Source organism: Acidaminococcus sp. BV3L6 (assembly GCF_000468835.1).
Lineage (GTDB): Bacteria > Bacillota > Negativicutes > Acidaminococcales > Acidaminococcaceae > Acidaminococcus > Acidaminococcus intestini.
Genome location: NZ_AWUR01000003.1, coordinates 1 through 42,873, shown reverse-complemented (window position 1 = coordinate 42,873; position 42,873 = coordinate 1). Strand labels below are relative to the sequence as shown.

The window sequence follows — 42,873 nt, the reverse complement described above, 5'->3', positions numbered from 1 at the left end:
TGAAAAAGGCTGCCCCCAAAGGGACAGCCTTTTTGCAATCATCAGAGGCTTTCAGCAAATGCTTCGAGAGCCGTCGTAGCTTGACCAAAGTCACGGGTCATTTGATCGACGCCAACTTTGATATGAGGAATGTGGTGACGATCCAGCGCCTTCTTCAGGTCAGGATATTCCATTTCCTCAGGATCGCAGAACTGCATCATGAAGACAATGACGCCTTCAGCACCGCTTTCCTTCACAAGGCTGCAGACATGTTCATTTCTCGTATCTTCCTGGTAGGAAGGATCGTAGAGGAGAACATCGTTGCCCTGTTTGGAGAACTGGACAGCCAGTGCCTGCAGGCCATTATCCAGGTCTTCCGGAGCATCCACAGCGAAGCTGCGGCTTTCATAAGCACAGTCATCAGCAGCAATGGCGAGTTTGTTGTCATCAAGGGCTTTCAGGATGCCAGGCATATTGTAGATAATTCCGGAAACGACAACCTTATGGCCATCGAACTTGCCAACAGGAGCAGCGGCCAGTTCTTTGTTGAGGGCTTCCAGTTTGTCCGAATATTCATCCTTCAGCATGAAGTAAGCTGCACGCAGAACGGCTGCACGAACAGAAGCAGGGATCAGGTCAGGATGGGCGTTCGTCAGCTTGCAGAATTCGCGGCGGGCCTTACGGCTGCGATTATACACTTTGATGGCATCAAGGATGGCATCATTGGTGATTTCATGACCGCAGATTTCTTCCAAATGGCCTTTGACTTCATTGTATGCGTCATAGGTGAACTGCTTGCCGGCAGCATTCTGACGGACCTGAGGATGAGCCAGGAAGATAACAGGCATCTTGTCTTTCATGGCAACCTTGAAGTTCTGACTCATCGGACGCAGGGTATCGCACAGAACCGGCGTAATGATTCCGTCAATATCATCGAGGGTCCCATCAAGCAGCATTTCGAGGGACTGCTGAGCAATCGTGCAGTAGAAGGTTGCACAGTATTCCTTGGAACGGATCTGCTGTTTGCCGTTGCTGCCCCAGATTCCCATCGGAACCATACCAGCAGCATAGACGAGTTCTTCCGGAACATAGTAAGGCAGGCAGCCAATTACTTTTTTGCCTTGACCCTTATATTTGGCCAACATGGTCTTCGGGCTGGCAGATACTTTTTTGAATTCTTCAATCAGTTCACTGATAGCCATTGTCAATTCCCCTTCTTTGCGTCATTTGCTTCCATGGCTTCGACCAAGCCCTGTACACGCGTTTCATACTGAGCAGCGTTGAAGTTTCTCGGGTCAGCCTGGTCACCGTCGAAGCCGGCGGTCGGAATGCCCAGATCCTTCGTGAAGCGGCGCTGCATTTCAGGCATGTACCCGCTCCAAGGTTTGCAGGAACGGTTGTAGTGGACCAGAACGCCGTCGACTTTGTTGTCACGGATAAGACCCTCACGCCAAGCAACACCTTGTTCGATGGAAACGGAGTTCGGAGCCTTGCAATAAGCCTTGACGAGTTCATCAAGATTGTTATAAACAAAGCCAAAGGCCGGTGCGTACACAACGCCCGTGATGTTAAGGCCGTTAGCTTTGAGCGGCTTGAAGAGGTCAGGCAGTTTCGGCCAGCAAGGAATGCCTTCGAACATGATACGATGCTGTTCCTTGAAAGGAGCGGTCGTCGTGCCGTTCTTGACGTGTTCTTCCAGTTCGCTGGCGAGCAGTTCGAATGCTTCAGCAGCTTCGACACGGCCGCGGGCCGTTACGACGTCAGCCATATGGTTGAAGAGGTCAAAACCGTTGAACGGGGACGGTTTGTACTGGAGGTAGTCACAGACCTTCAGCCAAGCTTTTGCCGTACGGTTGGCGTTTTGGCAGCACTGTTCAAACTTATCTTCGTCGAACTTCTTGCCGGAAATTTCTTCCATTTGACGGATAGCCGTATCGAGCTGGCTGCGGATATATTTGACGTTGGCTTCGTTGACATGGTCAAATTCATTGTAAGGAACGTCGATCATGATGAGGGGAATGTTATGACGGCGGGCAATGTCTTCATACCATTTGGTCATGCAGTTGCAGATGTTGTTGCAACACAGAACGAAGTCCGGCATCGGCATGGTCATCTGACGATATTTATGAAGCGCGTTCTGACGGCGGGTCTTTTCTTCTCCGTCCGGAAGGGCAGCAATTTCATAGATATTATCCGTCGTTGCATACGGTTTCAGGGTCTTCGGATCCTTGACCGGCTTACCATTTTCATCGAGGACTTTATTGCCATTGGCATCTTTCAGGGGTTTGCCACTGTTCGGATTGATGACATAGTTGCCATCTTTATCCATTTTGTTGGCACCACGGTAACCAGCAGCATAAGCCAAGGAAATACGGGAATAACCACAGATATCGTTGTCATAGCCCAGGTCTTCAGCAGCCTGACACATAACTTCGCCGTCACGGTTAGCTGCAATACCGGCAGCCTGGTTTTCAGGGTAACCAACATGCAGCCCAAAGGATTCAGCCAGTTCGCAAGGGAACTTGGAAGACGACCAGCCTACAGGTTCGCCAGCTTCTTTAGCTTCTCTCAATTCACGATAAACTTTTTCAACTACGTCTCTTAATGCCTGGACGCCAGGACTTACAGTTTTTGCCATAATGATCCTTCCTTCTTTTCATCAAGTTGAGCGCTTACTTGCTCGCCTTTCGATATGCATAGAGAGCCGCTCCCAAGGCCCCATTGTACTGGGCCAAGGGAGATGTCTTGATTTCTACGCCAAGGCCTTCCTCCAATGCATGGACAATGCCGTAGTTTTGTGCCACCCCACCGGTCATGGCCACGTCTGGAGAAACCCCGACGCGGTTGACAAGACCAATGACACGGCTGGCAACGGAACGATGGATACCGGCAATGATGTCGATTTTATTGGTTCCTTTCGACAGCTGACTGATGACTTCCGATTCCGCAAAGACCGTGCAGGTTGAGCTGATAGGCACACGTTTTGTAGACTGCGCCCCCAGCGGAGCAAGATCACTGACCTTGACTTCGAGGACACGGGCCATAACATCGAGGAAACGTCCCGTACCTGCGGCACATTTATCGTTCATCTGGAAGTTGGTCATCGCACCATTTTCAATATGGATAACCTTGGCATCCTGTCCCCCGATATCAATGACCGTGTGGACATTAGGCCAGAGGAAATGGGCCCCCATGGCATGGCAGGAAAGCTCACTCATCTGCTTATCAGCAATGCCTTCCAAGGAATTCCGGCCATACCCTGTTGCCAGGGTAAAGGCCAGATCTTCTCTTTTCATGTTGGCACTCTCAAGGACTTCGGAAATGGCACGGGCCGGTCCAGTCGTGCCAGCCCCAACGTCCACGAGGGACTTGGCGACAATGTCTTTGCCATCCTTGAGGATGATGCATTTTGATGCAGTGGAACCAATATCAATTCCGAGGGTATAGATACTCATTCAGTAAAGTTCCTCCTAAGGAAATTATTTCTTCGTGAAGGTATCGAACTCTCTGATGGCTCTTGGCAGCAGCATTTGATGGAACGGGCAAACAGATTTCGGATTCTGGTAAGCAGCTTCGGCGAAGGCTTCTACATAGCCACGAAGGTTAGTGAAATCAACGATTTCATCGACAAGGCCGAGTTCAGCACAAACCTTCGGACGAGATTTCGTATGGAAAGCTTCGATTAGGGCATTCATCTTGTCTATGGTCGGCTGCAGGTCCTTGCCGGCTTTCTTATCTTTAGCAAGACGTCTGGAATACATAGCCACAGCAGCGGTTTCGCCGTTCATGACATAGATTTCCGTGGCAGCCGTGCCAATGGAGAACGCGTTCGTATCGTTGCCCTGAGGCCCGCCCAGTACGTAGTGAGCAGCTGCAGAACCTTTTCTCAGAGTAATTTCGAATTGCGGAATGTTGGAATTCTGGATGGAATAGATCAGGGATTGACCCAGACCAAGCAGTTCGGCTTTTTCAGCGTCGTTGCCAACGTCGATACCGGACGTATCCTGGATCCAGATGATTGGCAGACGGTCTCTCGAGCAGAGCGTCACGAATTCGTTCATCTTGATGAGACCCTGCCGATAGAGCTTACCGCCCATACCAACAGCACCGGTCTTGTATTCAGGATAGTTCATCAACAGGCCCATGAAGTTGGCAACAACACCGACCACAAGGCCGTTGACCTTTGCCATACCGGTAATCATTTCAGGGCCGTAACCCTTCTTGTATTCACTGAATTCACTGTTATCAAAGAGTCGGCCAATGACGTTATACATATCATAGGCTCTCTTGTCGTTCAGCGGAACCAAGGAGTAGAGGTCATCCAGAGGCAGGGCCGGTGCTTTCGGATCGTCAACACGGAAGAATTCCGGATTGTAGCTCGGCAGCATGCCAATATATTTTTTGATGCCTTCAAGAACACCTTCTTCGGAAGCATAAACTTCACGGAAGAAGCCCGTTTCAGTGTAATGGATATCAACCGCTCCAGGGGGCTCGGTCTTGCCGCTTTTTGCAACAGATTCAGCAATCTGTTCAGCGCCTTCCATATCAATGTACCCTTTCGGGCTCATTCCGCCAAGGATTCCGGCGCCGCCAACAGCCATATTGGCTTTTTCGTGGGCAATGAGGATGGTCGGGCTGATGGAGTGGTAACCGCCGCCAGCAGGGTTCGTCCCATAAATGCCTACGATAACAGGAATACCGAGTTGGTTCAGTTCAGCATTGCGGAAGAAAGGCGTACCACCGCCACGGCGGTTCGGATAAACCTTTTCCTGTTCGTCGAACTTAACGCCAGAGCAATTCAGGACATAGACAAGAGGGATGCGCAGGGTCTTTGCCGTGTCAGAAGCACGGAGCAGGCATTCGGCCTGGCCCGGTACCCAGGCACCGGCAAGCTTCTTGTTGTCAGAAGCAACGATAACAGCCCACTTGCCGTTAATGCGGCCCAAGCCCTTGACAATGCTGACGGAACCGTTCTTGTTGCCTTCGGGATTGTACAGGGTGTTGAGCGGTCTGAAAGTGCCCGGTTCAACCAGTTTTTCAACGCGCTGCAGTGCAGTCAGCTGACCGGATTCATTCAGGGATTCATCGCTGCGGCCAGCAGACTGGGCGGCTTTGATGAGTTCGTGGATCTCGGCTTCGATGGCTTTCAGCTGAGCTTCGTTTTCCGGATTCGCTTTCTTCATCGGTTTGCCGACCTGCGGCATATGTTCAAAATAACGGGGCATAGAGTAAAAACCCATGTTTTTCGTTCCTCCTACTTATCTCTTATTTGGCTTCCGGCACAGGCACTTTGATGAAGGCTTGGCCCGGGTCAATTTCTTCACGAATCAATTTGATAACGGACGGTTCCGGAGCTTCCAATTCAACAGCGCGGGAAACGTCGATTTCAAAACCCGTATTTTCAATGACGTCTTCGGGGGAAGAGGTCGGATAATATCCAGCCAGGTACATTCTCTTGGTCTTTTCGTCGAATTTGAGGATCCCGCGGTCCGTAACAACCATTTGAGGCCCTACTTCGCCGGGAAGGCCCAGTCTTTCACGTCCGCCAGGGCCATCAATCCAACCCGGGCTGGTCACGTAGTCGATCTTGTCCATGAATCTGCGTTTTTCATGCTGCATCATGATGATCGTATTGGAATAGGTTGCAATGCCGTTTGCGCCGCCAGAACCAGTGAAACGGGTCTTCGGATGATGATAGTCACCAATAGAGGTGGAGTTTACGTTACCATAGGGGTCGATCTGCGCACCGCCGATGAAAGCGATGAGACGGTTTTCCTTATGGAGGTATTCGTTGATTTCAAAACCGACGAAACGAACGTTAGGCCAAATGGTACCGCAGTGAGCCATGAATCTCAAGTCACCAACGGAACGAGGTACTTCAACAGGGGAGCAGTCCATGAGGCCACTTTCTACGATGATGTGGCAGTCCGGAGCATAGACTCTCTTAGCAACGCTGGCACCGATCAAGGGGAGCCCGGTCCCAACGGTTACGACTTGACCATTTTTAATCTGCTTGGCAATGGTAACTGCCTGCATTTCTTTATTGGTGTAATTCGTGTAATCAGCCATCCTAATTAGCCCTCCTTCGTCATATCAACATGATACCCAAGACCAGGAACAACCTTCAGGTTGATGAGGCGGGTTGCGCCCAGTTTGTTCAGGTATTCATCGTGATCTTTCAGGTCGAAGACCCATTCCTTGCAGAATGCATCGAAATCTTCCTGGGTCTTGGAAACAACATCGTAGACCTTCAAGAACGGATTATCATAGTCATACAGGCCGAAGCACTGAGACGGATGAGCGCCATAAGGAGCCAAGACAACCGCATCTACGCACATGCAGGGGATGTCGTTTTGGGTCGGATCGCGGCGGATTTCTTCGTTGCTGATGATTTCTTCGCACGTAACAATGGTGTGCTTAGCAGCCATAGCAATATCGACATCCTGGAACTTGCCGCCCCAGATGCGAACCGTACCATCCGGAGAAGCCTGCTGGGCATGGATGATGGCTACATCAATCTGAGGAACAGGAATGGCGAGGACGCGCTGTTTGTCGTTGAACGGGTTCTTGATTTCGACAAATTTGTCATCAGGAACCTTATCGAGGGTCTTGCGGACTTCCTTACTGATGCCCCATTCGGTTTCAAGACTGGAGCCCTGCATCAAGGAAACCGGAAGGAACGGAAGGCCAAGGGCAGCGGCATGCCACATCATATAGATGACATCCTGGGAATAATCTTCCATGGTGAGTTTGCCCGCTTCGAACCATTTACGGAAGCGTCTGGAAACATTCGTTACACCAGAGTTAGCCGTGTAGCAGTTGATATATGCCTTGACACGGCCACAGCCAATGAGCATATCCCAGTCACCGCCGGCAGCACCGGAAAGTCCGGTCAGGTCCGTGATTCCCTGTCTCAGGATTTCATAGACGGCTGCATACGGTTTACGGTCAGTCGTAAAACCACCCAGTGCAAGATGGTCACCACTGTGGACATACTTTGCAATAGCGTCTTTTAACGTCATTACTTTACTCAAAGCAAAAACCTCCTTTTAATTTCCATACTTTGGCTAAGCATGCTGAAGTTCCGGAACCATCGTCCGCTAAATCATCCATCCCCCTTTGAACATTCTCGATTCAGGTTCCGATTGGTATCACTCTTCATAGTACAAAGCGATTATAACACAAATAACTATTTTTTTAAATTCAATTTCAAGGATTTATGCGCTTTTTAACAATTTTATATGAATTCGGACAATTTTTTTATTAAAAAACTAAAAAAGCCCATTTTTCCTAGGTTTTTTCTAAATAGGCCCCATAACAATAATCGTGCTTTTTCCTTTTTTCCACGAAAATAGCTAAAAAAATGTTACATATGAAAAAAAACCGGGACCCCGTTTTCAAGGGGTATCCCGTATGCAATCAAAATGTAGTTATATTTTTAAACGGAAACGTTAAGACGTGGGTCCTTTTTCTTTTTCCTTTTTCCACCAGATGTCCGCTGCTCTCTGGAGCGCTTCAGGGGTATTGGAAAGATTTCGGTCCTGAACACGGGAAAGAAGCAGGGGCAGCAGCCTTTTAAGGACCCTTTGCGGAATTCCCGCAGCAATAAGGTCCCGCCCGCTTATGGCAAGGTCTGCTGTATGGACGGGCATAGTACCGGCCATCAGAAAAAGCTGATCTGCAAAATGGCGCGCCAGCGCCTGACTTTCTGCCGAAGCCGTTGTGGCTGCCATATCGGCAAGGCAAAGGGTCCCCAATTCCCGGAATGCTTCCTGCAAGTCCTTGGTACAGCGGAACGCCCCGCTGCGGGCTTCCTTCCGAAGCCAGCGCCAAAGTGCCGCATCCGGCAGGAATCGAGCAGGTCCAAAATGCATATGGTTTCCTACAAGAAAAGCCACACGGTTCACTAGGGCTCCGTTTTCCCCCAGACGGTGGAGAATGCTTTCCGCCATGGCTTTTCCCACCTTGTCGTGTCCATGGTCACTGGGCATGCCATCGGGGCGAATGCCCCTGACACCTTTCCTTCCCTTCCCCACATCGTGAAGCAGGATGGCCCATCCCAAAGTCAGGGAACCGTCACTGTGGTCCAAGGCATGCCAGATATGGCCCCATACATCAAAGGGATGGAAGCGAGGATTTTGAGGGACACCCACAAGATCGAGAAGCTCCGGCAAAATGGGGACGCTTTCATAGGTTCCCTCTTTTTTGATTCGGCACGACATCCCTGCAAGACCGCTTTGGACCATGAGATTCATGCCCTGACCAGCGTAGGGTGCCCTAAGAAGTTTATGCAGCTCCGCCTTGACACGGGAAAGAGAGAGGCCCTTTGCACGCGGTGCCTCCGACTTGATTGCCGGGAGGATACCAGCCTCGGGAAGAAAGCCGAGCTGTGCGACAAAACGGCAGGCCCTGAACATGCGCAGGGCATCTTCAGAAAAACGGTCCGAAGGAGATCCTACCACACGCAGGACATGATGCTCAAGGTCACGCTGTCCGCTATAGGGATCGGTCAAGTTCCCCGCAAGATCCATCGCCATGGCATTGACCGTAAAGTCCCTTCGTGCCAGGTCTTCTTCCAGGGTCTGGCAGTACGCAACACCGCTAGGGCGGTGCGCATCCGTTCCATAAACTTCCTTGCGGTAGGCAGCAACTTCAACGGCTCGTCCTTCTACAAGAAGGATCAGGACACCGAAATTTTCGCCCAGGTTTTCCACAACAGAAAGACCCGCCCCTTTGCAAAGACGGCGGGTTTCTTCCGGTCGGGCGCTCGTGACAATATCATAGTCATGGGGATGCTTTCCGCAAAGCAGATCGCGCACGGCTCCGCCAACGACATAGGCTTCAAATCCATGTTTTCGGAACAGTTCCAGAACCGTTATGACATATGAAGGAAATAGGGCCGCCATCAAGGGGCCTCCTTTCATGACTTAATCCCCATCAGGGGCATTGAGGAGCGTAAAGACACCCACGGCCAATGATGGATTGGAAACCAAGCGAATCTTGGCACCAAATTCCTGTTCCATGTCTTTCATCCCATGGATGCGAATCCATTCCTCTACCAGAGGGTGAACAGAAAGGACCAAACTGCGGGCCATGGCATGATCGAGATAAAGGCTGCGCAGCCGGCGCCGGATTTCCACATAGACCGTTTCTGGCGATTCCACACGGCCGCTTCCCTGACACATGGGACAAGTCGTATAGACGGTACCAAAGAGATTGCGCCGCGCCTTCATCCGCGTCATCTCCACAAGATTCAAGGCTGTCATGCCCATAACACGGGGCTTCATGCGGTCCATCGCAAATTCCCGGCGCAAGAGGTCCAGGATTTCCTCCTGTTCCTCCTTGCGCTCCATATCAATGAAATCAGCAACGATGATGCCGCCGATATCCCGCAGCCGTAACTGACGGGCAATTTCCAAGGCCGCTTCCCGATTCGTGGCAAGGCTCGTCTCCTCCCTGTCACTGCCAGTTGAATAGTGCCCGCTGTTGACATCAATGACCGTCATGGCCTCCGTATAGTCAAAGACAAGAGAACCACCGCCAGGCAGGGGAACCACCCGGTCAGAAATGCTGGCAATTTCTTCATTGAGTCCATAATGGGTAAAGAGATCTTCCTTTTCCTGATACCATTCGGTCCGGATTTCCGTAAGGCCCATATCTTGAAGAAGTTCTTCCACCGTATGATAGGTCGCTTCATCATCGACAATGATTTTTTGCACATCTTTTGTCACATAGTCCCGGATCATACGGATGGACAGATCCAGTTCCCGATAAAGCAGCTGCGGGCCCCTCCCCACTTTGCTTCGGCGCAGAAGGACCTGCCAACTGGCAAGGAGCTGACGCAAATCATTTTCGATTTCCTCGTCGGCGGCCTTAGCCGCTGCGGTTCGGATGACAACCCCCATCCCCTCAGGAAGACTCTTTTGGACGAGCGTCCGCAGACGAGTGCGGAGGGATTTGCAGGTAATCTTCCGCGACAGGGAAATACGATTGCCAAAAGGTTCAAGGACGATGTAACGGCCCGGCAAGGTCACGTTTCGCGTGACACCCGGCCCTTTGGTTCCCCGACAGTCCTTGACAACCTGGACAAGAAGCATCTGGCCTTCCGTCAGGCGATCCTGTTTATGCAGTGTCAGGAACCCATTTTTCCCCACATTAAGATCGATAAAGGCAGCCTGGATGCCAGGCACAACATTCGATACACGGCCTCGGTAAATATTGCCAACAAGGTTTCCCTCCCCACGGCGCTCAACGGCAAAGTCGCGGAGCTTGCTGTCAAATACCAGTCCCATGCGGGTTTCTTCCGGTTTGACACTGACAAAGATGGCGGTCATAGGGCGCCGCTTTCCAGCGTCATACCATCTGCCTGAAGGAGCGGCCTTTTTTCTCCATTAGGGCCTGCTGCGTATAGGTCAAGACGGGCAATATCCGCTTTTTCAAGGTCAAGGGAGAGACCGAAGTCATCGTGAAGGACCTTCAAGAGCTCGGCGGCCTTCATGCTGCCTTCCTGGGAAACCAGACAGTCAAATTGGAGCGTCAGCATGCCCCCTTCATATGAAGCCTGCACATAGGGGACGAAAGCTTTGGCATCCACGATGCGCGGGCTGCCCTTGCCCTTGCCATGTGTTTTCGTATAAAGAGCCTTTTCCGCCCTTTCATAGCGCTGAAGCCCGTCTGAAGGATCTGCCGCACAGGGGACCTTCACCAAATAAGTCGTTCCTGCAACCGAAGCCATGAGTTTCGGGGCCTTATCATCTGCTAGGTCGGCACGTACGATATGGATGCCCATGGGAAGATTACAGGAAAGGGCATCAACGAGGTCCTTTAGGGGAACGGGCTCCCGCAGATATAGTTCCAGAAATTCGGCCCTGCTCGTCACCCCTACACTCAGGGCAGAAGCCAAGGAAAACTTCATATGGGGATTAAAGCCTTGGGAATAGGCAACAGGAATCCGAGCCCGACGAATGGCTTTTTCCAAGGTTTTCAGATATTCCAGATGGGAAATGAACCGGATTCCGGATTCTTTTGTGATCTGCAACCGTAGTTTCATGCTTCCTTCCCCTTCCAATCAATGATCTTGACCCCCAGCTGCTGACAGACCTGACAGCCCGTACAGGCTCCACGCCGACAATCCGGGGTCAAAGCAGCTTCCTGGGCCCGTTCGTATTCTTTCCACAGGAAGCCACGGGAAACGCCGCAGCTCGTGTGCTCCCAAGGAAACTTCTCATTTTTTCCGCGCGGGCGGTTGTTGTAGAAGGCCATATCAAGTCCAGCTCCTTCAATGGCTTTTTTCCAGCGGTCAAAGGAAAAATGTTCGGACCAGCTGTCAAAACGGGCCCCGTCCCGAAAAGCCAAGTAGATGGCTTTGGAAAGACGGCGGTCGCCCCTGGCAAGGACGCCTTCCATGAGACTTGTGAGGGAATCATGATACTGGAAATTGACATTTTTCATCGTGTCGAAGACTTCCTTAAGGAGCATATGCTTCCGGTCAAATTCTGTTTTTGTATTCTGTCCCACCCAAGCAAAAGGCGTATAGGGTTTGGGGACAAAGTTGGACACGCTTACCGTAACGCGGGCCCCAAAGCGGCCCGTAATCTTTTTGTACTGCCATTTCACGGCCCGGGCAAGATGAGCAATCGCAAGGATATCCTCATCGGTTTCTGTCGGCAGGCCGATCATGAAATAAAGTTTTACCTGGGACCAGCCATTTTCAAAAGCCGCGCCCACCGCATCCATGAGATTTTCTTCTGTAACTCCTTTATTGATCACATCACGCATGCGCTGGCTGCCGGCTTCAGGAGCAAAGGTCAGCCCACTCTTACGAACGGCCTGAACTTCCTGTGCCAGTTTTACAGAAAAACTGTCAATGCGCAGACTCGGCAGGGAAACGCTCACCTTGTCATCCTTGAATTCTTCCAAAAGATCCCGTACCAGGGGATCCAACTGAGAGTAGTCCGCCGTACTTAGGGAGAACATGCTCATTTCGTTGTATCCTGTTGCCGGTACCAGTTCGCGGGCCAGTTTCTTGACGTTCTCCGGTGTTCGTTCCCGAACCGGACGGTAAATGATGCCTGCATTGCAGAACCGACAGCCGCGGGAACAGCCGCGGAAGAGTTCCAGCATGATCCGGTCATGAACCGTGTCTCCATAAGGAACAATTGGATGGGTCGGAAAATCAAGATCGTTGATATCCGGTTCCACCCGCTTATAGACCGTTGCCGGAACGCCCGGTTCATTTGGTGTCACAGACTTGATGGTCCCGTCAGCATGATAGGTCACGGTGTAGAAACTCGGTACATATACGCCCTGGATCCTAGCCACACGGCGCAGGAATTCCTTCCGTCCACCGGGTTTTCCTTCTGATTTCCAGGCCCGGTAGGCATCGGAGACTTCCACAATGATGCGTTCCCCATCGCCAAGCATACAAAAATCCAGGAAATCAGCCAAAGGTTCACTGTTAAAGACACAGGGACCGCCAGCACAGACAAAGGGATCATCAAGGCCGCGGTCCTTGGCCCAAATGGGAACCCCGCCTAGATCCATCATATTCAGGATATTGGAATAGCTCATTTCATAAAGGAGGGTAAATCCTACAAGATCAAAATTACCAAGACGGCGGCTCGTTTCAAGGCTTTCCAAAGCAATCCCGCGCTCTCGCATCTTGTCTTCCATATCCACCCAGGGCGCAAAGACCCGTTCAGCTTGGATATAGGGCTGTTTATTGAGAATGGCATAAAGGATCTTAAACCCCAGGTAACTCATGCCAATTTCATAGGTATCAGGAAAAGCGAGGGCAAAGGAAACCTCGACCTCGCTTTCCGGTTTGACGATGCTGCCAAATTCCATTCCCGTATAACGGGCTGGTTTTTCGACAGCACTGAGGATATCAATCGGTAAATCCTTGTGCATAGGGCCTCCTTACTAAAATCTCAAGGTCTTGGGATGAGCATGGATATTCATTAAAAGAGCCACCATGAGCATATTGGTCGTAAGGGAACTGACACCATAGCTCATAAAGGGCAGCGGAACCCCTGTTACGGGCATAACATTGCTCGTCATGCCCACATTGACCAGGATATGAAAGGTAAACATAGAAACAATCCCAACAGCAAGCAGGGTTCCAAAATCATCGCTTGCATGAAGGGCAATCGTGATGCCCCTGACGATGACAATCAAGTAGAGAATCAGGATCAGTGTCACCCCAACAAACCCAAACTCTTCGCCGGCCACGGCGAAAATAAAGTCCGTGTGATTTTCAGGAAGAAAGTTAAGCTGGCTCTGGGTTCCATTAAAAAGACCACGGCCAAAAAAAAGACCGGAACCAATAGCAATCATGGACTGAATGACATGGTAACCACTCCCGTACGGTTCAAGTCCGGGATTGAGGAAGACGCGGATCCGGTTTTTCTGGTACTCATGAAGCATGTGCCAGATAAGAGGTGCTGAAGCAAGACCCAAACCGCCCATGATGAGAAAATAACGGATCCTGAAGCCGCAGATGATCATTGTACCTAAGAGAATCGCCATAAAGACGAGGCTTGTTCCTAGGTCAGGCTGACGCATAACCAGGAGAAAAGGAACAAAGACATAGAGAAAAACAGGGATCCAACTGCGAAAGTCCGTTAACGTCGGCAGCCGCGATTCCACAAAAGAGGACAGACAGACAATCATGATAGCTTTGGAAAACTCACTGGGCTGAATGCTGATGGGGCCCAATTGGAGCCAGCGCTGCGCACCTAAAGCACTTTTCCCGACAACCATGACGGCAACCAGCATAACCAGATTGAAAATATACAGAGGTTTGGCAACATGTTTTAAGATGCGGTAATCAAAACGCATCAGGTAACCGCCCAAAATGAGGTTCACGATAACAAAAAGAGCCTGCCGAAAAACAAAGCGGTAGCGATGGGGACCGGGAATATTGGCATGGGTAGCACTGGCAATCAAAACAAGGCCGATAGCAATGAGCAGCATGACGCTCAAAAAAAGGACCTTATCCACGTTCCGAAAATACTTTTTAAAGGAATGACGCATGCTTTCTCCTCACTTACCCTTTCTTCTTCGGGGTCGTTTTATCTTTCGAAGACCCGCTGCCGGGCTTTTTGACACCCGGTGTCGTAAAGGCATATTCCAAGATAGACTGAACAATAGGCGCGGCTGAAACCGACCCATAACTGCCCTGCTCCACAACGCAGACCACAACAAGGCTGGGATTCTTGGCCGGAGCATAAGCAATGAACCAGCCATGGTCCCTGCCATGGGGGTTTTCTGCCGTACCGGTCTTACCGGCCACATCAACAGGCAGGGATTTTAGGGCCGATGCTGTCCCACCTTCTTCCGTCACCGCTCGGAGACCGTCCTGGATAAGGTCCAAGGTTTTCTGGGAAACCGGCAGACTACCTTCTTCCTGCGGTTCAAAGCGTTCGGCTACACTGCCGTCGTCGTTGATGATCTTGCTCACAAGATGGGGCTTGTAGCGCTTTCCATCGGTCGCCACAGCCGCAAGCATTTCCGCAACCTGCATGGGTGTTGCCAAGGTAAAGCCCTGACCAATGGCTGTATTGAACGTATCGCCCAAGTACCATTCGTCTTCAAAGACCTTTTTCTTGTAAGCCGGGGTTGCAATAAGGCCTGAGGCCTCCCCATGAAGGTCAATCCCAGTTTTCTTCCCAAAACCGAACTTTTCGGCATATTGGTCAAGCAAATCGATGCCGAGGCGATTGCCCATTTCATAGAAATAGACGTTATCCGAAGCGGATAGGGCCCGTTTGAAATTGATCCATCCTAAGGCTTCACCGCCAGCATTGCGCATATCGACGAGCCAGTGTCGGCCAGAGTCAAAGATGAGTTCATCGGGAGTAACTTTCTTTTCTTCAAGGGCTGCCGAACCCGTAACAATCTTAAAAGTCGATCCCGGCGGATATTCGCCGGCAATGGCTTTATCCGTCATAGGATGAAATGGATCCGTATTGATGTAGTTCCAGTTCTTTTCACTGATACCGTTTACGAACCAGTTGGGATCAAAACCAGGTCGGGAAACAAGGGCCTTGATTTCCCCGTTATTGGGATCAAGGACCACGACGGCGGCACCGCGGGCTCCAATGGCTTTGAGCTGCCGGTCGACGGCGGCTTCAGTGATACGCTGGAGCTTAGCGTCAATAGTAAGCACCAGCCCTTGACCAGGCTTTGGTTCCACCTTGTCCATGACCTGGATAACGCGGCCATTGACGTCGACTTCCTCTCGGTAACTGCCGTCCGTACCGCGCAGGTACTTATCATAATAGCTTTCCAGGCCAAATTTACCGATGATGTCACCTGCTTTGAGGTTTTCATAAACACCCTGTTCGATTTCATATTCACTGACTTCGCCCACATACCCCAAGGCGTGGACAGCCAGTTCCTTATTGGGATAAGTTCGGACAGGCTGGACCTCAATCATGACATCAGGCAGGTAGCGCAGGTTTTCTTCTACTTTGGCGACCACGTCGGGCGGTGCGTTGCGCACAATACGGATAGGTTCTGCCGAACCGCCATGGAGATTGATGGTTTCCTTGATCTTGTCCACAGGAATATGGACCAGTTCCGATAGGCGCTCGATTGTTTCATCCCTGTAGCCCGTGTTGCGGTGTGCCAAGGAAACCATGAAACCGGGCTGATTATTGGCCAGTTCCTCCCCATTACAGTCATAGATGATGCCCCGCGGCGCAAGGATCCGCGTGTAGCGCGTCCGATTACCCTCGGCTTGACGGCTGTAGTAACTGCCCTTGATGATTTGCAGATAGAACATGCGGCCAATCAAGAAAAAGACGATGAGGGCAGAAGCGACGAGCATGAATTCCAAGCGATACGCATATTTTTTATTCAGCACGATGGTATCCTTCCTCACTCGTTACAGATGATAATAATAGGAATGGCGGCGCAAGAAGCGCTCCTTGACCTTTTGGTAGATGACCCAAACAAGAGGGGCCATAATGAGGTTCCAGCCAATGGAACGCAGTGTCCAAAGCGCAAAGGGGACAAAAGGCATCCAGCGATGGAGCATGACGCAGAGAAACAGGCCCCGCACCACACCCAGAAGGAGCGTCACGAGTGCGGTTAGAATCATATAAGTAGGCATCCGATCAGCAAAGACGTTCATACGGTTGCTGCCAATAAAAGCACCCACCAAAGCGCGTGTCACCAAATGATAGCCAAAATAGCCAAAAGAGACCACATCGAGGAAAAGCCCCATACCAATTCCATACAGGGCCCCTTTGCGGCCTCCTTGATCAAGGGCATAGAGGATAAGCAAAAGAAGAAGAAAATCAGGAGAATCATACGTGGTAAAAAGGAGGAACCAATGGGTTTTCAAGGAAAAGAGGAAGAGATTAAGGAAGAGCCACAAGAAGGTGTTCATCGGCCAGCTCCCCCTTTAATGTTCTTATTAGGATCTTTTCCCTCTTCGCGGAGAAAGTCAGCAAAACCGGCATAGTTCGTAATGACAAGGGCTTCTTCCAGATGGGTATAGTCCACAGAGGGAATGATTGAAGCCGTTTTGGTCAGACCTCCCGGATCCATCTGAACATCTTCCACGGTGCCAATGACAAGCCCCTCTGGATGATAGCCAGTATATCCGCTTGAAACAATTGTATCACCAGGGAGCACATCCGCGTTCCGGGCAAGGTTGCGCATTTCAAGGGAAAGATCGGGGCCGGCAACACCATTTACAATCCCGGCGGCCCTGGAATCACCGCGCAAGTTAAGCCCTCCCAAGCTGCTCCGCGAACTCGTAATCAAAAGAACCTTGGACATATGGGGATAGACCGCATCGATGATGCCAATGATCCCGGAAGCATTGACGACAGGCATATTAAGTCGCAGCCCCTCATCACTGCCTTTATCAATGAGGATAACATCCTTAAAATCCCCCATGTCCCGGCTGATGACCTTGGCCGGCATGAGTTCGTATTTGGGATGGAGCTCCTTGAACTTCAGAAGTTTGCTGAGCCGTTCGTTCTCTGCCTTCATGGCAATGAGTTCCACATTGTTCTGACGCAAGTCGTCGTTCTCCGTCTTGAGTGCCGCATTTTCTTTCTGCAGCGTCCCTTTCGACGTAAAAAAATCCGATACACTGCGGGCGCCAGAAGCGGCCCCACCGACTATGAAATTGATGGGTCTTACAAGGGTGGCAATGGCCGAATTGACCACAGTAAAACGTGAGAGGGCATCAAGGATGATTCCGCCCACGAGAAGGCCAATGACCACAAAAATGGCCAGCCTGATTTTTCTTTCCTGCATCATGCTTCTACTCTTCCTTATTTATGACTCTTGGCAGGATGGTTCTTCCGCCGGAATGAATTAAAGTTGCGTGCAGCCCTACCCGTACCGAGGACAACACAAAGAGGTGCATCGGGCGCAATCCGTACGGGCATGCCCGTATCACGGGCCATGACCCGGTCGAGATTGCGCAAAAGAGCTCCGCCGCCCGTCAGGACAATGCCCCGGTCCATGATATCGCTGGCAAGTTCCGGCGGGGTCATTTCAAGGGTGGTCTTCACCACATCGATGATTTCACGAAGGGGCTCGTAAAGTGCCGGCAGAAGTTGATTCTGGTTTATTGCAAGCGGTTTGGGAAGGCCTGTAAGCAGATCCCTGCCCCGGATTTCCATGGCCTGGGGCTGTGTACTTTCAGCAAGGGAACCAATTTCCATCTTCATCCGCTCAGCCATTGCGGGACTGATCATGAGATTGTACTGTCTCCTGATATACTGAACCAGAGATTCATCAAGGGCATCGCCGCCCAATCGGAGCGTCCGGGAAAGGACAATCTTTCCCATGGAGATGACCGCCACTTCCGTTGTACCGCCGCCCAGGTCCACCACCATGTTTCCCGCCGCTTCCCGGACGGGCATATCAGCCCCCAATGCAGCAGCAAGGGGTTCCTCAATAAGATAAGCGTCCCGCGCGCCGGCTTGAGTTGCCGCGTCGATGACAGCCCTGCGTTCCACGGCTGTGACACCGCAGGGAACGCTGACAACAAGCGTGGGCTGAACAAATTTACGCCCACGAAGTGCTTTTTTGAGAAAGATGCGCAGCATCGCGGCAGTTACATCGAAATCAGCAATGACCCCATCACGCAAGGGATGGAGGGTTTCAAGAAAATCCGGTGTCCGGCCTTCCATCTGTTTGGCTTCGCTGCCAACAGCCAGTATCCTGCCCGTTTTTTTATGGCGCGCTACCAAGGAGGGTTCCCGGACAATGATGCCATTTTCTTTTGTATAAATCAAAGTATTGGCTGTTCCCAGGTCCACGCCCATGGTGGAAGACAGGGAGCCGAACAAATCAAACACGCATGATCCCTCTTTCTTTATAACTGATCCGCATCTTTAAAACTATAGTAGATTCCATCACCAATAATGATATGGTCCGCCAGCGGAATGTCCATCAAGCCCCCCACTTGAGCCAGGCGCTCTGTCAGACGGATATCGGGACGACTGGGCGTTGGGTCCCCGGACGGATGGTTATGGACAAGGATCAAGGCAGACGCATGATGATGAAGGGCGGTCTCGAAGATTTCCCGAGGATGCACCGTTGCCTGACTGGCACTGCCGACAAAGACCTCTTCGATTCCCAGTACTTTTCCCTTGGCAGAAAGCAGAAGAGTCAGGACATGTTCCTTCACTTCATAGCGAAGCCGTTCCATAACCATACGGGCGGCATCGCCGGGACATCTGATTCTGTCTCCTTGGCGGCTTGTTTTTTCCGCAAGGCGACGGCCCAATTCAAGGGCAGCGACAATGACCGAAGCCCGAGCTGGGCCAAGTCCCTTCACATGGGTGAGTTCCTCAATCCTTGTCACACGGGCCAATTGGTCGAGATCCATCTCCCTGCTGGTCAAAAGTGAAGCGATTTCAAGGGCCGATGCACTGCGCGTTCCCGAACCAATGAGAATGGTCAATAGTTCCGTTACGCTTAGGGCCTTGGCCCCTTTTTGCTTAAGCCGTTCCCGAGGCCGTTCCTCGCGAACAATTTCGTGCATGGAGCAGTGTTGTGTCATCTAGTTTCACATCCAGTTCGTCGAGTGCTGTAAAAAGAGTGGCAAGAGGCAGACCAACAACATTACTGTAGGAGCCTTCTATATGAGGAATGAAAAGGGCGGCCGCCCCTTGGATCCCATAGGCCCCAGCCTTATCCATTGGTTCTCCTGTTCCAATATAGCGATGAATAAGCCTGTCCGTAAGGGGGCAAAACGTAACCTGCGTTGTCGTCACGGAAAGATGTTCTTTGCCGCCTAGGCTCACATAAAGACCTGTATGGACCTTATGGGTCCTACCGGAAAGGCGCCGCAACATGCGTACGGCCTCCTCCCGATCCTTCGGTTTGCCAAGGATGCCACGCTCATCAGCGACAACCGTATCAGCGGCAATAACCAGGGCATCTGGTGCCACCGCAGCCGCAACTTTCCGCCCTTTGCGAGCGGCATTTTCACGAACCAGGGCCTCTGGAGAAAGGGCTTCCGTCACTTCCTCCACATAGCTGTCCATCACAAGTGGATCCATGCCGACCTGCACAAGAAGATCCTTGCGCCGAGGGGACTTTGATGCCAAAATGACCTGCATGACAGCCTCCTTATAGATGCTGAAAGATCACAAGGGCCAAAATCATGCCGATGATGGCCACCAAATTGGGAGAAAACGTAAAGCCAAAGGTAATCTTGGCGATATAAAGGTCCACATCGACAGGGGGAATGTTAAGGACCTGATACTTATGGATCAAAAAGGCCGTACCAGCCCCAAAAAATTGAGACGCTTCAAGGAAGTTTCCCAAAAGACCGCCGATGATGGCACCGGCCGCAAGAAACAGGAAGAACCAGAAGCGATCCTTGGAACCAAAAGTCATATCAGCTTTCCACCCTTTCTTCCGGAAGCATGCCTTCCGTATAGTATCCTGTAACGGCCCATTGCTTACCGCGGCGGCTTGTGACATCCCGTTTAAAGGTTCGGGCATACTGAAATCCCAAAAGCCCCCAGACAATAGCGCCTATGAACATAGTCACGCCGAGGTCAAAGGGCAGATAGCGGGATACAGCACGGCCAAAAATAGCTCCCGCAAGAAGGGTCAGTAAGGGAATCCCACGAACGATCCATTTACCCTGCCGCTCACCAAGGGTCTGTTCTTCCACTTCCACATAGGTTCCTTTTTTCGCTTCACAGGTATTCCAGCAGTCAAGGATGCGCGGTTTTTCACCCTTTTTGAGGCCCCGTTCAATACGGACCTTGGCTCGTTGTCCACTGACTGCTGTCACAATTCCAATATAACGCTCCATAAAGGCCTCCTTATGCTCCGAAATCGAGAAACTGGCTGGGGTAACGGCGAGCCAGTTCGGCAATCATGCGGTCTGAACACTTAAAGAGCAGGCCGCAAAGTTTCTTTCCCTTCCGATAGACCAGGATGCGCTGGGGATTGGGATCAAGTGAAGAGTAACGATGGGTATAGCTGCCAATCTTCGTTTTCCTAAAGAAACTCTTCTTATAGTGGTTGCTGAAGCTTTCCATGTCGTTAAGGGAGATGGAAAGACGCCGTTCAATCCCTAAGCCATACATGATAATAATGAAATGACTGGGCGTCAAGGCATAGGTATAGGAAAAAGCGGTCCGCCACAGATAAAGCAAAAGGAACAAAACATTAAAGCCCCATCCCATGAGGCTGAAGCGGTATAAGGCAAAGGTGCGATACCCTTCATAGACCCAGAAAAGGGCAATGACAAAAAGGGTGACATACTGCAGGGTCCGGCGGGTTTCACCGATACCGGAGAATTCTTTCATTTCCTCGATCAATGGGAGTTCTCCTTTATAAAAATTGCTTATAGGGAACAATGGGTTCCCTTCCACGATAAACATTCTATATTATATCAAAAAATCCCTCGTTTTCATACCTTTTCCCATAGGAAAGAGTGCCTTCTTGGGCATAGAAAAAAGGACCGCTGCAGAAACCTGCAGCAGTCCTTTTATTGATGACAGAGAATTGTGCGTCATGCACAAAGTTATTTGGCCGCGCCAATCATGGCCAGCATGGTACCAGCCGCAACAGCCGTACCAATAACACCGGCTACGTTCGGGCCCATGGCATGCATGAGCAGGAAGTTGGACGGATTGGCTTTCTGGCCGACAACCTGGGAGACACGAGCTGCCATCGGAACGGCGGAAACACCGGCACTGCCGATTAGCGGATTGGTCTTGCCATGATCCAGGATGCACATGAATTTGCCGAAGATGACGCCAGCAGCGGTACCACCGGCAAAAGCGACGAGCCCCAGGAAAATAATCAGGATTGTTTGCGTCGTCAGGAAGCTTTCGGCCTTCATCGTAAGGCCGGTCCCCGTTGCCAGCATGATGGTCACGATGTTCATGAGGGCATTTTGAGCCGTGTCGGACAGACGGCCCAAACAGCCTGCCTCGGTAAAGAGGTTACCCAGCATGAGCATCCCAATCAGGGAGCATACGGAAGGAAGCAGTAAGGAGATGAAAATGGTGCAGACAATGGGGAATACCACTTTTTCGAAGTGGGAAACCGTACGGAGCTGAGCCATTTTGATCTTGCGGTCTTCCTTGCTCGTAAACAGCTTCATGATTGGCGGTTGAATAAGCGGTACAAGGGACATATAAGAATACGCAGCTACAGCAATGGCACCTAGCAGATGCGGAGCCATCTTGGAAGCAAGATAAATGGAAGTCGGACCATCAGCACCGCCAATGATGCCGATTGCAGCGGCTTCCCTTACGTTAAAGCCAAGAAGCATAGCGCCAAGAAGAGCCACGAATACGCCAGCCTGAGCAGCAGCACCAAGAAGCAAGGTCTTCGGGTTAGCAATCAGCGGACCAAAGTCCGTCATTGCCCCAACACCCATAAAAATGAGCGGTGGAAAGACTTCATACTTGATACCAGCCAGGATCAGCTTCATAACACCAGGATCGGTTTCAAACCCGGTTCTGGGGATATTCGCCAAAAGGCACCCGAAAGCAATCGGGGTAAGCAGCAACGGTTCAAAGCCCTTGACGATGGCCAGGTAAAGCAGGATGCACCCAACCAGGATCATAATGGCATTGCCCGCTGTAAAAGCCATGAAACCACTGTCCGTCAGGACAGATTTCAGAGCTACCAGAAAAGCATCCATAATCTAAACGTCCTCCTTTGATATAGGTGGCGTGAGATTAGAGAACAACCATCACGTCGCCAGTGGCAACCGTATCGCCAGCGCTGACGCGGACATCAGATACAGTACCATCTTCCGGAGCCATGATTTCGTTCTGCATCTTCATAGCTTCAAGGATCAAGAGGACATCGCCAGCTTCAACTTTGTCGCCAGCTTTGACGTTGACGGACAGAACCTTGCCAGGCATCGGAGCTTCAACCGTAATGGAACCGGCAGGAGCAGCGGCAGCTTCTTTCTTAGGAGCCGGAGCAGGAGCAGCGGCCGGAGCGGCAGCAGGAGCCGGAGCAGCAGCAGGAGCAGCGGCAGCAACAGGAGCAGCGGCCGGAGCAGCAGCAGGAGCAGCAGGAGCAACAGGAGCAGCAGCGACGGTGCCGCCGACTTCTTCAACTTCTACAGAATAAACCGTACCGTTAACGTTGACATTGAATTTTTTCATGAGAAAACCCTCCTTAAAAATGTAACTGAACTGTTTGCCTAATGGCGAATGATTGGTGAATAGTCCCTCTTCTATTCATCAAAAGTAGTGATGAGGCAGCGCCATCGGTTCCATCTTCCGTTTGTGTTCGGCAATGGCGGCCATGAGTGCTGCAGCAACTGCGTCATCCTCATCCTGGATCATAGCCAGGACAGCTGCGATGGCAGCTACCTTTTCTTCCTCTTGGCGCTTTTGAGCGGCATTGGAAGCCGGTTTTACTGGGACGGCAGCTTTCTTAGGCTGCGCTTTCTTTTTTTTGTTCGGATCGATCCAGTAAATCACTTTCATCAGGATTCCAAGGATGATCAACACACCAAATACGATGGTCATGTTGATGACCGCAATGAGCCAAGGATTCTCTGTCATGAATGTCACCTCTCTTTCCTTTTCGTAGGTAATGGTTTATATCAAAATCACAGAGGAATATTACCGTGTTTTTTCTTTGGCCGGTCTTCCTGCTTGGATTTTAACATACGCAGCGCTTTGATCAAGGTCGGACGGGTCGTCTTCGGTTCAATGACCATTTCGACCATCCCGTGTTTAGCCGCATAGTAAGGTGTTGCAAAGTTCTCGATGTATTCCTCCGTCTTTGCTTCGACATCTTCCTCATGACGGAAAATAATCTTAGCAGCTCCCTGAGGACCCATAACGGCAATCTCGGCTGTCGGCCAAGCAATGACGTGGTCGGCGCCAAGATCTTGGGCGCACATGGCAAGGTAGGCCCCACCATAAGCTTTGCGGGTCACAAGAGTAATCTTGGGAACCGTGGCTTCACAGTAAGCATACAGCATCTTGGCCCCGTGACGGATGATGCCGCCGTATTCTTGATCTGTTCCCGGCAGGAAGCCCGGTACATCAACAATGTTGATGAGGGGAATCCCGAAGGAATCGCAGAAGCGAATGAAGCGGGCCGCCTTATCGGAAGCATTGATATCAAGACAGCCAGCCATGATACGCGGCTGATTGGCAATGATGCCGACCGTACTTCCGTCCAAGCGGGCCAAACAAGTAATGATATTGCGGGCATACATACGATGCGGTTCCACATATTCACCGTTATCGACGATACTGCGAATGATCTTATACATGTCGTACGGCATATGGGACCCATCAGGAATGATGGTATTGAGTGATTCATCCATGCGGAACGCGCTGTCACCTGTATCATAGACCGGCGGCTTTTCCCGGTTGTTCGAAGGCAGGAAGCTTAAAAGATACCGGATCTGTTCCAAGCAGTCCGCATCGTTTTCCGCCGCAAAATCAGCCACGCCGGAGCGGGTGCTGTGCGTGAAGGTTCCACCCAGGTCCTCCTGACCAACATCCTCGCCGGTTACGGATTTGACGACTTCCGGACCGGTAATGAACATCTTGGAGCTCTTTTTCACCATGTAAATGAAGTCTGTCAGGGCCGGGCTGTAAACAGCACCGCCGGCACAAGGGCCCATGATGGCCGAAATCTGCGGAATCACACCGGAAGAAAGGGTGTTCTGCTTGAACATCTTCCCAAAGCCAGCAAGGGCATCCGTAGCTTCTTGAATCCGGGCCCCACCGGAATCCGCCATGCCAATGATGGGTGCACCCGTTTTTAAGGCCATGGCCTGAACCTTGGCAATCTTATTGGCATGCATCTCACCCAGGCTACCGCCTTCGACGGTAAAGTCCTGTGCAAAGACAAAGACTGTACGACCATTGACCGTACCATAGCCAGTTACAACCCCATCACCAGGCAAGTATTTCTTTTCCTGGCCGAAATTGGAGCAACGATGTTCCACAAATTTATCAAGCTCTACAAAACTGCCTTGGTCCAAAAAAGAATTGATGCGTTCACGAGCCGTCATCTTTCCGGAATCGTGCTGTTTGGCAACTCTTTTGGCACCGCCGCCAGCTTCTATTGTTTCGTAGCGCTGCAGCATATCATCGATTTTTTCTCTAGTAGTCAAATGCGATACCCCCTTATGGATCTGTATCGAAAATCTAAAAATTCATTAATTTACTAAATATTTAAAACAGAGTCATTGTAACATAAATTGCAAAAACTGACTAGTTGTTTTCACCAAATAGCCTATAGGAAAAAGCTTGCCCCCCATGGGATTTTTCTTATATATCCAAGAAAGGCAATGTAACGGTTTTCGTTCAAGGCACTGCATTGTAGATGATAGCAAGATTTCTGACAACTTGCAAGCAAAGGGGAAGCGCATTTTTCCCACACGTTTTTCAAGCCCGCATGGGTTCTCATTCTCTTTCCCTTCAGCCCATAAGTTTTCTCAGTTTTGCCTTCAATATGAGTTGACACCCCAGTCGTCATTTCTTTCGAGATTGGCGCGACCGGATGATGCAGTCTTCCTCCTTGGCAAAGCCCCGAATGACATCCTCTGCAAAGATGCGGCAGGTTGGCGCCCCGCAGGCTCCGCAGTCAAGGCCGGGGAGCCGTTCCGCAAGGGCCGTCAGCCGCTCCATCTTTTCCATGGCCGTCCCAAAATCAGGGTCAAGGGGCGGAGCCGGTTTTGCCTGGAGGGACTTGATAAAGTCCTTGGACCTTGGGAAATTTTCACAGATGCGGGCGGCCTGCATCGCTTCCCTGCGGTCCTCCCGCTCCCGTTCATGCCGCAGCATGGCCCGTCTTTCAAGGTTCTTTGTCCCGACAAATTTATTGACGGCCACACTGGGCCCACCGACACAGCCACCGTCACAGATATAGCAGCTGACGTATTCAACGTCGGTGAGACTCCCCAACGTAATCTGCTTTAGGACCTCATCCACGTCTTCCGGTCCGCTCACGCTGAGTCCATGACGGCATCCCGTAGAAAGCAGTTCTCCTCGCTCGGTGCCCCAAAGCAGTTCATAGCTGGTTCCCACGAGAGCTTGGGGCAGTTCATTTTTTTCTTTCCGGATCTCACTGATGACAACGGAAAGAGGTCCATAAAGGGATGCCAGTGTAAAAGAGCCGGTTACGGCCGTATGGGCTACATCCACCGACTGATGGATATTCGTGCCCTTCGCGGGACAGGGAGAAAGGAACCATATGCCTACATCCTCCGGCACCAGATTCAAGCGCTTCATGGTTTCACGCCGTACATAGATAGCGGCCGCTTCAGCCGGTGCAAGGGCTGGAACAACGTGGCAGATGAGTTCCGGATATTTTGTTTGAATCAGGCGGAGCACAGCAGGACAGGCAGAGGAAATCACAGGATAGAACCCTTCATAGGAATCAAGATAGGCTTCGATTTCCTCACTGATATAGTCCCCGGCAAGGGGCACATCAAAAACACTGTCAAACCCAATTTCCTTGAGTCCCTGCCAAAGGATGGATGCAGAAATGTTTCCATCAAACTGGGCATAGAAAGACGGTGTTGCCAAAGCAATGTTGACCTTGTAGCTTTTCAATTCCTCCAAAGGTTCCACCAAAGCGGCAATGGCTCGGGTCGGACAGCAGCGGATACATTCCCCACAGTCAATGCAGCGGTCGGAAATAATGACCGCTTTGCCATCCCGGACCCGGATGGCCTGGACAAGGCATTTCTTGACACAGAGGAGACACCCGGTGCAACGGTCCTCTTCGACACGAACGGAATTCAAATAGGAACGATCCACAGAGGGTCACCTTCTTTCTCGTTACTGACAAAGGAAGGTCATGATGACCGTAGTTCCTTCCCCTACCTTTGTCTGGATTTCAAACGCATCGGATACTTTCTTCATATTGGGAAGACCCATGCCGGCCCCAAATCCCTTGGCACGGATTTCTTCCGAAGCCGTGGACCAGCCTTCCTGCATGGCCTTCTGTACATCCGGGATCCCCGGACCATGGTCGATGACCCTTACAGTAATGGCTTTCGGCGAAAAATCCGCAAGGACCTTGCCCCCGCCGCCATGGATCAGACAATTGATTTCCCCTTCGTAGGTTCCAATGGCAACGCGGCGCACAAGTTCCGGCGAGAGCCCCAGCTGCTGGAGCATTTCCTTGATGGAAATTGATGCCGCACCGGCCCGTTCGAAATCGTCTTTTACAACAGGATATTCCTTTTCCACGTCAGCGACTCTCCGCATCCTTCGCGGTGCAGCCTCGCAGTCCCAGACTGTAGAGACGGCCACAAGCTTCGAACATGGTGCACTTCGTGTAAAGAACGGGGATATCCTTTCTCTTGGCGGCCATGAGAACATCGCTTTCAGGATGCTTGTCACGAACAAAAATAATGGCAGCAATATCGCTGACATCAGCCGTACGGACAACTTGGATATTGAGAAGTCCCGTCAAAAGCACTGCCTTGTTCTTGGCATAGGCCAGGACATCACTCATCATATCACTGCCGCAGGCCATTTTTACTTCCCGGTTCAGGAGATTTTCCCCACTGGCCACTTGGGCATCCAGGACTTCCACTGCTTGTTTCAAAGTAATCATGTTTTTTCCTCCTCTTGGTGATCAATCAAATCGCGTTAGGAACGTCGTGTAATACAAAACAGACTTTCCAGCTGCTGCCGTTCCCAAGCATCCCGATGGGAGTCAAGGGCCTGCAGCGCTTTGGTCGCATAGCTGGACATACTTCCCGGGTAATGGATACTGATGGAACGTTGGGGATACTGATGCTTGATCAGGGCAATCGCCATATAGACATAGCCCGCTTCCCGGGGATTATTCATCTTACTGAGTTTCTGCACAGCATCATCTAGGAAGCACTCAGCCTCCTTTTCCTGCTCCTTGCGCATGGAAAGCAGCGCCAGATAGGCTTCCACGATTGGATGGCGCCAGCAGAAATTATAACGGGGGAAGAGTTCATAGGCCTGGCGAAAATATTTCTCAGCCTGCTCATAACGACCCATGGCATAACAAACGACACCGGCATTACAGGAAAAGACAACCCAAGAGCTGTAGGCATCCTGGTCCCGTGCGTATTCCATGGCCTTGTCATAGTAGTCAAGGGCTTCTTGGTAACGGCCCATGCCGCGCCGGATTTCACCCAAATAATTATAGGCACCAGCAATATTCAGGGCATACCGCCGCTGGACGCTCTGGGTCACCATGAAAGTGGAAATTGATTCCTTGAGGAGCCGTTCCGCTTCAGAGAAATTCCCCTGCATGATCATGTTAAGCCCTTTGAGACGAAGGAGAATACCCATTTCCTTATGATAGTTGCACTCATCGGCTACATTGAGGGCAAGTTCCAGATAGTTCCGCATCTCTTCCGTATTGCCAATCTGGATGTCGTAGTAAATCATCTGCTTGTAGCCCATAAGGAGATAATCGAGATTTCGCACCTCGGAAGCAATCTCCACAAGGCTCAAGATGTTCCGGACCCCTTTTTCATATTCACCGGTCCGGATATAATGGCGGCCCATAAGGTGCAGGTAAGTCATATCAAGGTCCTTGACCTCACTGGTTTCCCCATAGGTCCGATGGATGGTGTGCATCATCTCATCGACTTCACTCACCAGTTCATCCAGGTGCAGTTCCAAAGAAGAGCTTTCAAACCGGCTTTCTTCCACACCGCCGGTCACGTCAAGGACAGGAAACAGTTCATTGCTGAAATTGAGGTAATACATGAGGGTCTTGAGATTATAGCGCCCCATGTTCACCAGTTCCCCCGACTCCTTATAGTGATATTCCAGATGGCGATAGATCCGGATATCCTGAGTGGAATGAGTGAGTCGTTTTTCCCAAAGTCCGGCCACGTAGCTATGAAGGATCCGCCATTTTTCCGGTGAAATCTGCTGTTTGACATAACTTGCCAGTTTCTGCTGAATGATTTCATAGAGCACTTCCGGCTGTTGGGGAATGGCCTTGATAAAGCCTGTTTTTTCCAGAACTTCCAGGCTTTCCAGGACCTGAAGGTTATTGAGGTGCATATATTCCGAAATCATGGCCAGCGGCGCGCCGTCGTAGAAAAGAGCGATGAAGTCAAGAATCTTGCGCTCTTCATCGGACAGAGCAGCACAGCCATTGCGGAAAATGGTTCGAACATTTTCCGTCAAGTTGTCGAGGCTCCCCGTCGTTTTCAAGGCCATAAGGTATTCCTTGAGAAGAAAAAGATTGCCCTCCGAATCCGCAAGGAGTTGACTAATGATGTCGTCTGTAAGGGGAACGCCCGGTTGGGAGGCTTCACTGACAGCCTTGACCGTGTCCTTCGTCAAGGGCAAAAGCTCCACACGGTGCACTTTTTCATACATGGAAACGGTTGAGACAAATTGCTGAAAGTCCTTGTCCTCACTGCTGCGAGCCGTGAGAAAAAAGAGGAAGCGATGGGATTTTTGATGAAGGATCAGGCTTGTCAGAAGCGACAGACTGAAGGGATCCATCCACTGCAGGTCTTCAAAAACAATCACGAACGGTCTTGCAGCCGCCACTTCTTCCAAAAGGGAATAAAAGGTATGGAAAATGGCATCAAATTTCAGCATTTCCTTGATTTCGCCAAGACCTGATTCATGTCCATCCGTCACGTCAAACTGTGGAAAAAGTTTGTAGATCCGGTTGGGATCGATGGTGGAGACCCGAATATGTTCCTTTTGGATCAGGCTGCGCAGCGCATCAAGGATGCTTGTCCACGGACGTAGGAGAATATTGCGTTCCGGCTGAAAGCAATTGGTCTGGACGATAGCAAATTCCGGAGGCAGCTGATCCAAAGCCGCATCTTTCACAAGGGTCTTGCCGCTGCCCGCATTGCCATAAAGGAATATGGCTGTGTTTTCCCCCGCCCTCACAAAGCGATCCAGTTGGTTCCGAAGCAGCTGGGTTTCTTTTTCCCGCCCCAAAACATTCGGTCCCAGGCTGCTCAAGGTGGAATGTCCCTTGGCTTCTTTTGCCGAAGCCTCCTTCATCATGGTTTCAATTTCCGGCGGTACGCTGCTCTGGAGTTCTTCACGGAAGAGTTTTTTCATCTCATCGTAAAGCTCCAACGCCTGCCGCATATTGCCCTGCTCACAATAAGTACGCAGCAAGAGGATATAGATGCTTTCATCATAGGGGTTATGGGTAATGAGCTGCCGGCCGTAGCGCGTGACTTTGGCCATGTTGCCAATGGCAACAGCTTCCTTGAGCTTTTGAAAAAGAACGTCCAGATAAAGGCCTTCAAGACGGTCACGTTCCGTAAGATACCAGGATTCATATTCCGGGGAATCCTTCACATAAAAACCTTGGAGGAAACTTCCTTGGTAAAGGTCCAGCTGGTTGCCCGGGTCCCTTTCAAATTCCGTAACGTCCACCTTAAAGTCAATGTCCGGATTGACCTTGATAATCGCCTTCCGTGGGGAGACAAAGACATTGGGTCCCAAGAGCTTTTTCGTTTCATAAATGGCATTGCGGAGATTTTTCCTAGCAATGGCATCGGATTTATCCCCCCAAAGGATTCCACTCAGCTCATCACGCATGACCGTTCCTTTGACGAGAATATAATATACGAGGGCATTCACTTTATTGTACGGAAAAAAGACTTCCTGCCCATCTTTTTTGATTACTGGTGCGCCTAAAAAACGCGCCTCAAGAGTATGCGCCATGATCCCTTTCCCTCCAATCATCCGGCACGCATCCGCATCAGATGTCATTACTCAAAGTCTCCTCCATTATAATATAAAAACGCCGATATGACAAAGGAATCCGGTCGTAACGTTGGCTTATTTCCTACCGTTTCCGCAATTTGCAGTTTGGATGATCGAAGCTTTTCCTTACGTCTTTAGAGAAGTAGCATACAAAAGCCTTGCGCCGCGCAAAAAGGCAAAAAAGGAAGCTCCCACCCGAAAGCAGGAGCCTCCTTTGATTAAACGGAAGCCGTATGAACGAGCTCACCTTTCTTGATGACTTTTTCTACAATGTTGACGCCTGTATGATAGGGGAGGAACTTATAGGAAGGATATTGAAGAATCGTCAGATCTGCCTGTTTACCGACTTCAATGGACCCAATCCGGTCAGCTCTCCCTACGGCAGCAGCCCCATTCAAAGTAAGGGCCGTAATGGCTTCCTCGGCCGTCATATGCATATAGATCACAGCCAGGCCAAGCATGAGCGGTACGGAGAAGGTAAAGCCGCTTCCCGGGTTGAAATCCGTTGCAAGCGCCACGGCACAACCCGCGTCAATCATCTCCCGAGCCCGGGCAAAAGGTTCACGCAAGCAGAACGCGGTCGTCGGCAAAAGGGTCGAAACGACACCATTTTCAGCCATGGCCTTGATGCCTGCATCGGACGCGTGAAGGAGATGATCTGCACTTGTGGCTTTAAGTTCACCAGCAAGTTCCGAACCGCCAAGGGATACGATCTCATCTGCGTGGATCTTGAGCTTGAACCCCATCTCCCGGGCTTTCTTAAGGTACTGACGGCTTTCGTCAACGGAGAAAACCCCTTCTTCACAGAAAATATCGCAAAATTCGGCAAGGTTTTCCTTTTTGACAACAGGCATGACTTCCTTTAGGAGGAAATCCAGAAACGCTTTGCTGCGCCCTTTATATTCAGGCGGGACCGCATGGGCCCCAAGGAAGGTAGAAACCAATTCAATCGGCTGGGAAGCATTCAGCTTCCGCGTCACATGAAGCTGCTTGATTTCTGTGTCGTAGTCCTGCCCATAACCGCTTTTGGCTTCGACCGTAGTCACACCCATGGCGAGCATCTTCTTGAGATGGTCCATGGCATGATCGGCAAGTTCCGCTTCCGACGCTTCCCGAGTTGCTTTCATGGTGTTAATGATTCCGCCGCCGCGGTTCATGATGTCCATATAGCTCATCCCGCCCATACGCCAGAGAAATTCATCTGGACGATATCCGCCAAAAACAAGGTGGGTATGGGAATCAACAAATCCGGGGAGGACCGCTTTGTGAGCAGCATCGATCTGGTTTTCCCGGGGAACTTCCTTTTCCCATTGGGCTGGGTCACCAATTCCTTTGATGATTCCATCCTCGATAAAGATGGAAGTATTTTCATAGACCTTGACATCACCCATTGCCTTGCCAAAGCAGGCCGAATGGCCTTGGGGCGTCACAATTTGGGATGCATTGCGAATCAATACTTTTTTCGTCATAGTGGGCTCCTTTTTCAGAGGGGGGGAGAAGACTCCCCCATCATATCGTCAAAGAGATTGCCGCCTTAAGGCAGCAATCTCCCGACCAAAATGATGAAGTTGAAGAGGAATTGAAGGGAAACTCAATCTTTGATGACATGAGCCGTCGGATATACCTTGGCAACAGCCTCCTTGACCTTCTTATCATCAGCCAAGTAAGGAATCGTCAGGTGCCCAATCCCAGCGCGGGTACCATTGAATTCAACAGCCGTTTCCATAGCATGTTCGTTGCGGGCCCAACTGCGGCGGGCAACCCCGCTCATAACATCCCAGCTCAGTGCGCTGCGAATGATTTCATCAACTCTGTGGCTGCCGTCAAGAACAAGGCCGAAGCCGCCATTGATGGCTTTACCAATCCCGACGCCGCCGCCATTGTGGAGGGCAACAAGGCTCATGCCGCGGGCCGCGTTACCCGCATAAGTTTGAACGGCCATATCAGCCATAACGTTGGAGCCATCTTTGATGTTGCTCGTTTCACGGAACGGGGAGTCCGTACCGGATACGTCGTGATGGTCACGTCCCATCATGACAGGACCGATTTCACCTTTGCGGACCAGTTCATTGAACTTGAGGGCAATATTGACACGGCCGATTTCATCCTGATAGAGGATACGGGCCTGGGTACCAACGACCATCTTGTTCTTTTCAGCGTCGCGGATCCAGATGTAGTTATCGCGATCTTGATAGCGACGGTTCGGATCGATGCAGCTCATGGCAGCCATATCGGTCTTATGCAGATCTTCCGGCTTGCCGCTCAGGCAGACCCAACGGAACGGGCCATAGCCGTAATCAAAGAGCTGCGGTCCCATGATATCTTCGACATAGCTCGGCCAAATGAAGCCGTCCTTATCATCAACGCCGTTCTTGGAGATTTCCGTTACACCGGAATCAAAGACAGCTTTCATGAAAGAGTTGCCATAGTCAAAGAAATAGATTCCTTTGCTGGTAATACGTTTCAGTGCATTGTAATGGGCATGGAGGGTCTTATCAACGAGTTCACGGAAATGCTTGGGATCTTCGGCAAGCATCTTCGTACGTTCTTCAAAAGTCAGGCCCTGCGGGCAGTATCCGCCGTCATATACGTTGTGGCAGCTGGTCTGGTCGGACACAAGGTCAACATGGACATCATGGTCAGCGATATATTCAAGAAGGTCGACAATGTTCCCATGATAAGCGTAGGCTTTGCCTTCCTTTTTAGCCATTGCATCCTGAGCCAATTTGATGACCTCCGGAATGGAATCAGAGACTCCCGTAATCCAGCCCTGATCAAGACGGGTCTTGATGCGGGATGCATCGACTTCAGCAATGATGGCTGCGCAGTTAGCAATGATAGCCGCCTTGCCCTGAGCGCCACTCATACCGCCCAAGCCGCTCGTGACAAAGAGTTTGCCGCCCAGGTCCCCATCTTCTGGAATCCCCAGTTTCATACGTCCGGCGTTGAGGATCGTATTGAAGGTCCCATGGACAATCCCTTGAGGGCCAATATACATCCAGCCGCCAGCAGTCATCTGACCATAGTTGGCAACGCCCATTTCTTCGGCGATTTCCCAATCATGGAGGTTATCATATTCGCCAACCATGATACCGTTGGAAATAATGACACGCGGAGCTTCCGGTTTAGAACGGAAGAGGCCCAGGGGATGACCGGATTCCATGACAAGGGTCTGATCCTGTGTCATTTCTTCCAAGTAGCGTTTGATCAGAAGGTACTGCATCCAGTCATGGCAGACGGATCCTGTTTCACCATAGGTGACCAGTTCATACGGATAGAGGGCAACTTCAAAGTCCAAGTTGTTGTCAATCATGACCTGGAAAGCTTTGCCTTCCGTGCATTTTCCTTTATATTCATCAATTGGTTTGCCATAGATGCGGCCTTCCGGGCGGAAACGATAGCCATAGATACGGCCGCGAGTCGTCAATTCTTCGAGGAACTCTGGGATGAGTTCATCATGATATTCTTCAGGAATGTAGCGCAGGGCATTTTTCAGTGCCAGTTCAGTCTGGGCAGGGCTGAGGCGGAAGCCGCGGTCAGGGGCTCTGCGGATGCCTTCCTGGAAAGGTTTCTTCGGAGGAAGTCCATTGGGGAATTCCAGTTTGATTGTCATTGCCTTTGCGATATCAGCATTTTTCATGTCGTAACCACTCCTTCTTTCACACGATATCCTGATGAACGGGGCTTTTCCCCCATCTCGTTTACGACCTTATTCTATCGATTCATCATCTAAAAAACGTCGAATTTGAACAGTCAAAGAAAATCATTTTAAAAATATTTCCGACTGTTTTTTGACGGAAAAACGCTTCACCGTCAGAAAAACCGTCCAAAAAGGAAGTACTTTTCCGCCTTATGAACAAGAGCAGCCGCCCAAGGCCGCTGCTCTTGTGTAACCGATAACTCCGGTTCAAAGTATGGATCAGAAGAACTTGAGGTCTGCCTTATCTTCAACGGCTTCAAGGATGTCACCACGCTTGACGACGTCCGTAATCTTTTCGAGTTCCTTGAACATTTCAATATCCTTATCATAAGCGATGAAGGCATTGGTCTTACGAACCGTGTCGTAAGCAGCCTGTGTACCATCACCCAGTTTGAAGCCTTCACCAGCACGCAGGTCGATAGCTTGGCAGGCGGCGAGGATTTCCGTTGCAATCACGCGGCGGACGTTGAAGCAGATTTCTCCCGCTTTGCGGGCTGCCGCAGCGCCCATAGAAACAAGATCTTCCTGATTTTCGCAGCTTGGGATGGAGTCGACCGATGCCGGATGGGCAAGAACCTTGTTTTCACTGACAAGGGCAGCGGCTGCATATTGGGTGATCATGAAGCCGGAGTTCAGGCCCGGATGAGCAACGAGGAAGGACGGGAACCCACTGAGGGAGTTGTTGATGGTCCGTTCCAAACGACGTTCCGAAACGTTGGCAATTTCCGAAAGACCAATACCAAGGAAGTCAAAAGGAAGGGCCATCGGTTCACCATGGAAGTTGCCTCCGGAGATGACTGCGCCATCAGGCAGGACAATGGGGTTATCCGTAGCGGAGTTGATTTCGATATCAACCTTTTCTTTGACAAAGCCCAGGGCATCCTTGCTGGCGCCGTGGATCTGCGGTACGCAGCGGAGGGAGTACGGATCCTGAACCTTCAGTTCCCCCTGATGGGTAACGTAGGTAGAGTTTTTCAGGAGGCTGCGGATGTTGTAGGCCGTATCAAGCTGGCCGCGATGAGGACGGATCGTATGGAGCCGTTCGTCAAAAGCATCAATGATGCCGCGGTTAGCTTCCATCGTAAGGGCAGCAGCGATATCACTCTGCTTGAGAAGGAGCATGCCATCCCAAAGGGCGAAGGTACCCATAGCCGTCAGGATCGGAGTCCCATTGATGAGGGCCAGACCTTCCTTGGCAACAAGGCGGATGGTCGGGATCCCAGCGCGATCCATGGCTTCCTTGCCGCTCATCAGTTTGCCCTGATATTCAGCATCACCCAATCCAAGCATCGGAAGGACCATATGAGCTAACGGAGCAAGGTCACCGGAAGCCCCGAGGGACCCTTTTTCGGGAATATAGGGATGAACACCCTTGTTGATCATATCGACGAGAACATTCAAAGTTTCCAAACGGATACCGGAGTACCCTTTGACCAAAGCATTGGCGCGGATCAGCATGGCAGCGCGGGTCACTTCACGGGACAGGGGATTGCCATAACCGCAGGAATGAGTGCGGATGAGGTTTTCCTGGAGCTGGCTGCAGTCTTCCTTGGAAATGGAAACACGGCAAAGGGAACCGAACCCGGTTGTCACCCCGTAAACAACTCTTTCATTATCTACGATATCATCGATAAGGGCACGGGAAGCCTTGATGCGGTCAATAGCGTCAGGATCGACCTTGATCTTGGCGTCGTAGCGGCTGACAGCCACCAATTCTTCGAGGGAAAGGTCATTTCCGGTCAGGACTACTTCTTTAATGTTCTTTACATCTTTCAACAGCATTGTTCGTCATCCTCCTTACAAGATAAGCACATGGTTTATGGAATGTATGGATCCAGCATTACAAAAGAGAGAATTTCCAAAGGAATCGGCTGCCTCTTTGCAGGGAAGGGGCAGCCGGCCAGGTAAAGCCTTACCCGAGAATCATGGCGCCAATGACGCCGCCAATCAGCAGGGTAATATCGTAGAAGATAAAGGTAGGTACACAGGTGTCCCAAATATGGTTGTGCTGACCATCTGCATTCAGACCGGACGTCGGGCCCAAGGTAGAGTCAGAAGCCGGGGAGCCAGCATCACCCAAAGCGGCAGCAATACCGATGAGCAGGATGATGGAGCCAGTCGAGAAACCAAGTTTGTAGCCCATAGGAATGTAAATGGAGGCGACAACCGGGATGGTCCCGAAGGAAGTCCCAATCCCCATAGTGATGAGCAGCCCAACAAGGAGCATGACGATAGCACCGCTCAGCTTGGTGTTGATGACAGCCGTCGTCGCATTGACAAGGGATTCCACAGAGTGGGTTTCACGAAGGACCTGAGCATAGCCAGCAGCTACGAGCATAACGAAAGCGATGAAGCCCATCATGGCAACGCCGCCATCAACGTATTTGTCGATTTCTTTCCATTTGATGGCACCCGTAAGGATCATGACAAGAAGTCCACAGGAAGCACCAATCGGCAGGGATTCGAAATGAAGCTGGGCAACAAAGGCAACGATGGCAGCAGCAAGGGCCTTCCAGCAATCAGCCGACATCTTGACATCTTCTTCGGAAATTTCATTGGCACCAGCAATGGGCAGATCTTCATATTCACGGTCTCTCGTGCCATAGAGCATAACGGCCAAGACAAGACCCACAAGCATGGAAGCACCGCCGATCCACATAACGGAAGAAATATCTCCAATTCCTACATCCACTTTATTGGCAACCATCTGATCTTTGATGATGGTCATGAAAAGCAGACCAAACCCAACAGGCAGGGAAACATACGGAGCTTTCAGGCCGAAGGTCAGTGCACAGGCAACGGCACGGCGGTCCAGCTTCATTTTGTTCATAACGTGCAGCAGGGGCGGGATCAAGATAGGAATGAAAGCAATATGAACAGGAATCAAGTTCTGGGAGAAGCAGGCAAAGAAAGCAATGGTGAAGCAGAAAAGGATCTTCTTTGTGCCGACAGCCTTTGCAATCTTGCGGGCTGCAATATCAGCCAACCCGGAGCGGCCAATGGCAACGGCCAAGATTCCCAGCAGAATGTAGCTCAAAGCCGTTTCCGAGTTTCCCCCCATCCCAGCAATAAGGGTGCTGAATGTCTTGGGAAGATCCATGCCGCCCGTCAATCCAGCAATGACACCGGAAATCAGGATGGCCAGCAGTACGTTCATTTTCATCAAGCAGAGGGCAGACATGACAACAACAGATATGACAATTGGGTTGGTCAAAATATCCATGTAATCCTCAACTCCTTTTCATTTTGGTTTTTCCGTACCAATCAAATCATCGGGAAGCTGCCTGCTCAACTTCCTGTTAATTTACGTTTTCATTTTAGTCAGTGTCTGACAAAAAAACGTCAAAAAGATTTTTGTTGTCAGTTATTTTTCTTTTCTGCAAAAAGCCGAATTTTTTTGACGAAAGACAATGATATACCACGCTAAAGCACTTTTACCGTCACAAAAGGCTCACAGAGCCATTATTTCTTTATAACTGCATTCTGTATACAGTTTATCATTTTAGATGATTTGCTTTTTCTCAAATGTAAAATTACGAATATAATAGGTATTACTTATATTTTTATTTATATCATATCGAATAATAAAGAGTTTATTTTCTTTTCTATTTTCCCTCTTAATTTTCTTTAAATTTTATAAAGTCCATTTTTACTCCCTTATTTAGCATTTTTTCGTTCTGGATGCCCATACACGTCATAAGTAATGGTGCCCCTTTTTCCATATAGAAGGAATGTTTCATCAATCAATGAGTAAAAAGAACGTAAACTTTCTCCTTCTCCCTGCTTTTTATACCGCTCCCAGCATATCACACAAAAATAGGACCGCAAAGAAATGAACGCATCATTTCTTTGTGGTCCCGTATCAACAGTCGTCCTCTGTTTCAGTTCAGTTTCTTTCCCATCCCTTTTTCTGCCCAGTCGATGATCCTGCCTTCATGGATCATATCCCGCAGCCACTCGATATGGGGATAAAGGAACATATCATTTTCCATGACGGGTACTTTCTTGCCAATTTCCGCTAAAATCCTAGCAGACGCTTTTCCCCGCTTGATACCAGGTTGAACAAATGGCTGGGCCTCATAAACAGACAGGAGTTCAATGGCAAGGATATATTCAAGTTTTTCTGCTGCAATGAGCGCTTTTTTGGTTGCATTATACCCCATGGCCACGTAATCTTCTTGATTGCCGCAAGTCGGTGTATTGTCAATGCTTGCCGGGGTTGACAGGATGCGCATTTCGTTGAGAAGACCAGCCTGGGTATATTGAGGAATCATAAGACCGGAATTAAGGCCCGGATTTTTGATCAGGAACCATGGATGACCTGAAAGACTGCCATCAATCAGACGATTGTTTCGCCGCTCCGACATCTTTGCCAGCATGGTGGCTGCGATAACAGATGAATCCATGGCAAGCCCGACGTAGGAAGAATCCGGATTGCAGGCTGAAATAACGTCAGCGTCCTTCTTCCCTGGCCAGATAATTGGATTGTCGCAGCAGGAATTGATCTCCGTTTCGATGCTTACGAGCGCGTCGTTCAATGTCTTTTTTGCTGCTCCATGAAGCTGGGGAATACAGCGCAGCGAAAGGGCATCCTGAACCCGGCTTCCTGCCGCCTTTTTGATGACAGCAGAATCAGCAAGAAAATTTCTGACGTTTTCCGCTGTTTTTCCTTGATCTAGATGAGGGCGCACAGACATGACCCGCTCATCAAAAGCATTCATGACGCCCTCGAGGGCTTCTACACTCATGGCGCCAATAACATCAGCCGTTCTGGCCGCCTTAAGGAAATCATAAAGAGCGATGGCTGCCATTGCAGTCGGTGATGTCGTTCCCGAAACGAGCGCAAGCCCCTCCTTACTTGATAGTTCAAGAGGAGAAAGGCCGACTTTCTTAAGCGCCTCCGCACCAGATAAAAGCTCCCCGCCTGACCACGCCTTCCCTCGCCCCGTAAGGACAAGGGCCATATGGGCCTCAGGGCTTAAATAGCCGACACTTCCCTCCCCCGGGGCCCAGGGGATCACTCCGAGATTGAGGCACTGCCGGATCTGCTCCAATACGCACAGGCGCACACCGCTATAGCCCTGTCCCAAGTTCTGGAGCATCATAAGCAGCGTGCCCCGTACCACTTCTTCTGAAAGGGGCGCCCCCACAGATGTCGAATGGGAAAGGATGATATTGGTCTGGAGCTGGGCCGTTTCCTTCTTATCGATGGCTTTGGTGCAAAGGGCACCAAAACCGGTTGTCACCCCGTACATGACTTTTTCTTCATCCACCCATTTTTCCACCAAAGCCCGGGACGCATTGACCCGGTTTCGATAAGTTGCCGAAAATTCCACCTTGGCGTGACGGCGAACAATGTCTATAAATTGATTGAGGCAGAGGTGTTTGCCCAGACAAATCGCTCCCATACGATCACTTTCCTTCCCTTTCTACTTGGTCAACACTGTCTACAATATCCTTTTTCGTCTGATTGTCGAAGAAGAAGACCTTGACAGCAGCCAGTACCTGAAGAATAAAGATGGCTAGAACCACAAATCCCCCACAGGCTGCAAGGAACTTGACCCCGTCAACTCCTTGGGCACCGCCGCCAAAAGCAACCATGATGCAGGCAATGGCGCCGATGGAAACGCCCCAGACCACCTTCTGCCAAAGAGCCGGTTCCTCATCGTGACGGGCACCAGCCGTGCAAAGTGCGGCAATCGTCGTGGACATCGTATCGGCCGTCGTAGAGAAGGCAGCGATGAGTGTGACAATGATAACAGGAACCAGGAGCGATCCCAAAGGAATTGCCTGAAGGAAGGTCCAGATCCCAGCCACGGCGCCGCCGGTCTTAATGGCCCCTACGATGTCAACACGGCCGGAAAGCTGCCAATCAAGAGCGGTGCCGCCCCAAACGGCAAACCAAACAAGGCCAAAGACGGCCGGCAAGATCCAGTTGATGAGCAAAAATTGCTTAACGGTGCGGCCATAGGCGATCATGGCAAAGAAAATCCCCATGAGCGGTGCATAGGCAATCCAAATGGCCCAGTCATACATGGTCCACCAGGTCACAAGCGCCTTGCCGCCTGCAATATAGGGATCAAGCCCCCATGTCCAAAAACGGTCAAGCCAGTAGCCCACACCTACATTGGCTAGGTTCAAGATATAAACCGTCGGGCCAATGATAATAAGCAGGAAAAGCAGCAAATAAAAAATCTTTGTCGTCAGGTTGGCCAGCCACTTGATTCCCCGATCAATGCCAAGAACCGAAGCAATTGTGAACGTCGCCGTAATAATAGCCGTCAGGATGATCCAGACAGAAGGACCCTGACTGATACCATAAGCGGCGGTAAGGCCAGATCCAACAAGGGCAAGGCCCGCGCCTAAGGAAGCCGCAAGACCAAGACCAATGGCTAGGACGGAAAGAGTATCGACAACGGACTTAAAGACGCCTTTTGTTACCTTTTCCCCGAATAAAGGTGTTAGGGAAGCAGAGACCGAAAGTTCTTCATGCCGATTGTAATACATGTAGGCAATGATCACACCGCTCAAGGCATACATGGCATAGGGAATGAAGGTCCAGTTATAGAAGCAGCGGGCCATGGAAAAAAAGACAGCTTCTTGGGAATAGGGCTCAATCCCCGAGCCTTCCAGTTCACCATAGATATTTCCCAAATAAATGATAGGTTCATTGACACCATAGGTAATGAGGCCAGTTGCAATTCCACCGGTAAGCGTCATGGCAAACCAAGCGCCAAAGGAAAATTTTGCCTTGGCATGGGGCCCGCCGAAGCGAATCTTGCCCAGGGGAGAAAATGCCAAGATTGTAATGAGGAGCAACGTCCCTAAAGCGACCCATTGATAGAGCCATCCAAACGTTTCCAATGACCAGCCAAAAATAGCGGACGTAACTTTTGTCAGCCATGCATTATTGACAACACCTAAGATGGCGGCGCCGCCAATCACAAGGAAGCAGGGAATGAACACATCCCAGCGTACAGCTCTTTCCTTCTTTCCATCCATGATCTTTCAACCTCCAAGGGCACATACAAGGTTTTACCAAGAAAGCGGACGGGATGCCCCATGACCCTCCCTCTTCTTTTGGCTAAGTCAGCCATTTCTTTACTAAAGTATATTGCAAAAGCCATGCCAACTAAAAAAAGAGTTCAGGGGTCTGCCAAGCCAATAGGTTCTGTTACTTATCTTGCAGATCTTGTACAAAAAGCGCTTGGCATGAATTCATTTTCCCATCATTCCAAGCGCTTCCTACTTTTTTCTTAGAAGAATTTTTTGCAGCAAGATTTTCTGGCGCCAATATTTCTATTTATCTAATAGCCTATCCCCGCTTTCCGTTTCCTGGAACTTCTTCATATGATACTGGAAATTTTGCCGCGTAAGACCTAGGGCCTCCGCTGCTTTTGTTACGTTTTTCCCGCAGGATAGATAGGTATTCCACAAAAGGTTCCGTTCAAAATCGTCCATTTGCTCGGCAAAGGTCCTTCCCACTGCTGCAGGAACCGGATCCATCTCTTCCCGTCCGGTTTCCTTTCGTTCCAAAGGAGCGGAATGACGCAGAAAATAAGAGGGAAAATCACGTTCATCGAGTATGCCATTTTGGGATACACTGATGGCATAGCTCAAGATATGAAAGAGTTCCCGCACGTTGCCTGGCCAATCATGTTCCAAAAGACGGCGCCAAAACTTGGACGTTAGTTCATGGATGGGCTGAGCCGTCAGATGTGGATGGTGGTCGATAAAATATTGGACGAGCTCCGGCAGATCTTCCATCCGTCTGCGGAGAGGCGGAATTTCAAGGATAAGGGAAGATAAACGATAAAACAGATCCTGACGCATCTTCCCCTCTTGACTTAAGCGATACACATCCTCATTGGATGAGGAAAGGATCCGGACATCAATGGGAATAGAACGGGTACTTCCTATCCGCTGCAGCGTCTTTTCCTGCAGGACGCGGAGCAATTTTGCCTGCATGAGAGGACTCATGGAGTTCACTTCGTCGAGAAACAAGGTTCCGTGATTTGCCGCTTCGATGAGACCAATCTTATCCGTGGCGCCTGTAAAAGCACCCTTGACCGTACCAAAGAGCATACTGTCAATGAGGGTTTCCGGAAAAGCCGCACAGTTCACGGCGATAAATTTTTCCTTCTTCCGGGAGCTATATTGATGGATGCTCTGGGCAAGGATTTCCTTTCCCGTCCCCGTTTCCCCTTCAATGAGGATGTTCATGTCCCGAAGCGCCATTTTCTGGGCAAGGCGAAGGGTTTCCCGAAGAACGCTTGAAGACCCGATAAAATCGTCAAAGGTGTAGTGGGCATCACTTTTGACGGTAAAATCTTCTGTCAGATGCCGCATCAGGATGGCTTCCACTTCATGAAGAACCTGTAGCTGAGTCTTGACAGACTTCATGTCCCGCTCCACGGAAAAGGCCCCAATCAGACTGCCCTTTTCGTCAAAGACAGGTTCTGCTTCTACAACGGTCATGAGCTCCTTTCCAGTCGTTGACTTGTAGGAGTCGTAGCGGTGATGGACGGGATTTTCGCTTTTAAGAGCTGTAAAGACAGAACTGTAATCCGGATCCAAGGAAAAAACATCAAGGAGAGCCTGTCCTTCCACACTGTCTTCAAGGGGAATTCCCAGGAAGCGGCGGCTCGTTTGATTGAAAAAGGAGATGCCGCCGCTTTTGGTGTAGAGCTGGATAATATCCGGTGAGGCATCGAGAGCAGCAGCCATGAGCTTTTTTTGAATGTCTTCCTTCTTTATAAGGAAACAAGTTCCCTGGGGGATACCAAAGGAAGTATAGCCATACGTTTCTCCTTCATAGGAAAGGGTCATATCCTTTGCATTCCAAATAAAGCCTGGCAGGCTCCCCACTTTCTGACCTACATAAAAGGCCGCGTCCCGCTGTCCAGTCCAGGCCATGCCAAAAAATACCTGAAAAATAACACCGTCACCGCCAAGAAAAATGGCCAGGTCAAAGATTGATGTCATAGGCTCACCTCTTTTTGC

36 protein-coding genes are annotated in these 42,873 nt (G+C 50.5%); 1 reads left to right on the top strand and 35 read right to left on the bottom strand.

Going from position 1 to position 42,873, the window contains the following annotated elements:
* Positions 1–41: 41 nt before the first annotated feature.
* From hgdB to HMPREF1246_RS00150, 34 genes are all read right to left on the bottom strand, one after another.
* The gene (hgdB, locus tag HMPREF1246_RS00315) at positions 42–1,181 is read right to left on the bottom strand and encodes a (R)-2-hydroxyglutaryl-CoA dehydratase subunit beta (protein WP_014128098.1); all 1,140 of its coding nucleotides are present in this window, start codon (positions 1,179–1,181) and stop codon (positions 42–44) included.
* Positions 1,182–1,183: 2 nt separating this feature from the next.
* The gene (gene hgdA, locus HMPREF1246_RS00310; RefSeq protein WP_009016067.1) at positions 1,184–2,617 is read right to left on the bottom strand and encodes a (R)-2-hydroxyglutaryl-CoA dehydratase subunit alpha; all 1,434 of its coding nucleotides are present in this window, start codon (positions 2,615–2,617) and stop codon (positions 1,184–1,186) included.
* A 34-nt stretch (positions 2,618–2,651) separates the two neighbouring features.
* The gene (hgdC, locus tag HMPREF1246_RS00305; RefSeq protein ID WP_009016068.1) at positions 2,652–3,434 is read right to left on the bottom strand and encodes a (R)-2-hydroxyglutaryl-CoA dehydratase activase HgdC; all 783 of its coding nucleotides are present in this window, start codon (positions 3,432–3,434) and stop codon (positions 2,652–2,654) included.
* Between the two features lie 24 nt (positions 3,435–3,458).
* On the bottom strand, positions 3,459–5,219 hold the full coding sequence (locus HMPREF1246_RS00300; protein ID WP_009016069.1) for an acyl-CoA carboxylase subunit beta: 1,761 nt from the start codon (positions 5,217–5,219) through the stop codon (positions 3,459–3,461).
* A gap of 25 nt (positions 5,220–5,244) precedes the next feature.
* A complete protein-coding gene (gene gctB, locus HMPREF1246_RS00295; protein WP_009016070.1) occupies positions 5,245–6,048 on the bottom strand; it encodes a glutaconate CoA-transferase subunit B in 804 nt (267 codons plus the stop codon).
* 5 nt (positions 6,049–6,053) lie between these two features.
* Positions 6,054–7,013 carry a glutaconate CoA-transferase subunit A gene (gctA, locus tag HMPREF1246_RS00290; RefSeq protein WP_009016071.1) on the bottom strand — a complete coding sequence of 320 codons (960 nt, stop codon included), beginning with the start codon at positions 7,011–7,013 and terminating at the stop codon, positions 6,054–6,056.
* A gap of 417 nt (positions 7,014–7,430) precedes the next feature.
* Positions 7,431–8,885 (bottom strand): CCA tRNA nucleotidyltransferase, encoded by a 1,455-nt coding sequence (locus HMPREF1246_RS00285; RefSeq protein WP_021736356.1) that lies wholly within the window; start codon positions 8,883–8,885, stop codon positions 7,431–7,433.
* A gap of 21 nt (positions 8,886–8,906) precedes the next feature.
* The gene (locus HMPREF1246_RS00280; RefSeq protein ID WP_021736352.1) at positions 8,907–10,313 is read right to left on the bottom strand and encodes an Rne/Rng family ribonuclease; all 1,407 of its coding nucleotides are present in this window, start codon (positions 10,311–10,313) and stop codon (positions 8,907–8,909) included.
* Entirely contained in the window at positions 10,310–11,029 is a 720-nt protein-coding gene (locus HMPREF1246_RS00275; protein ID WP_016459927.1) for a TIGR03936 family radical SAM-associated protein, read from the bottom strand. The genes HMPREF1246_RS00280 and HMPREF1246_RS00275 overlap by 4 nt, the downstream gene beginning before the upstream one ends.
* Positions 11,026–12,888, bottom strand: a complete 1,863-nt coding sequence (locus HMPREF1246_RS00270) for a TIGR03960 family B12-binding radical SAM protein (RefSeq protein ID WP_009016074.1) — start codon at positions 12,886–12,888, stop codon at positions 11,026–11,028. The genes HMPREF1246_RS00275 and HMPREF1246_RS00270 overlap by 4 nt, the downstream gene beginning before the upstream one ends.
* A 12-nt stretch (positions 12,889–12,900) precedes the next feature.
* Entirely contained in the window at positions 12,901–14,013 is a 1,113-nt protein-coding gene (gene rodA / locus HMPREF1246_RS00265) for a rod shape-determining protein RodA (RefSeq protein WP_009016075.1), read from the bottom strand.
* A gap of 13 nt (positions 14,014–14,026) precedes the next feature.
* The gene (mrdA, locus tag HMPREF1246_RS00260; protein ID WP_009016076.1) at positions 14,027–15,847 is read right to left on the bottom strand and encodes a penicillin-binding protein 2; all 1,821 of its coding nucleotides are present in this window, start codon (positions 15,845–15,847) and stop codon (positions 14,027–14,029) included.
* A 21-nt stretch (positions 15,848–15,868) separates the two neighbouring features.
* Positions 15,869–16,375 carry a rod shape-determining protein MreD gene (mreD, locus tag HMPREF1246_RS00255; RefSeq protein WP_009016077.1) on the bottom strand — a complete coding sequence of 169 codons (507 nt, stop codon included), beginning with the start codon at positions 16,373–16,375 and terminating at the stop codon, positions 15,869–15,871.
* A complete protein-coding gene (gene mreC / locus HMPREF1246_RS00250; RefSeq protein ID WP_009016078.1) occupies positions 16,372–17,259 on the bottom strand; it encodes a rod shape-determining protein MreC in 888 nt (295 codons plus the stop codon). Before mreC ends, mreD begins: the two co-directional genes overlap by 4 nt.
* A 14-nt stretch (positions 17,260–17,273) precedes the next feature.
* Positions 17,274–18,308, bottom strand: a complete 1,035-nt coding sequence (locus HMPREF1246_RS00245; protein WP_009016079.1) for a rod shape-determining protein — start codon at positions 18,306–18,308, stop codon at positions 17,274–17,276.
* 17 nt (positions 18,309–18,325) lie between these two features.
* A complete protein-coding gene (gene radC, locus HMPREF1246_RS00240; protein ID WP_021736355.1) occupies positions 18,326–18,997 on the bottom strand; it encodes a DNA repair protein RadC in 672 nt (223 codons plus the stop codon).
* Positions 18,954–19,577: a nucleoside triphosphate pyrophosphatase gene (locus HMPREF1246_RS00235; protein WP_021736351.1), complete on the bottom strand. Its 624-nt coding sequence runs from the start codon at positions 19,575–19,577 to the stop codon at positions 18,954–18,956. The genes radC and HMPREF1246_RS00235 overlap by 44 nt, the downstream gene beginning before the upstream one ends.
* 10 nt (positions 19,578–19,587) lie before the next feature.
* Entirely contained in the window at positions 19,588–19,857 is a 270-nt protein-coding gene (locus tag HMPREF1246_RS00230) for a DUF4321 domain-containing protein (RefSeq protein WP_009016082.1), read from the bottom strand.
* Position 19,858: 1 nt separating this feature from the next.
* The gene (locus HMPREF1246_RS00225) at positions 19,859–20,284 is read right to left on the bottom strand and encodes a SoxR reducing system RseC family protein (RefSeq protein WP_009016083.1); all 426 of its coding nucleotides are present in this window, start codon (positions 20,282–20,284) and stop codon (positions 19,859–19,861) included.
* Between the two features lie 10 nt (positions 20,285–20,294).
* Positions 20,295–20,783 (bottom strand): hypothetical protein, encoded by a 489-nt coding sequence (locus HMPREF1246_RS00220; protein WP_231368183.1) that lies wholly within the window; start codon positions 20,781–20,783, stop codon positions 20,295–20,297.
* A 218-nt stretch (positions 20,784–21,001) separates the two neighbouring features.
* Positions 21,002–22,132, bottom strand: coding sequence for a sodium ion-translocating glutaconyl-CoA decarboxylase subunit beta (gcdB, locus tag HMPREF1246_RS00215; RefSeq protein ID WP_009016127.1), 1,131 nt, complete (start codon positions 22,130–22,132; stop codon positions 21,002–21,004).
* Between the two features lie 37 nt (positions 22,133–22,169).
* Positions 22,170–22,607: a sodium ion-translocating glutaconyl-CoA decarboxylase subunit gamma gene (gene gcdC, locus HMPREF1246_RS10935; RefSeq protein WP_009016128.1), complete on the bottom strand. Its 438-nt coding sequence runs from the start codon at positions 22,605–22,607 to the stop codon at positions 22,170–22,172.
* Between the two features lie 78 nt (positions 22,608–22,685).
* A complete protein-coding gene (gene gcdD / locus HMPREF1246_RS00205; protein WP_035224009.1) occupies positions 22,686–23,012 on the bottom strand; it encodes a sodium ion-translocating glutaconyl-CoA decarboxylase subunit delta in 327 nt (108 codons plus the stop codon).
* Between the two features lie 47 nt (positions 23,013–23,059).
* Complete coding sequence (locus tag HMPREF1246_RS00200) at positions 23,060–24,559, bottom strand: carboxyl transferase domain-containing protein (protein WP_035196092.1); 1,500 nt, start codon at positions 24,557–24,559, stop codon at positions 23,060–23,062.
* Positions 24,560–24,947: 388 nt separating this feature from the next.
* Positions 24,948–26,237 (bottom strand): [Fe-Fe] hydrogenase large subunit C-terminal domain-containing protein, encoded by a 1,290-nt coding sequence (locus HMPREF1246_RS00195; RefSeq protein ID WP_021736353.1) that lies wholly within the window; start codon positions 26,235–26,237, stop codon positions 24,948–24,950.
* Between the two features lie 21 nt (positions 26,238–26,258).
* A complete protein-coding gene (locus tag HMPREF1246_RS00190) occupies positions 26,259–26,690 on the bottom strand; it encodes an ATP-binding protein (protein WP_009016132.1) in 432 nt (143 codons plus the stop codon).
* Positions 26,674–27,042 carry a DRTGG domain-containing protein gene (locus tag HMPREF1246_RS00185; RefSeq protein WP_014128087.1) on the bottom strand — a complete coding sequence of 123 codons (369 nt, stop codon included), beginning with the start codon at positions 27,040–27,042 and terminating at the stop codon, positions 26,674–26,676. Before HMPREF1246_RS00185 ends, HMPREF1246_RS00190 begins: the two co-directional genes overlap by 17 nt.
* A 35-nt stretch (positions 27,043–27,077) precedes the next feature.
* Positions 27,078–30,128 (bottom strand): tetratricopeptide repeat protein, encoded by a 3,051-nt coding sequence (locus HMPREF1246_RS00180; RefSeq protein ID WP_051296774.1) that lies wholly within the window; start codon positions 30,126–30,128, stop codon positions 27,078–27,080.
* A 260-nt stretch (positions 30,129–30,388) separates the two neighbouring features.
* A complete protein-coding gene (hutI, locus tag HMPREF1246_RS00175) occupies positions 30,389–31,639 on the bottom strand; it encodes an imidazolonepropionase (RefSeq protein ID WP_009016135.1) in 1,251 nt (416 codons plus the stop codon).
* Between the two features lie 122 nt (positions 31,640–31,761).
* Positions 31,762–33,810, bottom strand: a complete 2,049-nt coding sequence (locus HMPREF1246_RS00170; protein WP_009016136.1) for a urocanate hydratase — start codon at positions 33,808–33,810, stop codon at positions 31,762–31,764.
* Between the two features lie 279 nt (positions 33,811–34,089).
* Positions 34,090–35,652: a histidine ammonia-lyase gene (gene hutH, locus HMPREF1246_RS00165; protein ID WP_014128085.1), complete on the bottom strand. Its 1,563-nt coding sequence runs from the start codon at positions 35,650–35,652 to the stop codon at positions 34,090–34,092.
* Positions 35,653–35,782: 130 nt separating this feature from the next.
* Positions 35,783–37,093, bottom strand: coding sequence for a Na+/H+ antiporter family protein (locus tag HMPREF1246_RS00160; protein ID WP_016459975.1), 1,311 nt, complete (start codon positions 37,091–37,093; stop codon positions 35,783–35,785).
* A gap of 658 nt (positions 37,094–37,751) precedes the next feature.
* Positions 37,752–39,278 (bottom strand): histidine ammonia-lyase, encoded by a 1,527-nt coding sequence (hutH, locus tag HMPREF1246_RS00155; protein ID WP_021736354.1) that lies wholly within the window; start codon positions 39,276–39,278, stop codon positions 37,752–37,754.
* Positions 39,279–39,282: 4 nt separating this feature from the next.
* Entirely contained in the window at positions 39,283–40,872 is a 1,590-nt protein-coding gene (locus HMPREF1246_RS00150) for a BCCT family transporter (protein WP_009016140.1), read from the bottom strand.
* Between the two features lie 78 nt (positions 40,873–40,950).
* Here HMPREF1246_RS00150 and HMPREF1246_RS10645 point away from each other — a divergent pair, with 78 nt between their 5' ends.
* A complete protein-coding gene (locus HMPREF1246_RS10645; protein WP_231368181.1) occupies positions 40,951–41,130 on the top strand; it encodes a hypothetical protein in 180 nt (59 codons plus the stop codon).
* A 39-nt stretch (positions 41,131–41,169) separates the two neighbouring features.
* Here HMPREF1246_RS10645 and HMPREF1246_RS00145 read toward each other — a convergent pair whose 3' ends face one another.
* Entirely contained in the window at positions 41,170–42,855 is a 1,686-nt protein-coding gene (locus tag HMPREF1246_RS00145; protein WP_016459974.1) for a sigma-54-dependent Fis family transcriptional regulator, read from the bottom strand.
* Positions 42,856–42,873: the final 18 nt, after the last annotated feature.

Excerpts from the sequence above, each read along its gene's own strand:
- hutH (WP_014128085.1), bottom strand. The coding sequence starts at position 35,652 with ATGCTGTTGAAAGATGTAAAGAACATTAAAGAAGTAGTCCTGACCGGA.
- hgdC (WP_009016068.1), bottom strand. The coding sequence starts at position 3,434 with ATGAGTATCTATACCCTCGGAATTGATATTGGTTCCACTGCATCAAAA.
- HMPREF1246_RS00270 (WP_009016074.1), bottom strand. The coding sequence starts at position 12,888 with ATGCACAAGGATTTACCGATTGATATCCTCAGTGCTGTCGAAAAACCA.
- hutI (WP_009016135.1), bottom strand. The coding sequence starts at position 31,639 with ATGACGAAAAAAGTATTGATTCGCAATGCATCCCAAATTGTGACGCCC.
- gcdD (WP_035224009.1), bottom strand. The coding sequence starts at position 23,012 with ATGACAGAGAATCCTTGGCTCATTGCGGTCATCAACATGACCATCGTA.
- HMPREF1246_RS00275 (WP_016459927.1), bottom strand. The coding sequence starts at position 11,029 with ATGAAACTACGGTTGCAGATCACAAAAGAATCCGGAATCCGGTTCATT.
- hutH (WP_021736354.1), bottom strand. The coding sequence starts at position 39,278 with ATGGGAGCGATTTGTCTGGGCAAACACCTCTGCCTCAATCAATTTATA.
- gcdB (WP_009016127.1), bottom strand. The coding sequence starts at position 22,132 with ATGGATGCTTTTCTGGTAGCTCTGAAATCTGTCCTGACGGACAGTGGT.
- HMPREF1246_RS00300 (WP_009016069.1), bottom strand. The coding sequence starts at position 5,219 with ATGGGTTTTTACTCTATGCCCCGTTATTTTGAACATATGCCGCAGGTC.
- HMPREF1246_RS00160 (WP_016459975.1), bottom strand. The coding sequence starts at position 37,093 with ATGGATATTTTGACCAACCCAATTGTCATATCTGTTGTTGTCATGTCT.
- hgdB (WP_014128098.1), bottom strand. The coding sequence starts at position 1,181 with ATGGCTATCAGTGAACTGATTGAAGAATTCAAAAAAGTATCTGCCAGC.
- gcdC (WP_009016128.1), bottom strand. The coding sequence starts at position 22,607 with ATGAAAAAATTCAATGTCAACGTTAACGGTACGGTTTATTCTGTAGAA.
- HMPREF1246_RS00280 (WP_021736352.1), bottom strand. The coding sequence starts at position 10,313 with ATGACCGCCATCTTTGTCAGTGTCAAACCGGAAGAAACCCGCATGGGA.
- HMPREF1246_RS00145 (WP_016459974.1), bottom strand. The coding sequence starts at position 42,855 with ATGACATCAATCTTTGACCTGGCCATTTTTCTTGGCGGTGACGGTGTT.
- HMPREF1246_RS00150 (WP_009016140.1), bottom strand. The coding sequence starts at position 40,872 with ATGGATGGAAAGAAGGAAAGAGCTGTACGCTGGGATGTGTTCATTCCC.
- mreC (WP_009016078.1), bottom strand. The coding sequence starts at position 17,259 with ATGATGCAGGAAAGAAAAATCAGGCTGGCCATTTTTGTGGTCATTGGC.
- HMPREF1246_RS00185 (WP_014128087.1), bottom strand. The coding sequence starts at position 27,042 with ATGATTACTTTGAAACAAGCAGTGGAAGTCCTGGATGCCCAAGTGGCC.
- mreD (WP_009016077.1), bottom strand. The coding sequence starts at position 16,375 with ATGAACACCTTCTTGTGGCTCTTCCTTAATCTCTTCCTCTTTTCCTTG.
- hgdA (WP_009016067.1), bottom strand. The coding sequence starts at position 2,617 with ATGGCAAAAACTGTAAGTCCTGGCGTCCAGGCATTAAGAGACGTAGTT.
- HMPREF1246_RS00220 (WP_231368183.1), bottom strand. The coding sequence starts at position 20,783 with ATGAAAGAATTCTCCGGTATCGGTGAAACCCGCCGGACCCTGCAGTAT.
- HMPREF1246_RS00225 (WP_009016083.1), bottom strand. The coding sequence starts at position 20,284 with ATGGAGCGTTATATTGGAATTGTGACAGCAGTCAGTGGACAACGAGCC.
- HMPREF1246_RS00235 (WP_021736351.1), bottom strand. The coding sequence starts at position 19,577 with ATGCAGGTCATTTTGGCATCAAAGTCCCCTCGGCGCAAGGATCTTCTT.
- gctB (WP_009016070.1), bottom strand. The coding sequence starts at position 6,048 with ATGGCTGATTACACGAATTACACCAATAAAGAAATGCAGGCAGTTACC.
- HMPREF1246_RS00170 (WP_009016136.1), bottom strand. The coding sequence starts at position 33,810 with ATGAAAAATGCTGATATCGCAAAGGCAATGACAATCAAACTGGAATTC.
- HMPREF1246_RS00180 (WP_051296774.1), bottom strand. The coding sequence starts at position 30,128 with ATGGCGCATACTCTTGAGGCGCGTTTTTTAGGCGCACCAGTAATCAAA.
- rodA (WP_009016075.1), bottom strand. The coding sequence starts at position 14,013 with ATGCGTCATTCCTTTAAAAAGTATTTTCGGAACGTGGATAAGGTCCTT.
- HMPREF1246_RS00285 (WP_021736356.1), bottom strand. The coding sequence starts at position 8,885 with ATGGCGGCCCTATTTCCTTCATATGTCATAACGGTTCTGGAACTGTTC.
- HMPREF1246_RS00190 (WP_009016132.1), bottom strand. The coding sequence starts at position 26,690 with ATGCGGAGAGTCGCTGACGTGGAAAAGGAATATCCTGTTGTAAAAGAC.
- radC (WP_021736355.1), bottom strand. The coding sequence starts at position 18,997 with ATGCACGAAATTGTTCGCGAGGAACGGCCTCGGGAACGGCTTAAGCAA.
- HMPREF1246_RS00230 (WP_009016082.1), bottom strand. The coding sequence starts at position 19,857 with ATGACTTTTGGTTCCAAGGATCGCTTCTGGTTCTTCCTGTTTCTTGCG.
- HMPREF1246_RS00200 (WP_035196092.1), bottom strand. The coding sequence starts at position 24,559 with ATGCTGCAGCGCTACGAAACAATAGAAGCTGGCGGCGGTGCCAAAAGA.